General features: G+C 45.2%; 59 protein-coding genes and 1 other annotated feature (2 of these 60 cut by a window edge). Of the genes, 47 read left to right on the plus strand and 12 right to left on the minus strand.

All coding sequences use genetic code 11. From position 1 onward, the window contains the following. Nucleotides 1-372 carry the 5' portion of a TRAP transporter small permease gene (locus ASG89_RS27835; protein ID WP_057314476.1) on the minus strand. The gene continues 132 nt to the left of window position 1, outside the view, so 372 of the gene's 504 nt are visible here — the first part of the coding sequence; its start codon is at nt 370-372; its stop codon lies beyond the left edge, outside the window. Nucleotides 373-602: 230 nt separating this feature from the next. Between ASG89_RS27835 and ASG89_RS27840 the strand changes: the two genes are divergently transcribed. The 5 genes from ASG89_RS27840 (at nt 603) to ASG89_RS27860 (ending at nt 3,953) form a co-directional block, all read left to right on the plus strand. Next, a complete protein-coding gene (locus ASG89_RS27840) occupies nt 603-929 on the plus strand; it encodes an L-rhamnose mutarotase (protein ID WP_057314478.1) in 327 nt (108 codons plus the stop codon). Nucleotides 930-1,220: 291 nt separating this feature from the next. Continuing rightward, nucleotides 1,221-2,147: a prenyltransferase gene (locus ASG89_RS27845; protein WP_057314480.1), complete on the plus strand. Its 927-nt coding sequence runs from the start codon at nt 1,221-1,223 to the stop codon at nt 2,145-2,147. Between the two features lie 31 nt (nt 2,148-2,178). Continuing rightward, nucleotides 2,179-2,907 (plus strand): DUF6081 family protein, encoded by a 729-nt coding sequence (locus ASG89_RS27850; RefSeq protein WP_057314481.1) that lies wholly within the window; start codon nt 2,179-2,181, stop codon nt 2,905-2,907. Between the two features lie 120 nt (nt 2,908-3,027). Then, nucleotides 3,028-3,786 carry a C1 family peptidase gene (locus tag ASG89_RS27855; protein ID WP_057314482.1) on the plus strand — a complete coding sequence of 253 codons (759 nt, stop codon included), beginning with the start codon at nt 3,028-3,030 and terminating at the stop codon, nt 3,784-3,786. Between the two features lie 29 nt (nt 3,787-3,815). After that, complete coding sequence (locus tag ASG89_RS27860) at nt 3,816-3,953, plus strand: hypothetical protein (protein WP_057314483.1); 138 nt, start codon at nt 3,816-3,818, stop codon at nt 3,951-3,953. 168 nt (nt 3,954-4,121) lie between these two features. Here the strand turns inward: ASG89_RS27860 and ASG89_RS27865 are convergent, their stop codons facing one another. After that, on the minus strand, nt 4,122-4,328 hold the full coding sequence (locus ASG89_RS27865; RefSeq protein WP_057314485.1) for a DUF1657 domain-containing protein: 207 nt from the start codon (nt 4,326-4,328) through the stop codon (nt 4,122-4,124). Nucleotides 4,329-4,472: 144 nt separating this feature from the next. On the opposite strand from ASG89_RS27865, the gene ASG89_RS27870 reads away from it, so the two are divergent. The 18 genes from ASG89_RS27870 to leuS all read left to right on the plus strand — a co-directional run bounded on the left by ASG89_RS27870 (nt 4,473) and on the right by leuS (nt 22,076). After that, on the plus strand, nt 4,473-5,381 hold the full coding sequence (locus tag ASG89_RS27870) for a DUF421 domain-containing protein (RefSeq protein ID WP_057314487.1): 909 nt from the start codon (nt 4,473-4,475) through the stop codon (nt 5,379-5,381). Nucleotides 5,382-5,405: 24 nt separating this feature from the next. Then, nucleotides 5,406-5,876 (plus strand): stage V sporulation protein AC, encoded by a 471-nt coding sequence (spoVAC, locus tag ASG89_RS27875; RefSeq protein ID WP_057314488.1) that lies wholly within the window; start codon nt 5,406-5,408, stop codon nt 5,874-5,876. Nucleotides 5,877-5,880: 4 nt separating this feature from the next. Continuing rightward, nucleotides 5,881-6,900 (plus strand): stage V sporulation protein AD, encoded by a 1,020-nt coding sequence (gene spoVAD, locus ASG89_RS27880; RefSeq protein WP_057314490.1) that lies wholly within the window; start codon nt 5,881-5,883, stop codon nt 6,898-6,900. Then, the gene (spoVAE, locus tag ASG89_RS27885; protein WP_057314491.1) at nt 6,897-7,247 is read left to right on the plus strand and encodes a stage V sporulation protein AE; all 351 of its coding nucleotides are present in this window, start codon (nt 6,897-6,899) and stop codon (nt 7,245-7,247) included. Before spoVAD ends, spoVAE begins: the two co-directional genes overlap by 4 nt. A 452-nt stretch (nt 7,248-7,699) precedes the next feature. After that, nucleotides 7,700-8,659: an AAA family ATPase gene (locus tag ASG89_RS27890; protein ID WP_057314493.1), complete on the plus strand. Its 960-nt coding sequence runs from the start codon at nt 7,700-7,702 to the stop codon at nt 8,657-8,659. Nucleotides 8,660-8,663: 4 nt separating this feature from the next. After that, nucleotides 8,664-9,950, plus strand: a complete 1,287-nt coding sequence (locus ASG89_RS27895) for a DUF58 domain-containing protein (protein WP_057314494.1) — start codon at nt 8,664-8,666, stop codon at nt 9,948-9,950. Then, nucleotides 9,943-12,174, plus strand: coding sequence for a DUF4129 domain-containing transglutaminase family protein (locus ASG89_RS27900; RefSeq protein ID WP_057314496.1), 2,232 nt, complete (start codon nt 9,943-9,945; stop codon nt 12,172-12,174). The genes ASG89_RS27895 and ASG89_RS27900 overlap by 8 nt, the downstream gene beginning before the upstream one ends. A gap of 60 nt (nt 12,175-12,234) precedes the next feature. Then, nucleotides 12,235-13,011, plus strand: coding sequence for an alpha/beta hydrolase (locus tag ASG89_RS27905; RefSeq protein ID WP_057314497.1), 777 nt, complete (start codon nt 12,235-12,237; stop codon nt 13,009-13,011). Nucleotides 13,012-13,219: 208 nt separating this feature from the next. Continuing rightward, nucleotides 13,220-13,714, plus strand: a complete 495-nt coding sequence (locus tag ASG89_RS27910) for a YqeG family HAD IIIA-type phosphatase (RefSeq protein ID WP_200963571.1) — start codon at nt 13,220-13,222, stop codon at nt 13,712-13,714. 9 nt (nt 13,715-13,723) lie between these two features. Beyond that, nucleotides 13,724-14,839 (plus strand): ribosome biogenesis GTPase YqeH, encoded by a 1,116-nt coding sequence (gene yqeH / locus ASG89_RS27915; RefSeq protein ID WP_057314498.1) that lies wholly within the window; start codon nt 13,724-13,726, stop codon nt 14,837-14,839. An 18-nt stretch (nt 14,840-14,857) separates the two neighbouring features. Next, on the plus strand, nt 14,858-15,721 hold the full coding sequence (gene aroE / locus ASG89_RS27920) for a shikimate dehydrogenase (protein WP_057314499.1): 864 nt from the start codon (nt 14,858-14,860) through the stop codon (nt 15,719-15,721). 20 nt (nt 15,722-15,741) lie between these two features. Next, the gene (yhbY, locus tag ASG89_RS27925) at nt 15,742-16,035 is read left to right on the plus strand and encodes a ribosome assembly RNA-binding protein YhbY (protein WP_057314500.1); all 294 of its coding nucleotides are present in this window, start codon (nt 15,742-15,744) and stop codon (nt 16,033-16,035) included. 12 nt (nt 16,036-16,047) lie between these two features. Next, complete coding sequence (gene nadD / locus ASG89_RS27930) at nt 16,048-16,635, plus strand: nicotinate-nucleotide adenylyltransferase (RefSeq protein WP_057314502.1); 588 nt, start codon at nt 16,048-16,050, stop codon at nt 16,633-16,635. Beyond that, nucleotides 16,625-17,200: a bis(5'-nucleosyl)-tetraphosphatase (symmetrical) YqeK gene (gene yqeK / locus ASG89_RS27935; RefSeq protein ID WP_057314504.1), complete on the plus strand. Its 576-nt coding sequence runs from the start codon at nt 16,625-16,627 to the stop codon at nt 17,198-17,200. The genes nadD and yqeK overlap by 11 nt, the downstream gene beginning before the upstream one ends. Before the next feature lie 16 nt (nt 17,201-17,216). Continuing rightward, a complete protein-coding gene (rsfS, locus tag ASG89_RS27940) occupies nt 17,217-17,564 on the plus strand; it encodes a ribosome silencing factor (protein WP_057314506.1) in 348 nt (115 codons plus the stop codon). Then, the gene (locus tag ASG89_RS27945) at nt 17,561-18,457 is read left to right on the plus strand and encodes a S1 RNA-binding domain-containing protein (RefSeq protein WP_057314508.1); all 897 of its coding nucleotides are present in this window, start codon (nt 17,561-17,563) and stop codon (nt 18,455-18,457) included. Before rsfS ends, ASG89_RS27945 begins: the two co-directional genes overlap by 4 nt. A 1-nt stretch (nt 18,458) precedes the next feature. Continuing rightward, nucleotides 18,459-19,220, plus strand: coding sequence for a class I SAM-dependent DNA methyltransferase (locus ASG89_RS27950; RefSeq protein WP_057314510.1), 762 nt, complete (start codon nt 18,459-18,461; stop codon nt 19,218-19,220). A 71-nt stretch (nt 19,221-19,291) separates the two neighbouring features. Next, nucleotides 19,292-19,535, plus strand: a binding site (T-box leader). 81 nt (nt 19,536-19,616) lie between these two features. Continuing rightward, nucleotides 19,617-22,076: a leucine--tRNA ligase gene (gene leuS / locus ASG89_RS27955; protein WP_057314511.1), complete on the plus strand. Its 2,460-nt coding sequence runs from the start codon at nt 19,617-19,619 to the stop codon at nt 22,074-22,076. 27 nt (nt 22,077-22,103) lie between these two features. Here leuS and comER read toward each other — a convergent pair whose 3' ends face one another. Beyond that, nucleotides 22,104-22,934 carry a late competence protein ComER gene (gene comER, locus ASG89_RS27960; protein ID WP_057314513.1) on the minus strand — a complete coding sequence of 277 codons (831 nt, stop codon included), beginning with the start codon at nt 22,932-22,934 and terminating at the stop codon, nt 22,104-22,106. A 193-nt stretch (nt 22,935-23,127) separates the two neighbouring features. On the opposite strand from comER, the gene ASG89_RS35880 reads away from it, so the two are divergent. After that, nucleotides 23,128-23,754 carry a ComEA family DNA-binding protein gene (locus tag ASG89_RS35880; protein WP_057314515.1) on the plus strand — a complete coding sequence of 209 codons (627 nt, stop codon included), beginning with the start codon at nt 23,128-23,130 and terminating at the stop codon, nt 23,752-23,754. Nucleotides 23,755-23,856: 102 nt separating this feature from the next. Beyond that, nucleotides 23,857-24,369 carry a deoxycytidylate deaminase gene (locus ASG89_RS27970; protein WP_057314517.1) on the plus strand — a complete coding sequence of 171 codons (513 nt, stop codon included), beginning with the start codon at nt 23,857-23,859 and terminating at the stop codon, nt 24,367-24,369. Nucleotides 24,370-24,535: 166 nt separating this feature from the next. Here the strand turns inward: ASG89_RS27970 and ASG89_RS27975 are convergent, their stop codons facing one another. Continuing rightward, nucleotides 24,536-25,807: an MFS transporter gene (locus ASG89_RS27975; RefSeq protein ID WP_057314519.1), complete on the minus strand. Its 1,272-nt coding sequence runs from the start codon at nt 25,805-25,807 to the stop codon at nt 24,536-24,538. 16 nt (nt 25,808-25,823) lie between these two features. After that, entirely contained in the window at nt 25,824-26,279 is a 456-nt protein-coding gene (locus ASG89_RS27980) for a MarR family winged helix-turn-helix transcriptional regulator (protein ID WP_057314521.1), read from the minus strand. 255 nt (nt 26,280-26,534) lie between these two features. Here ASG89_RS27980 and ASG89_RS27985 point away from each other — a divergent pair, with 255 nt between their 5' ends. The 4 genes from ASG89_RS27985 to holA all read left to right on the plus strand — a co-directional run bounded on the left by ASG89_RS27985 (nt 26,535) and on the right by holA (nt 32,372). Beyond that, the gene (locus ASG89_RS27985) at nt 26,535-29,114 is read left to right on the plus strand and encodes a DNA internalization-related competence protein ComEC/Rec2 (protein WP_057314523.1); all 2,580 of its coding nucleotides are present in this window, start codon (nt 26,535-26,537) and stop codon (nt 29,112-29,114) included. A 232-nt stretch (nt 29,115-29,346) separates the two neighbouring features. After that, entirely contained in the window at nt 29,347-29,916 is a 570-nt protein-coding gene (locus ASG89_RS27990; RefSeq protein WP_414813297.1) for an RNA polymerase sigma factor, read from the plus strand. Continuing rightward, nucleotides 29,913-31,145 carry an anti-sigma factor family protein gene (locus ASG89_RS27995; protein ID WP_057314525.1) on the plus strand — a complete coding sequence of 411 codons (1,233 nt, stop codon included), beginning with the start codon at nt 29,913-29,915 and terminating at the stop codon, nt 31,143-31,145. Before ASG89_RS27990 ends, ASG89_RS27995 begins: the two co-directional genes overlap by 4 nt. A 207-nt stretch (nt 31,146-31,352) precedes the next feature. Further along, nucleotides 31,353-32,372 (plus strand): DNA polymerase III subunit delta, encoded by a 1,020-nt coding sequence (gene holA / locus ASG89_RS28000; protein ID WP_057314832.1) that lies wholly within the window; start codon nt 31,353-31,355, stop codon nt 32,370-32,372. Between the two features lie 83 nt (nt 32,373-32,455). Here holA and rpsT read toward each other — a convergent pair whose 3' ends face one another. After that, nucleotides 32,456-32,707 (minus strand): 30S ribosomal protein S20, encoded by a 252-nt coding sequence (gene rpsT, locus ASG89_RS28005; RefSeq protein ID WP_056609803.1) that lies wholly within the window; start codon nt 32,705-32,707, stop codon nt 32,456-32,458. A 623-nt stretch (nt 32,708-33,330) separates the two neighbouring features. Further along, entirely contained in the window at nt 33,331-33,774 is a 444-nt protein-coding gene (locus ASG89_RS28010) for a hypothetical protein (protein ID WP_157276845.1), read from the minus strand. A gap of 352 nt (nt 33,775-34,126) precedes the next feature. Between ASG89_RS28010 and gpr the strand changes: the two genes are divergently transcribed. From gpr to dnaJ, 11 genes are all read left to right on the plus strand, one after another. Next, entirely contained in the window at nt 34,127-35,125 is a 999-nt protein-coding gene (gene gpr, locus ASG89_RS28015; protein WP_057314528.1) for a GPR endopeptidase, read from the plus strand. Nucleotides 35,126-35,307: 182 nt separating this feature from the next. Further along, the gene (gene spoIIP / locus ASG89_RS28020; RefSeq protein WP_057314529.1) at nt 35,308-36,543 is read left to right on the plus strand and encodes a stage II sporulation protein P; all 1,236 of its coding nucleotides are present in this window, start codon (nt 35,308-35,310) and stop codon (nt 36,541-36,543) included. A gap of 29 nt (nt 36,544-36,572) precedes the next feature. Beyond that, on the plus strand, nt 36,573-36,965 hold the full coding sequence (locus ASG89_RS28025; protein WP_057314530.1) for a DUF3679 domain-containing protein: 393 nt from the start codon (nt 36,573-36,575) through the stop codon (nt 36,963-36,965). A 73-nt stretch (nt 36,966-37,038) separates the two neighbouring features. After that, entirely contained in the window at nt 37,039-38,853 is a 1,815-nt protein-coding gene (gene lepA / locus ASG89_RS28030; protein ID WP_057314531.1) for a translation elongation factor 4, read from the plus strand. A gap of 86 nt (nt 38,854-38,939) precedes the next feature. After that, a complete protein-coding gene (hemW, locus tag ASG89_RS28035; RefSeq protein ID WP_057314533.1) occupies nt 38,940-40,091 on the plus strand; it encodes a radical SAM family heme chaperone HemW in 1,152 nt (383 codons plus the stop codon). A 141-nt stretch (nt 40,092-40,232) separates the two neighbouring features. Continuing rightward, the gene (locus ASG89_RS28040; RefSeq protein ID WP_235549958.1) at nt 40,233-40,706 is read left to right on the plus strand and encodes an N-acetyltransferase; all 474 of its coding nucleotides are present in this window, start codon (nt 40,233-40,235) and stop codon (nt 40,704-40,706) included. Nucleotides 40,707-40,816: 110 nt separating this feature from the next. Then, nucleotides 40,817-41,845 (plus strand): heat-inducible transcriptional repressor HrcA, encoded by a 1,029-nt coding sequence (gene hrcA / locus ASG89_RS28045; RefSeq protein ID WP_057314535.1) that lies wholly within the window; start codon nt 40,817-40,819, stop codon nt 41,843-41,845. After that, on the plus strand, nt 41,842-43,383 hold the full coding sequence (locus tag ASG89_RS28050) for a TCP-1/cpn60 chaperonin family protein (protein WP_057314536.1): 1,542 nt from the start codon (nt 41,842-41,844) through the stop codon (nt 43,381-43,383). Before hrcA ends, ASG89_RS28050 begins: the two co-directional genes overlap by 4 nt. An 84-nt stretch (nt 43,384-43,467) precedes the next feature. Next, nucleotides 43,468-44,031: a nucleotide exchange factor GrpE gene (gene grpE / locus ASG89_RS28055; RefSeq protein WP_057314538.1), complete on the plus strand. Its 564-nt coding sequence runs from the start codon at nt 43,468-43,470 to the stop codon at nt 44,029-44,031. Between the two features lie 65 nt (nt 44,032-44,096). Continuing rightward, nucleotides 44,097-45,935 (plus strand): molecular chaperone DnaK, encoded by a 1,839-nt coding sequence (gene dnaK, locus ASG89_RS28060; RefSeq protein ID WP_057314540.1) that lies wholly within the window; start codon nt 44,097-44,099, stop codon nt 45,933-45,935. Nucleotides 45,936-46,060: 125 nt separating this feature from the next. Beyond that, the gene (dnaJ, locus tag ASG89_RS28065) at nt 46,061-47,194 is read left to right on the plus strand and encodes a molecular chaperone DnaJ (protein WP_057314836.1); all 1,134 of its coding nucleotides are present in this window, start codon (nt 46,061-46,063) and stop codon (nt 47,192-47,194) included. 84 nt (nt 47,195-47,278) lie between these two features. On the opposite strand, the gene ASG89_RS28070 is transcribed toward dnaJ, so the two are convergent. The 4 genes from ASG89_RS28070 to ASG89_RS28085 all read right to left on the minus strand — a co-directional run bounded on the left by ASG89_RS28070 (nt 47,279) and on the right by ASG89_RS28085 (nt 51,700). After that, complete coding sequence (locus ASG89_RS28070) at nt 47,279-48,031, minus strand: hypothetical protein (RefSeq protein WP_063868188.1); 753 nt, start codon at nt 48,029-48,031, stop codon at nt 47,279-47,281. 16 nt (nt 48,032-48,047) lie between these two features. Next, nucleotides 48,048-49,265: an ABC transporter permease gene (locus ASG89_RS28075; RefSeq protein ID WP_057314544.1), complete on the minus strand. Its 1,218-nt coding sequence runs from the start codon at nt 49,263-49,265 to the stop codon at nt 48,048-48,050. Next, nucleotides 49,259-49,930, minus strand: coding sequence for an ABC transporter ATP-binding protein (locus ASG89_RS28080; protein ID WP_057314838.1), 672 nt, complete (start codon nt 49,928-49,930; stop codon nt 49,259-49,261). The genes ASG89_RS28075 and ASG89_RS28080 overlap by 7 nt, the downstream gene beginning before the upstream one ends. A 93-nt stretch (nt 49,931-50,023) precedes the next feature. Further along, complete coding sequence (locus ASG89_RS28085) at nt 50,024-51,700, minus strand: alkaline phosphatase (RefSeq protein ID WP_082593689.1); 1,677 nt, start codon at nt 51,698-51,700, stop codon at nt 50,024-50,026. A gap of 236 nt (nt 51,701-51,936) precedes the next feature. Here ASG89_RS28085 and ASG89_RS35885 point away from each other — a divergent pair, with 236 nt between their 5' ends. Together ASG89_RS35885 and ASG89_RS28090 are read left to right on the plus strand one after the other, a co-directional pair. Beyond that, on the plus strand, nt 51,937-52,083 hold the full coding sequence (locus ASG89_RS35885; protein WP_082593659.1) for a YfhD family protein: 147 nt from the start codon (nt 51,937-51,939) through the stop codon (nt 52,081-52,083). Next, nucleotides 52,083-52,358, plus strand: a complete 276-nt coding sequence (locus ASG89_RS28090) for a hypothetical protein (RefSeq protein WP_057314549.1) — start codon at nt 52,083-52,085, stop codon at nt 52,356-52,358. The genes ASG89_RS35885 and ASG89_RS28090 overlap by 1 nt, the downstream gene beginning before the upstream one ends. Nucleotides 52,359-52,431: 73 nt before the next feature. On the opposite strand, the gene ASG89_RS28095 is transcribed toward ASG89_RS28090, so the two are convergent. Continuing rightward, on the minus strand, nt 52,432-53,238 hold the full coding sequence (locus ASG89_RS28095) for a glycerophosphodiester phosphodiesterase (RefSeq protein WP_057314551.1): 807 nt from the start codon (nt 53,236-53,238) through the stop codon (nt 52,432-52,434). A 212-nt stretch (nt 53,239-53,450) separates the two neighbouring features. Between ASG89_RS28095 and prmA the strand changes: the two genes are divergently transcribed. From prmA to deoC, 5 genes are all read left to right on the plus strand, one after another. Continuing rightward, on the plus strand, nt 53,451-54,425 hold the full coding sequence (gene prmA / locus ASG89_RS28100; RefSeq protein ID WP_057314553.1) for a 50S ribosomal protein L11 methyltransferase: 975 nt from the start codon (nt 53,451-53,453) through the stop codon (nt 54,423-54,425). Nucleotides 54,426-54,435: 10 nt separating this feature from the next. Then, nucleotides 54,436-55,107, plus strand: coding sequence for a site-2 protease family protein (locus ASG89_RS28105; protein WP_057314555.1), 672 nt, complete (start codon nt 54,436-54,438; stop codon nt 55,105-55,107). A gap of 124 nt (nt 55,108-55,231) precedes the next feature. Further along, nucleotides 55,232-55,999 (plus strand): 16S rRNA (uracil(1498)-N(3))-methyltransferase, encoded by a 768-nt coding sequence (locus ASG89_RS28110; protein WP_057314557.1) that lies wholly within the window; start codon nt 55,232-55,234, stop codon nt 55,997-55,999. Between the two features lie 6 nt (nt 56,000-56,005). Further along, nucleotides 56,006-57,340: a tRNA (N(6)-L-threonylcarbamoyladenosine(37)-C(2))-methylthiotransferase MtaB gene (mtaB, locus tag ASG89_RS28115; protein ID WP_057314558.1), complete on the plus strand. Its 1,335-nt coding sequence runs from the start codon at nt 56,006-56,008 to the stop codon at nt 57,338-57,340. A gap of 133 nt (nt 57,341-57,473) precedes the next feature. Next, on the plus strand, nt 57,474-57,671 hold the 5' portion of the coding sequence (deoC, locus tag ASG89_RS28120) for a deoxyribose-phosphate aldolase (RefSeq protein WP_056609763.1). The gene runs 483 nt beyond the window's last position; the window shows 198 of its 681 coding nt (coding positions 1-198); its start codon is at nt 57,474-57,476; its stop codon lies off the right edge, out of view.

The raw sequence follows: 57,671 nt of genomic DNA on the forward strand, positions 1-57,671 counted from the left end.
TGTTGCTGGCAGTTCGGATTCGTGCATCATGACAGTGAAATCCCATCCATATAGCAAGAGATAGATACCAAATGCGAGAATAGTGAACTCAATGAGCTTATCGAGCGCTTTATTGAATGAAGCTGGAAGCTTGTGTGTGAAGGAATCAATGCCTAGATGAAGCTTCTCTCGAAAACCAATCGCGATTCCCATGAATGAGAACCAGACAAGCAGTAACATCGTGACTTCTTCGGACCAGAAAAAAACGAAATTGAATAGCTTACGCGTCATGACCTGAGTTGTGACAATAATGATCATACTTAGTAAACCGATTAGAGAAACCGACTCGATAAAAGTATCGATACCAAGTGCTAGCTTTCGGAACAATCGCATCGTGAAACGGACCTCCTTTCTCTTTTTTGTAAGTGCTTCCATTTGCGATGTCTTTAGTATAGCGGTCGAATTCTCGAGGAGGTACGCCAGAGTTTTTAGTTTTTTTTGTAATTTTTTTAGAATGTAGAATGTGAAGATCAGTATTGACTGACCCTTGTCGGCAAAGTAAAGTTGAATTAAAGTTGAATTTATGAAATCTATCATATGTAAAAAAGGAAGGGTTGAGCCTTATGCAAAATAGCGGTAAATTTGCTTGGACATGGACAATTCGCGAAGAAGTTCTTGAGGAATATGTGAAGATGCACTTGGCTCCTTGGCCGGAGATTATGGAAGAACATAGTAAAGCTGGCATCCGAGATTACTCCATTTTTCAAAATGGTGCGCAATTTTTCTATGTATTCTTATGCGATGATTTAGATGCTGCGTTCTCCTATCTGGCAGAAAGTGACGCATGTAATCGGTGGAATGCCATTACTTCCAAAATGGTTGTAGGCTCCTTCGATTTCCGTGAAGCTGTTCCAATTACGCCGATGCGTGAGGTTTTCTATCTGAAATAGGTGATATAGGAACAAGGATGACTAGAGATGACTCTAGCATCCTTGTTTTACCACATAAGAATTTATAAGATTCCGGTACTCGGAAGAACAATTCTTATTGGCGATAAAAACTACATTTAAAACGCGGTCGCACTTCTTCGAAGTACTTCGATAGGAGTTTTTACTCATTTTCCGACGATTTACCAGAGCTGGAATACAGTGGATTTAGGGGAATTGAAACCTACTTGAAGTACTACTAGGATTGGGATAGTATGAATAACAGAGCATTTTTTGTTGAAAGGGACGTGGAAAATGAATAACCTCAACTTAACATTATTATTAAAGGCATCACGATTTCGGGTTATTCCAGTCATGGTTATTCCTATCGTATTAGGCGGACTAGGAGCAATTGTATGGAACGATACATTTCATCCGATCTTATTTGTGCTAACCTTCATTGGATCGATTGCTGCGCACTTATTCTCGAATATGATTAATGACTTATGGGATTTTCGCAATGGCATTGATACGGCAGCCAAGGAAACAGCCTCAACGATTTCGACCAATTCAGGTTTTCTAGCAAATGGTACCATTGCAGAGCGAACGTTTAGTTTATTGACATGGTCATTGTTTGCTATAGCGCTGATTTGTGGGCTTATCTTAAGCTTAAGCAGCGGTTGGCTCGTACTTGTTTTCGGAGGTTTAGGTGCTTTGATTGCCTACTTTTATGTGGCACCGCCTATTAAATTTGGCTATCGCGGCAAAGGATATAGCGAGATTGCTATTTTGCTTTCATTTGGGGTTCTGCCTACACTAGGCAGTTATTATGTGCAGACCATGCAGATAGATGTTCGATCCATTTTACTATCTTTGCCCATTGGATTATTGACCACATTGATTCTATTTAATCATCATTTCCTTCATTGGCAGGCGGATCGAAGCGCTGGTAAGCGAACGCTAGTTGTTGTTTGGGGCGAGAAGCGTGCACTGGTTTTCTCTAAATTCCTATTCGTTCTCTCATACTTGGCATTGATTTTGTGTGTGATACTTGATGTTTTCCCTTACTATGCCCTGCTTGCATTAGTGACAGCCGTTCCATTTTATCGCGTATATAGGAATTTGAAGTCAGAAAATCCTTCTCCTGCCTATTTGCCGTTAATGGGTGCTTCTCTAAAAGCATCAACCAGAGGCGGCTTGATCATGATGTTGGCTTTAGTTGTCCAAGCTATTTTTCAATAACTAATATCACAACAAAGTGAGGTCATAAGCGATGAGCAAGCAATTTACAATTGGTGATTTCCACACGATCTTATCTGAGGGCGAAGTTTGGAAAATAGGTGGGTTCCCGATGCCAGATGGGTCTTTCTGGGAATTCAGAGAGCCTAATGCCACGATCATTGTTCGAAATGGCATTCTGTATGCACGAGCACTGCTAAGCCGTAAGAATGACTATGTACAATTTCTAGATAACGCCAAGCACATGTATTATTCAGCACATGATGTTGAGGTGCCCGAAGAAGGAGAAATTTCCTTCGAACTTCAAATCCGCGCCCGCACCCAGAACACAGAGCCGAACGATTTATATGACGGCTTCGTCTCCTTAAATTTGCTTGATTTTACAACAGGGGCTGCGCTGGATTTCTTTGCTGGCAACGATAAATATGCGAGTGTATATGCCGTACTTCCATTCCCGGGTGTACAAGTTCCTGAGACAGACAAAACGCGCTTCTTCTGTATCTTCAAAGAGGAAACGAATTTCCAACCGCGTGAATTCAATACGTACAAAATTACGTATCACCGCGGTAATGACGAAGTCATTTTCTATGTGAATGGTGAGGAAGTTCGACGTGAGAAGAAGGTACCAATCAAATTCAATCGCTTTACAGTTGCTCTAGGTATGATGACTGAAAAGGATTTGACACCACAAGGCAGTGTCTCCTTGCATGGGCAGACAATTATCGGCGAGTGGTCGCCAGTGACGGTTACAATAACGGAATAAGAAGGTGTACATGAAAGAGCTCGAACTTCATTTCTGAAGTCGGGTTCTTTTTTGCACGCTCCTGCCTATGGGTGAATACACTGGAGTACTCAGCGATTAGGCTTCTTAGGAGGTACAGGTATGCGGAAATTCACAGTCAAACAGGACCCTCGCGATTTTCGTGATTTCACATACAGAAGTGTCAATTATATTCGGGAATCTCAATTGCCGGGACAAATCGATTTACGGGCCAAACTTTCTCCAGTTGTCAACCAAGGTTCTTTAGGTTCATGCACATCGAGTGCAATTGTAAGTGGACTGCGAGAATATTGGCTGCGTTCCGAAGATGAAAACCCAACTCGTTTATCACGTCTTTTCCACTATTGGCATGAGCGTGAGCTTGAGAATACGATTAATCAGGATGCGGGAGCTACAATCCGTGACGGGCTCAAAGTCCTTCAGAAGACTGGCGTTTGCCCAGAGGAAGTATGGCCTTATGACATCGCTAAATTTCGCAACACGCCGAATTATGAAGCGGAGACGCTTGCTAGATATTATCGTATTGAGGGCTATCATCGTATTCATGATTTAGCAGGGGTAAAGGCTGCGCTCGCGGATGGATCGCCTGTTGTATTTGGTATTTGGCTGTATGCCTCATTTGAGAATAAAACAGCTTCTAAGACTGGGGTAATCCCCTATCCTAATCGGAAAAAGGAAAGACTTCTGGGCGGTCATGCGCTGCTCGCGGTTGGCTATAAGGATGGTAAGGAAAAAGGGAAAGGTGTCATTATTGCTCGAAACTCATGGGGAACGAAATGGGGAGATGCAGGGTATTGCTATATTCCTTATTCTTTTTTCAGAAATAAATCACTGACCTTTGATTACTGGACTGGTAAATAAATTTGATTGAGTAGAGGAGGCCTATTGCGATGAGTGTGGAAGATGCAAACAAGATAATTGCTTTCTTATCAGCAGCCTATTTTGCGACCTCAGATGCAGAAGCACAGAAGGAATTTAATCGATTAGCGAATGAAGTGCGGAAAGCTTCAGGACAGCCGCCACAATGAGTGTATCAGAAGGAATTTCAATGAAACGAGGGACGGCACTCATGCCAAAGGACCAACTGAAATTGCTCATTCTCATTTTATTTGTATTGCTAATCCTATTTCTTTGTTTGTTCGTATGAAAATGAAAAAGACAGCTGCTGCGTATTCCTCGCAGCGGCTGTTTGGCTTTCAGAAGCCTTTGTATTGCGGCTCTTCATTTTCTAATTGCTGGACCCGGCTGGCAACTTGATCAACGATTTGCTGGGTTGATTGGGCAGCTGTCTCATATAATTGCTTGGCCTCTTGATTTTGTGTGCTTAGGGCGAAAGTTTCAAGACTGGCCTGGGCACTTTTTAAGGATGCCAATGTGGTTTTAACTTGTGCTGCTACGGTCATATCGGAAACACTCCTCATTTGTAATTTTGGATAATAACAGATTTATTCCATCTGCTCAGGTTTGCGATTGTTAATATGCCCGTATTGTAAGTGATGTATGTTAACAAATAAATCCAATTTAGAGCAATAATAGTTAGGGTCCAAATGGCACATAATGTAGATATTGAAAGCTGGAGAAGGGGGAGGAATGATGTGCCGGATTGGATACTTATTGCGATTCGAGCATTAAGTACCTTGATGTTTCTGTTTGTATTGACGCGGATTCTAGGTAAGAAACAAATTTCTCAGCTCACTTTCTTTGAATATGTCATTGGCATTACGCTTGGGGATTTGGCGGGGAACATCTCGACCGATGTCGAAGCAAATTATTTACATGGAGTTATTGCGATTCTCATATGGGTGCTTGTGCCATTAGTGCTGGAAATATTGACATTAAAGAGCAAGACTCTTCGAATCTGGTTTGAAGGCAATGGCCGAGTTCTTATTAAGGATGGCAAGATTTTGGAAGGCAACTTAAAAAAGGAACGCTACACAGGTGATGAATTACTCGAACAGTTGCGCACGAAAGGTGTATTTCGGGTGGCGGATGTGGAATTCGCGATGCTGGAATCCAGTGGTGATTTGAGTATTCTACTGAAGACGGAGAACCAACCTTTAACCCCCAAGCTTGTGGGCATGAAGCTGGCTGTAGAGAAACCAACACAAGCCGTTATGATGGACGGTGTTATTCAAAATGAGCCCTTAGCTACAGCTGGTAAAAGTATAGGCTGGCTGCAATCAGAGCTTGAAAAGATGGGTGTGGCGAAAGAAAATGTATTTCTTGGACAGGTCGATACACATGGTGAATTAACCGTTGACCTATTTGATGACCAAATTGCCCTGCCGGCATCTACCGAACGTCCTGCCGTTCTTGCATGCTTGAAGAAATGTGAAGCAGACCTGGAGTTGTACTCGTTAACAACGAACAATTCGGAGGCTAAACAGATGTATGAAACATGTTCCATTCAGTTAACTCAAATTATTCAGCAGGTACATACGATTCTCAGAGCCTAGGTTTTGAGGGAATAGGAGTAAGTCATGCCTAACAACAAGAAGAAAAACTTAACAATGACACAGCAGGAGTACCAAAAATTAGCTAAGGAGCAAGAACCCAAAAGACCTGTACTTAAAAATTGCGGCAGAGCCTTTCTGGTAGGTGGAACAATCTGCTTGATCGGTGAATGCTTTATGCATATGTTCATAAATTGCTTTGGATTTACTGAGAAGACCGCCGGTAATCCGACCGTCGCTGTCATGATTATCATCTCAGTTATTTTAACAAGCTTTGGTATTTACGACAAAATCGCTCAATGGGCAGGTGGCGGGAGCTCTGTTCCAGTTACGGGCTTTGCGAACTCTCTCTGTTCCGCAGCTATCGAACATCGTGCTGAGGGGCTCGTTCTAGGCGTTGGAGGTAACATGTTCAAATTAGCAGGTTCTGTCATTGTATTCGGAACAGTGGCAGCCTTTTTTGTAGGGATTGCACATATGATCTTCACGGGGGGCTGACGAGATGCTGAAGGGGCACCAAAGCTGGCTTTTCGAGAATCGTCCTGTCATTCTTTCGACAGGTACTGTTGTGGGACCTGATGAAGCGAAGGGACCGCTCAATGAAGATTTTGATATCGTACACGGCGATTTGACAATTGGTCAAAAAACGTGGGAAAAGGCTGAGAAGGCGCTTCTAGAAGAAGCTGCTCAGCTTGCACTAAAGAAAGCCGGTCTTACCGACGGCCAAATCCAGTTCTATGTTGGGGGTGATCTGATGAATCAGATCATCTCCAACACATTCGCTGCGAGGACACTGAATATCCCTTATCTAGGGATATTCGGTGCTTGCTCCACGTCGATGGAAGGGCTGGCGCTCGCCGCTCAATTAGTGGACTCTGGTGCAGCCAACTATGTTATGGCTGGCACTTGCAGCCATAACTGCACGGCGGAGAAGCAATTCCGCTATCCAACGGAATATGGGTCGCAGAAGCCGCCGACGGCGCAGTACACTGTCACTGGCGCTGGCGTCGCCGTGCTTGGGAAGACCGGTGACGGCCCGGTCGTCACCGCGGCCACGATCGGACGCGTCGTGGATATGGGGATCACGGATCCGTTTAATATGGGCGCAGCTATGGCGCCTGCCGCTGTCGATACGATCCAAACACATTGCCGCGAGTTGAATCGTGACCCCTCCTATTATGATCTCATTGTAACAGGCGATCTAGCCACAGTAGGAACGAACATCGCACGAGAGCTCTTCCAGAAGCATCAGTTCCCAATCGAGCAGACAACCTATAGTGATTGTGGACTAATGATCTTTGATCGCGAAACGCAAACGGTTCAAGCAGGGGGGAGCGGCTGCGGTTGCTCTGCCACGGTTACCTATGGTCACTTATTAAAGCGAATGGCAAAAGGAGAATTGAAACGAATCCTTGTTGTCGCGACAGGGGCCTTGCTTTCACCGATTTCATTCCAGCAAGGTGAAAGTATTCCCTGTATCGCACATGCGGTTTCCATAGAATCTGGAGGTTTATACGTATGAGTTTTTTCTGGGCATTTGTTGTTGGAGGCGCCATCTGTGTGCTAGGGCAGTTGATAATGGACGTTGGGAAATTAACGCCAGCTCACACTATGAGCACGTTGGTTGTTCTTGGTGCCATCGCGGATGGCTGCAATTTATATGAACCGTTAATTGCCTTTGCTGGCGCCGGTGCGACGGTGCCGATTACGAGCTTCGGAAATGCTCTCGTTCATGGTGCTTTGGAAGAGCTGCATAAGGAGGGCTATATAGGCATAATTACAGGTATTTTTAAGGTGACCAGTGCGGGGATTTCCGCCGCGATCATCTTCTCCTTCTTAGCAGCATTGTTTGTGAAACCCAAAGGTTGATGCAGGCAGATGTGTTAAGACTTAAACTAGAGTGAAAAATGGCGCCGTGAGGCGTCTTTTTCTATTTCAAATCAAAAACCAATCAGAGCCACACGATACAAAACATTCCAATAAAAACAACTTCACTCTCTTGCCAAAATCACCGGACCCCAGCTGTTTCACCTACTATTGGAATCAAACTACGATGTTTCCTCCTCGCAACGGCCATTTTTCTTCATGGGCTCATTTAGGTGGTTAATTTTAACAAATAACTTTAGAGGATTTACAAGTATACGGAAGAAAAACTTTCCTGTAAACTAGATTTACGTACATTTTGTTTGTTTTCTGAGCGAAACAGAAGATAAAGAAGGTTTGTACCAAAAACCGATGTTTACGCATACAAGTTTTCTACGGAAACTCAGCAATGCTTACGAAGAAAGTTTTGCAAGCAAAACTCTAAGGAGGATCAACACATGGAAACCGCCACCCAGCATCATGTAGAAGTACTAGCTAGGCTGAAATCAAATTTGGAATCATGTATTCTTGGCAAAAGTGCCGAAATTGAATTGTTGCTTACTGCGATGTTGGCAGGTGGTCATGTTCTGCTTGAGGATGTCCCAGGGACAGGTAAAACGGTACTCATTAAAGCGCTGGCGAAATCGATTAACGGGCAATTTCGCCGTATTCAATGTAACCCGGACTTATTGCCAACGGATATAACTGGCGTATCTATATATCACCCCAAAGAGGAGAAGTTTCTGTTCCGCTCTGGGCCAATTATGACCAATATTTTACTAGTGGATGAGATTAATCGTGCGACGACCAAAACACAGTCAGCTCTTCTAGAAGCGATGGAAGAACAACATATTACGGTAGATGGCGACTTACATGAACTTCCATCCCCGTTCCTTATGCTAGCAACTCAGAATCCAATCGATTTTGAGGGTACGTATACATTGCCAGAGGCACAATTAGATCGATTTATGATCAAGTTGAGCTTAGGCTACCCAAGTGAAGCTGCCGAGAAAATGATGATTGCTTCCCAAAGCAAGGTACATCCGATGGAAGCGCTGCATGCTATTGTGGATACGAAGCAAGTTCTTGAAATTCAAGAGCAGGTTCGCCAGGTGCATTTGGATGAAGCAGTGGCTGATTATTTAGTGACCATTTCGAGAAAAACACGGGAACATCCAGCTGTTTTCCTCGGTGCGAGTCCACGGGCCACACTATCGTTGGTGTTAGCCTCCAAAGCTTATGCCTTCATACATGGCCGCGATTATGTCATCCCAGATGATATTAAATATTTAGCTCCTTTTGTGCTGGGTCATCGTATGATCCTTCAAATGGAAGCGCGTATGGATGGTGTCAGTATTGCCTCTGTGCTCGCGACGATTTTTGAGGGAGTACGGGTTCCGGTTAGATTGGAGAAGTGAGCCTATGAAACGACCGGTATTCAAACGATTCGGGGAACTCACCCGGCTTCCGGCACCTTTTTGGCTACTTATAACTTGCTTGACTGCTAGCTTGTTATTCATGCTATTTCAAGGTGGCAAGCTAGCTTCCATGCTGTTCATTACGATGACTTTTTTAGCGATCTATTTGCTTTCTGGCAATTGGAGCGGCATCAGACGTGTACAAGGGACTCGGAAGTTTACCAATACAAGCCTAGAAGCCAAACTGGAGGCAGGACAATCATTACAAATTGGTCTCGGTGTCCAATTACCAGGCTATTGGCCAGTTCCCTATGTGATGATTAAAGACCAGCTTATACGTCAGAATGGGGACGAAGCTATATTCGAAGGATCTATTGTGCCAGACTGGAAACGTCGGGGTGAATTCACGTATAGCACGCCTCCACTTCGGAGAGGGTATTATCGTTTCGGAGAAACCGAATGCTTGACCGAAGATATTTTTGGCTTCTTCCAGCATAAGGGTCGATTAGATCTGCAACAACCGATAACTGTGTATCCCCAAACGGTCGCGATTCGCGAATGGGCGCAATTTCATCAAATGCTCAAAGGCATGCAGCACCACTCAACGGCGACGAGCGCACATCGGGAAACGACTCAAATCAATGGTGTTCGTGAATACATTTATGGAGATCGACTTTCACGTATTCACTGGAATGCAACCGCGAAGACAGGAACTTGGAAGTCGAAGGAGTTCGAGCGAGAATCGTTGCCGAAAACAATCGTTTTACTGGACCGAACTGCTCGAGCATACCGAGATGCAGCCGAATTTGAACTCGCGGTGTCTGTTGCAGCTTCCTTATTCCGCTACGGAACTGGACGTGAAATGTCTCTTGGTTTACTGTCGATCGGCAAGGAATTTACTTATTTTGAACCGAAGCATAGTCAGCATCATTACAAGGAAATTGTTAAACATCTCGTTGGTGTTGATGCGGATGGACATCAAACCCTCAGTCAGATTTTGAAGGAACGCTCAAAGGATTGGCCTGCAGGTAGTTTAATTGTACTTATTTCCCCGCAAAAAGGGAGCGCAATGCTGCAGATGTTCCAGCAAATGGCACTGCTTCAGATGAAGCCTTGTCATATTTGGATTCATGCTCAAGCAGATCAAGCTTTCCGCCCACAAGGTGTGGAACATATTTCCGCTCATGAGGATTACATTAAGGCCATTCGCTCGCAAGGCTATATGGGGTATGAAGTAAGTCAATTAACGGACTTGCCTAACCTCTTGGGAGGGGCGAAACGGTATGCCTAACACATGGTGGAGTAGAATTCTACTCAAGGATTGGGCGATGCGTGTATCTGCGATATTCGTTGGGATATACCTTTACCAATTTCTGATTTGGATTATGAAAGAAGATGGCTTGTGGCTTCCAGAGACGGTTTCGTTCGTTACCTGGACCTTAGTCCTTACTACAGCGACCTACTGTATTCCCAAAATAAAGGATGGCTGGCGAGCGTTTCTCCAATTCGTTCTTATTATCTGGTTTCATGGATTGGGTATGGGCTACAATTGGATATCAGTAAATATTACATCGTGGAAACAAGCGCTTCGCTTCATTGGACTTAACGCAGGGCAGCTTGAACCGTATATTTGGTTTAGCTTAGGAGCGTGGATCATCTATTTATTCGCCATGTGGTCCGTCCAATCAAGGTTCCGAATTGTGGTTCTCATCTTTGTTAGCATTTTATTTTTTGCCGTTCGTGATTCCTTCAGTATGATATTTCTATGGCCACAAGTGGCGATGATTCTGCTTTGTGGATTTCTGCTATTAATTGTGAGACATTTCTCCCAATTGAAGAAGAAAGCACCAGATGTTTGGGAAACAATTTCCGATTATCCGTCATCATTCACCGTTCCTATTCTTATTCTAATTGGTGTGATTACTTTAGCGGGCGTATTCGCTCCGACGGTAAATCCCATACTGACAGACCCTTACACAGCTTGGAAAGTGAGTCGTGGAGAAACGGTTCCGTTGCTTGGCAAAGGCGTTAGTATTGCTGCTTCGACCGCAGATGCCTCCTCCGGATATAGCCGAGATGACAGCCGACTAGGTGGCGGATTTCGATTTGATTACACGCCAGTGATGACCATTGAATCCACCAAACGAACCTACTTCCGTGGGGAAACCCGATCGATGTATAACGGTAAAGGCTGGGAGCTTGGGCCAACCGAGAAGAGATTGCCTGCGTATCGGGTGAATTTGAATCCATTACCGTTAGATCCACGTTTTGATGTATCACAATTGAAAACACAGGAAGTTACTCAAAGTGTTGTGATGGACCGAGATGAGACATTCCCGGTATTATTCGGGGGATATGCCATTCAGAAAATCGTGGAAATCAATCAAGGTGAGAATCCATTCCAACGTATCATATGGACACCGCGACAATCGGAACTTCGATTCTCGGGACGATCTAATTATCCCAAAGATTATTCGATCGTTGTCCAAGAGCCGATTCTAGAGGAAGATCTACTGCGACAAACGAAGCAAGATTTTACCAATAAACCGGAATGGGCAGAATACCTGCAAGTACCTGTAGATTTACCTGAGCGAGTGAAGCAGTTAGCGCTTGATATTACGAAATCTGCGACGAATCCCTATGATAAAGCAAAGCTGATTGAGAAGTATTTATCCGAACATTATCCGTATACGAATACGCCGGATGAAACGAAAGGGAAGAGCAAGGATTTCGTGGATCGTTTCTTATTCGAAGTGAAGCAAGGATATTGTGACTACTACTCGACATCGATGGCTGTCCTCACTCGATCGCTTGGAATGCCTACTCGTTGGGTAAAAGGATACTCATCCGGAACATCATCGATTGCGGATGATATTCGCGAGCAGGGTATTTTGGGCCAGTTAGGAGCAACGCTTGATTTAGACGGGGCTGGCACCTACACGGTTCGCAACTCAGATGCGCACTCATGGGTAGAAGTTTACTTTGAAGGTTTCGGGTGGATATCCTTTGAGCCAACCTCAGGCTTCGTGCTTCCTAATGTGTTCCCAGAAGCAACACCGGTAGTAGAAGATTTAACGACAGACACCGAAACTAGCACACTGCCAGAAGAAACGACAGAAGCAGCAAGTTTCACGTGGCTCTGGCTGACATTAAGTGGTGTAGTTGTCGCAGCACTTCTTGCTGTTGCGGTATTCTTCTTAGTAAGAAGCGAGGCGTGGCATAATTGGCGTGCTCGCAGGAAGCAGCTGCATGTCGTGAATTTCAATCAGAAAATTATCGTTGAATTTGAAAGAATGCTCCGTGCTTGCCGTCGTAAAGGTTATACGCGATACGAGTATGAAACGGTACGTGAAGCTACGACCAGATGGTCAACTCAGAGCAAATGGATGAAGAAAGAATTGGACGCATTAATTGAACTGTTCGAACGAGCCAAATACAGTAAATTAGCTGTATCTGAAGTCGAATATCAACAAGCGAACCAATTAATTATCCGTGTAAAAGAACAAATAAAATGATGAACCGAAGCCACTCTCCCACCTAGGAGGGTGGCTTCCTATGAGAGGAGATTTATTCAGATGGCGTTTATCGATTGTCATTTTCATTCAGAATCCCTTGGTGTTGCAGCTTCCATGCATGTCATATTACCTCAAGTTGCCAAAAGTCAGATTGGACTAGCTTCGCATGCTTATGGCGGGAAGCACCCTACCTTACTTTTGTTGCATGGGTTGTCCGATGACCATACGATATGGATGCGTAGAACGTCTATTGAGCGGTATGCTTCTCAGCTTGGTATTGCGGTGGTTATGCCAGCTGTGAACCGCAGCTTTTATGCAGATATGGCCTCAGGTCCGAAGTATTGGGAGTTCATAAGTGAAGAATTACCTGTGATAGCAAGATCCTTCTTTCCTTTAGCCGAAGAACGAGAACTGAATTATGTTGCTGGACTGTCTATGGGGGGATATGGCGCGATGAAGTTGGCACTTTCGCATCCGAATCGGTATGCAGCAGGAGCGAGCTTATCTGGTGCTGTAGATATTGTTGAGCGTGCCGCTGCTTTTCCTAAAGATTTTGAATTGATTTTTGGCGATGTGACGACGATTAAAAATACCCCGAACGATTTGTTCTATGCAGCCAATCAGCTTGTTGCTAGCAAAGTTGAACAACCTAAGCTTTATCAATGCTGTGGCACTGAGGATTTTCTGTATGAAGATAACACTCGATTCCGGGATTATTGTCTTGCTCAAGGCCTGGAAATTACCTATGAAGAAGAATCTGCCACGCATGATTGGGGTTACTGGGATCGCAAAATTCAAAGCGTGTTAGCCTGGCTGCCATTGCCAGCAAGAGTCTAGTGGGAAAAAATTCTATCGAAGTCTATCGAGGATGATTGATCGCGGTTTAAATGTTGTTTTTATCGCCAATAAGAATTTGTTCTTCCGTGTATTGGAAACTTATAAATTCTTATGTGGAGGGAAAATATGTTCTTTTCTTTTTGCAACAAACGAGGCACTATGGTATAGTTTCACGTATATGTCAAGGAAGCAGTTGGAGGGAATTTGTTTGCTGAAAAAGCTTGTACCCAGACAGTCTGTTCATACAATTTATGATATTGATGCCAATCACCTGTGGGGATTCGGTATTCGCGGAATTATAACGGATCTTGATAATACACTTGTTGGTGCACGTGATCCACATGCGACACCTGAGTTAATAGAATGGCTGAACCATTTGCAGCAGATCGGTTTCAAAGTTGTTATTGTGTCGAACAACCATCATAACAGGGTTTCGACCTTTGCTAAGCCACTGGGCATTCCGTTTATTCACCGTGCCAAAAAACCGACGAATGCTTCCTTCCATAAAGCGATGAAGTTGCTTGGAACGAATGCGCGACAGACTACTGTTATCGGGGATCAAATGTTGACAGATGTGCTTGGCGGCAATCGAATGGGGTTATACACGATCCTCGTTCAACCCATCTCAAGAAAAGATGAAGGCTTCTTCACGAAAGTGAACCGCCAAATTGAGAAATGGGCTCTAGCAAGGATGAAGAAATAGGGAGGTTTCATGAGTACAGAAACAATTGAGCATTGTGCGGGTTGCGGCATTGGGCTGCAAACAGTAGACAAAAGTAAGCTGGGCTTTATTCCAGAGGCTGCCTTGCAAAAGGAGCCTTTGATTTGCCAACGCTGTTATCGGATTAAGCATTATAACGAATCTTCAAGTATTACCTTGGAGCAGGACGACTTCCTGAAATTATTAGGACATGTTGGTCACACGAAGGCGTTAGTCGTGAAAATCGTGGATATTTTTGATTTTGAAGGCAGCATGATTAGTTCACTTGCCCGATTTATTGGCAATAATCCCGTTTTACTCGTAGTTAACAAAATCGATTTACTTCCAAAAGTGACGAATGCCAACAAAATTATTAACTGGGTGCAGCGCAGAGTCAAGGAAGAGAATCTCAAAGTTGTTGATATCGTGCTGTGCAGCGCGAAGAAAAACATCGGTTTCGATCGTGTGATTTCGGCTGTACAAGAATATCGTGGCAACATGGACGTGTATGTGGTTGGTGCAACGAACGTAGGGAAATCGACGTTAATTAATCGTCTGATCAGTGATTACAGTGATTTAGAAGCCGAATTGACGACGTCACAATATCCGGGTACCACGCTTGATCTTGTGAAAATCCCGCTCGATGACGGGAAATTCATTATTGACACGCCTGGGATTGTGTATAAGCATCGTCTTACGGAAGTGGTGAAGAAGCGAGATTTAACGCCACTCATGCCGGACAAACCGCTGAAACCGATGGTATTTCAACTTAATGAGGCACAAACCTTATTTTTTGGTGCATTAGTTCGTTTTGATTTTATCCAAGGTGAACATCAATCCTTCACGATATATACGTCGAATGCGATTCAGATTCATCGTACGAAGCTAGAACGAGCGGATCAGTTATACGAAGAGCACAAAGGTGTCATGCTGACGCCACCAGCGCAATCGGATCTTGAAGAGCTTCCGAAGTTAATTAAGCATCCATTGCACATTCCGAAGGGGAAACAGATGGATGTGCTGATCTCCGGTTTAGGCTGGATTAAAGTGAATAGTCTAGCTGGTGCGGGACTTGCTGTTCATGCACCGAAAGGAATTAAAGTCATTACACGGGAGTCGTTGATTTAGGGGGCATACGGGGAGATCATGGAGAAACTAGTAACGCCGATCGATAGTCATACAGTTTTATACGGAGTTTTTGGGGATCCAATAAGGCATTCACGTTCGCCGATTATGTTGAATCGTGCTTTTCAGGAAGCGGGCATCAATGGGGTATATGCAGCTTTTCACGTGAAGCCAGAAGCGCTTGGCGAGGCAGTTCGGGGAATTAGGGCATTAGGATATCGCGGAGTGAATGTGACGATTCCGCATAAAGTTGATGTCATGAACTACCTCGATGAGATCGATGAAGGTGCTTTGATCGTTGGTGCAGTCAATACCATTGTGAATGAGAATGGTAAGCTCAAAGGCTTTAATACCGATGGGATCGGGTATGTCCGTTCCCTGAAGGAAGAGACAGGAATTGAGCTTAAAGGTAAACGAGTTCTTGTACTTGGGGCAGGCGGCGCGGCGAGAGGTGTAGCCTATGCACTAGCAAAAGAAGGTGCGAGCTGTATTTATATCGCGAATCGTACCAAAGAGCGTGCTGTCGAACTGGCTGCCACAATTGGCGCCTTCACTGAAACCGTTGGTTTAGGGATGGACGAGTTGGAGAACGTTGTGGATAATGTTGAATTCGTGCTGAATACGACTTCCGCTGGCATGCATCCTAACGTTGATGAGCTCCCTTTACCGCTTCACCTGCTTCGACCGCACCACCTGGTTAGTGATCTAATTTATAATCCGCGTATCACGAGATTTCTTCGTGAAGCGGAAGCTGTAGGAGCTCGCATTCATGGCGGACTCGGCATGTTTATTTATCAAGGCGCGTATGCCTTCGAGTATTGGACGGGTACACCTGCGCCGGTTGCGGCGATGAGACAGGTGGTAGAACAGTCGTTAACTGAATAAGAATGAATAGAGGGACATCTATGTTATCAGGCAAACAAAAAAGACATTTGCGCTCTTTGGCGCACCATGTAGATCCAATTTTCCAAGTAGGTAAAGGTGGCGTGAATGAGCATTTGATTCGTCACATCCAAGAAGCGATTGAAGTTCGTGAACTGATCAAAATTACGGTACTAAACAACAGCGGTGAAGATCGTCAAGAAGTCGGAGCAGAATTATCCGAGAAATCTGGCGCAGAGCTTGTTCAGGTTATTGGGAAAATCGTAGTGCTTTACAAAGAATCGCGTGACAATAAGAAGATTGAACTGCCGCGCTAATGAGGTGGACGTATGCTTGTCGGAATTATGGGAGGCACGTTCGATCCCATTCATACCGGTCATTTAATCGCAGCTGAACGTGCGAGGGTGGAAGGGGGCTTGGACGAGGTTTGGCTAATGCCAGCGAACGTCCCGCCGCATAAACCTAATGCCCCGAAGGGAACGAGCCAGCAACGTTGGGAGATGGTTTGCCTTGCTGCAGAAGGCAATCCTTTTTTTCGTCCTGTCGATATCGAAATTAACAAAGGCGGCGTATCTTATAGTATCGATACGATCGAGCTGATGAAATCGCAATATCCGGACATCGCGTTCTCTTACATTATTGGCGCGGATATGGTTCAGTATTTGCCGCAGTGGCATCGCATCGATGACATCGTGCGGCATATTCATTTTATTGGATTAGCCAGACCAGGGTATGAGTTGGACTTGACACAGCTTCCCGAACATATTCGAAACCGAGTGAAGCTTGTTCCGATGCCCCTCGTTGAAATTTCATCGACAGCTATTCGGGCGTTGAGACAGAAGAGGGATCCTGTCAGGTATCTTGTACCAGATAAGGTTGGGCATTTCATGGAGGTGAATAGCTTATATGAAACGTGAGGACTTAATGGCAGCTGTGAAGGAGCAAATGCCTGAGCGGCGTTGGCAGCACACACTTGGCGTGATGGAAACGAGCGTTATGCTGGCTGAACGATTTGGCGGGGATGCGGTCAAAGCGGATGTTGCAGCGATTTTGCACGACTATTGCAAGTATTGGCCTATTGGGGAGCAAGCTAAGATTATACGTGAGAACGATTTACCACAAGATTTGTTAGTTTTCGATAAGGAGCTATGGCATTCACATGCAGGGGCTTTCATTGCGAAGACACAATTCGGAATCGACGACGAGGAGATTTTAGATGCGATTCGGTATCATACGTCTGGTCGAGAAGGGATGACACTCCTCGACAAAATTGTTTGTCTGGCGGATTATATGGAGCCAGGACGTGATTTCCCAGGGGTCGAATATATTCGCGAATTGGCAAAGACGAGTCTTGAACGTGCATTAATTGCAGGTTTTGATTCCACGATCAACTTTTTGATTTCCAAAGGAAAGCGCATTTATCCATTAACAATTGGGACTCGGAATGATTTATTGGAACAGATACAACTAAACACCAAATGACATGGAGGATGATTGCATGAGTAAAAACCCAGAAGAAATACTAGCATTCGTTGTTGAGGCAGCGGAAGACAAGAAAGCGGCAGATATCGTTAGCCTGAATTTGAAAGGTGTATCCTTAATCGCTGATTATTTCGTGATTTGTCATGGAAATTCGGAAACACAAGTTCAAGCGATTGCAGGCGAGGCTCGTAAAAAAGCACATGAACATGGTGTTCATATTCGAGGCTATGAGGGGATCGACACAGCAAGATGGGTACTGCTTGATTTAGGGGACGTGGTTCTCCACGTTTTCCATCGTGATGACCGTGAATACTATAACATCGAAAGACTTTGGTCCGATGCTAAAGTTGTGGAGCGCGTATGAGAATGGAAGCAGGATCCCTTGTTACCTTAGAGGTAGCAAGGGAAGTTCCACCTAACGGCTTTTTCTTGAGCGATGGTACGCAAGATTTTCTGCTGCCGTATGCGGAGATCGTAGGGAATCGCATAAGCCCGGGAGATCAAGTGGAAGTATTTTTATTCCACGATACATTAGATCGGATGATGGCAACCATGAGAAAACCTCTGCTGACCATGGGGCAAGTGGGTCTACTTGAGGTTGTTGATATTCATCCGCGTTTTGGCTATTTCTTAGAAATGGGTCTGGGTAGACACTTACTTCTACCTTACCGCCACGTACCTGAGCTTGAAGAGCTTCGTCCACAAGTTGGAGACAAGGTGTTCGCGACGCTTGCTCATGACCGACAAGGGAGATTAATCGCCAAGTTGGCGCTGGAGGATGACTTGGCTCCACTATGTGTTCGCGCTCCTTCAAGTTGGACGAATCGATGGGTGAAAGCACGTGTATATCGCCCACTTCAAATGGGTACATTTGTCATTTGTGATGCAGGAGTCCTAGGGTATGGGGTCATCGGGCTCATCATCCCGCAAGAGCGGACACGCTTACTTCGTGTAGGTGAGGAAGTTGATGTAAGGATTGCATTCGTACGCGAAGAAGATGGACGAGTTAACCTATCGATGAGGCTTCCGAAAGAAAAAGGTCGCGACGAAGATGCGGATCGCATTCTAGAAGTGCTGCGTGGACGTCCAGGAAATGCAATGCCATTCTCGGATAAAACACAAGCTGATGTAATTAAAGATAAATTCGGACTAAGTAAGTCAGCCTTCAAACGTGCCTTAGGCAAGCTTATGAAAGATGGCCTCATCTATCAGGAAGCGGATTGGACGTATCTGAAACAAGAGGAGACGCAAGGCTGAGATGAGTTACGAAAAATTTGCCTACACGTATGATCGCTTGATGAACAGCATGCCGTACGATGACTGGCTTCGCTTCGCGAAGGAAAGCTTCGAACGGTTTGGAGTAAAGCCTGCAACGCTCGTTGATTTAGGTTGCGGGACAGGCAATTTGTCGGTTCCATTGGCTGCAGAAGGCATTCAGGTGACTGGTATTGATCTGTCAGAGGATATGTTGGCTGTCGCTGAGCAGAAGCAATCTGAGCAATTGAGCCAGCTTCGCGGGGGAACTGTACGGTGGATCCAACAGGATTTACGTGAATGGGAGCTTGGCGAGGAAGTGGATGTAGCGATCTCTTTTTGCGATAGTCTCAATTATTTACTAGAGGAAGAAGACATCGTTGATGCATTCCGTCAAACATGGGCGGGACTCAAGCCAGGTGGGTTATTCCTTTTTGATGTACATACCACTCAGCAATTGTTCGCTTATGCAGAGTCGCAGCCTTTTTTTCTCAATGAAGACGATGTTGCTTACATTTGGACTAGCGAATTGGATGAAGAACGTGTGCAGATTGAGCATGACTTAACGATCTTTGTCAAAGACAGCGGATCGGGAGAAACCTTCCGACGTATCGACGAAACACATGAACAACGGGCGTACGCATTGCCATGGCTTGCGCAAATGTTGAAAGAGGTTGGCTTTCGTGAGATTCATCAAGCTTCTGATTTTACATGGGAGCAACCAACTGCGAAGACCGAGCGAGCTTTCTTTATTGCAAAAAAATAATACCGGCAGGATTCGCCATCGGCTTGACAGTGCGGCATTATTTTACATATAATCAAAGCTAATCAGTTGTATGGAAAGCTTAGATGAGGAATAGTACCTTGTACAGCATCTTTCAGAGAGTCGGAGTTAGGGTGTGAGCCGGCAGATGTTAGTCTTGAGAACTCGCCTCGGAGCTAGAAGGTGAACCGCCTGATCCTGGATCAGATGCGCTAGCTGGATCGTCTCACCCGCGTTAAGGGGCAGAGTGAACACGGGTGAAGAACGCCTTGTGTTAACTAGGGTGGTACCACGGGAATTATACCTCTCGTCCCTAGCGATATCCGCTAGCGATGTGAGGTTTTTTTGTGTGTATAGACATACATGAGCAGAGAGTTACTTAAGGAGGCATGGAAGGTAATGACACAGGAATTGAAAGAAACGAAGGAACAACAAGGCTACAATCCACAAGCCATTGAACCGAAATGGCAAGCGTACTGGGATGCGAAGAAAACTTTTAAGGTGTTGGAAAATTCGGATAACCCGAAATTTTATGCTTTGGATATGTTCCCATATCCATCTGGAGCAGGCTTGCACGTAGGGCATCCGGAAGGCTACACAGCGACAGATATCGTTTCCCGTTTCAAACGGATGAGAGGTTTTAACGTCCTTCATCCAATGGGTTGGGATGCGTTCGGTCTTCCTGCTGAGCAGTACGCCCTTGATACAGGGAATGACCCGCGCGAATTTACGAAGAAAAATATTGATACCTTCCGTCGTCAAATCAAATCACTTGGTTTCTCTTACGACTGGGATCGTGAAATCAGTACAACAGATCCGGAGTATTACAAATGGACACAATGGATTTTCATCCAACTGTATAATAAAGGACTTGCTTACGTGGATGAAGTTCCTGTTAACTGGTGTCCGGCTCTTGGAACGGTTCTTGCGAATGAGGAAGTCATTGACGGACTAAGTGAACGTGGTAACCATCCGGTTATTCGGAAACCGATGCGTCAGTGGATTTTGAAAATTACGGAGTATGCAGAGCGTTTGCTTGAAGATCTTGAGGAGCTTGATTGGTCCGAAAGTATTAAGGATATGCAGCGTAACTGGATTGGGAAATCCACAGGAGCTGAAGTTCAATTCGCGATTGAAGGTCATGCGGACAAAAGTCTAACTGTCTTCACGACGCGTCCAGATACGCTTTTCGGTGCGACATATTGCGTATTAGCACCTGAGCATGAACTAGTAGGGCAGATCACAACGGAATCACAAGCTGCTGCGATCAAAGAATATCAAGAGAAAGCATCACGTAAGAGCGACCTTGAGCGTACAGATTTGGCGAAAGACAAATCAGGTGTGTTCACAGGGGCATACGCGATCAATCCAGTTAATGACACGAAAGTGCCTATTTGGATCGCTGATTATGTACTTGGCGGTTACGGCACAGGGGCGATCATGGCGGTTCCAGGTCACGATCAACGCGACTGGGAGTTTGCGAAGCAATTTGATTTGCCAATTATCGAAGTTGTTCAAGGCGGAGATGTGGAGAAGGAGGCTTATGCTGGCGATGGCAAGCATGTGAACTCTGGTCCAATCGATGGATTGAACATCGAGCAAGGCATCAGTCATATGATCGGTTGGCTGGAGCAAAATGGTAAAGGCCGCGGCAAAGTAACGTATCGCTTGAGAGACTGGCTGTTCAGCCGTCAACGTTACTGGGGTGAGCCGATTCCAATTCTGCACCTTGAAGATGGCACAATGAAGCCTGTTCCAGTGGATCAGCTGCCATTATTGCTTCCGCAAGTGGATGAAATCAAACCATCCGGTACAGGTGAGTCACCGCTTGCTAACGTATCCGAGTGGGTAAACACCATTGATCCGGAGACGGGTATGAAAGCTCGCCGCGAAACGAACACGATGCCACAATGGGCGGGAAGCTGCTGGTATTATCTGCGTTTCATCGATCCGAAGAATGATCAAGCCTTCTGCTCGGATGAGCTGCAAAAGCAATGGTTGCCAGTTGATCTGTACATTGGTGGAGCGGAGCACGCAGTTCTTCACTTGTTGTACGCACGTTTCTGGCATAAAGTGCTTTATGATCTTGGTTTTGTGCATACGAAAGAACCGTTCCAAAAGCTTGTTAACCAAGGGATGATTCTTGGCGAAAACATGGAGAAAATGAGTAAGTCACGCGGCAATGTTGTGAATCCAGATGACATCGTGAACGATCAAGGTGCAGATACACTTCGCATTTATGAAATGTTCATGGGACCATTGGAAGCAACTAAACCGTGGAATACAACAGGCGTGGATGGAATTAACCGTTTCTTGAATCGTGTGTGGCGTTTGTTCGTTGATGACAATGGTCAGCTTCATACGAAGATTAGCGGGGATGAGACGCTGGGCAGCGATGCATTTAAGCGTACATGGCACCGCTCCATCAAGAAGATTACGGAAGATTTCGAGGCGCTTCGCTTCAATACAGCGATTAGCCAAATGATGATTTTCGTTAATGAAGCTTACAAAACAGAGCGTCTACCACTAGAAGCGATGAAAAGTTTCGTACAAATGCTTTCCCCGCTTGCTCCGCATTTAGCCGAAGAGCTTTGGGAGAAATTGGGCGGCGTGGAATCCATCACGTACGAAGCATGGCCAGCTTATGATGAAGCATGGACTGTAGATAATGAAATTGAAATCGTTGTGCAAATCAATGGAAAGATCGTTGATCGCGTGATGATTTCCAAAGATACCGATGAAGCAGAGATGGAGAAAATGGCTTTTGAACTCGACAAAGTCAAAGAAGCGACCGCCGGAAAGGCCGTTCGCAAATTGATTGTTGTAAAGGGTAAATTAGTCAATATCGTTGTAGGATAAGAATAAAAAGTTGACGCATTGAGTTGGCTATTGCTGCTTTAAAGTAAAAAGCTGCTCAGCCTTCTCAATGTCTTCTTCATACTTAGCATGTGTAGCACGAATGACTTGAGAGAACACTCCGCAAAACTCCTTTTCCAGAATACGCAAGCCTTCCGCAGTAATGCCTCCAGGGACAGATACCCGTTTCTGTAAGCTAACAGGGTTGAAGCCTCCTGTTGTAAGTAACTTTCCTGTTCCTAACGTCATTTCACTTGCCAGCAATGTGGCCTCTTCAGCAGAAATACCCGTTTCCTCCACAGCTGCATCAATGAACGCTTGAATAAAGCTAGCTAGAAAAGCAGGACCACAACTGGATAAATCAGATGAAATTCTCGTATAACTCTCAGATACACGTATAGGTGTAGAGATATGTGTGAAAATATTTTCAAGCCATTCTTTATCTTCAGGTTGCATGCGATTTCCATGAATACATAACGTAGCACCACTTAAAACGTAGTTCGTGATACTCGGTATGATTTTACTTATTTTAGCTGGAAGAAGACCTTCCAAATGCTTAATCAGAATAGGACTCGTGATGGATATTATAAATTGAGAGGAAAGCACGTCCTCTTTGATTTCATCAATAACCTTCTTAAATTCAGATGGTTTCACACAAAGAAAAATCAAATCACTACCAAGTACGACTTCACGATTCGTTTCTGCCACCTGCAGGCCAGGATAGTTCTCCGCAAGTAGTTCCACTTTACGTAATGTTCGATTGCTAGCGATAATTTGCTCGGGATTGAATGCCCCGGAATGAATGAATGCTTCAATCAGTATACTTCCCATACTCCCAGTACCGATGAATCCAGCTTTCATCAAGTAATCCCTCCCGATAAAATCATTCTTTATACGAAAACTAACCTATAATCGCGGTCGCTCAGCCATGAATGGCAAGGATAGAGGTCCAGCAAGCGTCATATTTGAATTGTGACTAGTCGTGTAGTCATTGGGACGCTTTTTCATGTATATGGCTGCCCAGACGCAAATATGCTAAGAAAGAAGGCCGATTGTGGATTTTTTTGGAAATAAAATAAAGCGAATTGGGCTGATTCTTGGAGCTGTCTCGCTATTTGTTTGGGTTGTGTGGCCATTTCTACGTGGTGGACAGCCAACCATTCAAACAGCGTTCACGCCGATCAATGCGCAGATGGAAGAATTGCTAGTGCAAGGGGAGAATGAGAAAAAAGCGGCAGCAGGGCAAGCTGTATCCACTATTACTGCAAAAGCAAAGGCAACGCCAAAGCCAATGCCGAATTCAACGGACATATCCAAATCGGATGAATTATCCAATTCCACAGGTCTACAATCAGAAGCATCAGACTCTGTGGGAACAAACACACAATCTTTGCCGTCGTCATCAGAGCCTCTTTCAACCTCTGCTGCTAGTCCTGTACCTCCTCAAACAACTACACCTCCATCTGTGGCAGTTCAGAAAGGTCTTCTAGATTTAAACACCGCAACATTGGAGCAGTTAGATAAATTGCCTGGGGTCGGTGAAAGCAAGGCTAAAGCGATTCTCGAGTACCGAACGAAGAAGGGACGTTTCAAACGAGTCGAAGAACTCATGGAGGTGAAAGGGATCGGGGAGAAAATGTTTGAGAAGCTTAAGGGGCTATTGTTTGTAGCGTCAAGCTAGCTCAGCTTTTCATTTCTATTAAAATATGAGAAAATACTAGAAATAGTTTTAACTTCGACAATAATAAAGGGAAATTTAGTCCTCAGGAGGGAGTCAATCATCATGAGCATCCGGAAAGATTGGGATACGTATTTCCTTGATATAGCTTATATGGCCTCCACGCGTTCACGTTGCAATCGTAGACATGTTGGTGCCGTGCTTGTACAGGGAAAAAAGCTGCTTGGTACAGCCTATAATGGCGCACCGATGGGCGTAGCGGATTGCACAGAAGCGGGCTGCATGCTTGTGGAAGAAATTGAACTGAAGGTCGTAGCCGATATAGAAGAAGTCGTGAGGAAGCACCGTTGCATACGTACCATTCATGCTGAGCAGAACTTGTTGCTGTTTACGGACCGGGAAGATCGCGAGGGCTCTACCGTTTATGTAACGGATCAACCATGTTGGACCTGTGCGAACATGTTAGCTAACAGCGGGGTAACCGAGATAGTGTTTCATCGAGGGTATCCGAAGGATCATGAGAAGGTTAGCCAGTTGATGGGAGCCAGAGGCATTTCTTTTCGCCAAATGACCACATATGAGCCGCCGGCAGGTACGGTATCTGAGGTCGTGAATTAAATCGGCTGGCGCCAGATTTGACAAAGTCCAGAGAGACGAGACTGCGTTCACGCAAATGTGAATATTTGGCTCGTATTCGACAGATAGGGAATTGGTCATAGTGTTGACAACTCCCATTGCTGCCTATACTTCAGTGCCATTACTCGAGCGATTACATTTAGAGGTTTTATAACAGTACAGCTTGTTCTTTGTGCTTTTTAAATTGTCGCTGTATACGAATGGCGAATAAAGCAGCAATGAAGCAGGTAAGACCAGCAATGAAAAAAGCTTGCGAGTAGCTGCCAAGCCAGTCACGCATTAGACCTGCTCCGTATGCGGCAAAAGAGGCACCTATCTGATGAGCCACCACAATCCAACCAAATATCATGCCTGATTTTTCTTTACCGAAAGTTTCGCCTGCAAGTTTAGCCGTTGGCGGTACGGTTGCGATCCAATCGAGTCCGTAAAATACCGAGAACACGACTAGCATGTACGGAGTAGTAGCCAAGGCATAGGGTAAAAATATGAGGGATAATCCGCGCAGACCGTAGTACCAGAAAAGTAGCCAGCGGCTGTCAAATCGGTCAGTTAACCAACCAGATATCGTTGTTCCGAATAAATCAAACGCCCCCATCATGGCTAGAAGTCCGGCAGCGGCAACTTCCATTATTCCGAAATCTCCGCAAGCGGCAATGAGGTGAGTGCCGATCAAACCATTTGTCGAGAATCCACAAATGAAGAAGGTGCCTGCGAGCAGCCAAAATGTATTATTTTTACTCGCAATAATGAGGTTCTGGATAGGGGTAAGAAATACATTGCCCTTGAATGGCTCTGGTTTTACAACCTCTGTTGTACCGTATGGCGCTGCACCAACATCGGAAGGATTGTTCTTCATCCATAGAGCTACAAGAATAAACACAACTATGATAGCGGCTACCGCTGCATACATCGCATACCGCCAGCCGTATTCGGAAGTCACCTTTGCAATCAAAGGGAGGAATAGTAACTGACCCGTTGCTGCACTAGCTGTCAGAATGCCAACTACGAGTCCCTTACGCTTGACGAACCATAGATTGCTGACAGTAATGCCAAGCACATTTGCCAACATTCCGCTTGCAAGTCCGGAAACGACTCCCCACAGCAAATCGAACTGCCATAAGGAATTAATCAGCGGCGTTACGGCAAGGCTAGCACCTAGAACGGACAGTGCGAGCAGTACAACCTTGCGGATACCGAAACGTAATAACAGTGCTGCAGAAAACGGACCTACAAGTCCATATAGCAAAATTCCAATAGAGGCAACACTTGATATAGCCCCGCGGCTCCATCCGAATTCTTCTTGGAAAGGGATCATTAAGACGCTGGGCATGGAACGAATGCCTGCTGACACAAGTAATGTGACAAACGTTAGCATAACAATGATCCAACCGTAATAAAACTTGCTTTTTGTTTGATTCATAAATCTACACCTCTACTTATATTTCTAATTTCTCACTGGCTGATTCCAAAGATTGTGTCAAAATAGTCGCGATTTCATCTCCAAGAATAGCTTTATAAGAACGAAGAAGCTCCTTCGATGCTGCACGAATGGATGGCTCGAGTTCTAAGGCTTTCTCCGTAGGAAAGACGAGTACAGTTTTACCCTTCACTTGGCGCTCCACGAGTCGTTTGTTTTCCAGCTTATCGATAAATCTGGTGAGTGTAGATGGTGTGATATAGAGCTTTTCTGAAAGCTCTTTCTGAGGAATTCCAGGTTTTGCAACAACCAGTCTGAGTAAATAACCGTAGGCAGGTGCAAGACCTGTTGTTGCAAATGCATCGTCGGCCATTCGGCTAATTGCCCGACTTAGACGATTCGTAGTGAAGTATAAGCATTGATGCAAAAAAGCTTCATTGTCATTTGTTTCTGGGGTTTGAGAGTTGTTCGTCATGGTAGTCCCTCCATTTGTATTTTGTATGTACAACGAATATAATGCATGTGCTTTTGCCTGTCAATCGTATTTATGAAATTAGAATCAGAATCCTGTTCAGGTATGAGGATGAGGAAGTAGTCTGAAGGATTCATAACTAAACTGAATGTAGTTAAGGGGAAGAACCTCTTTCTAGTGCAGCTATTGTGGGCGCGCTAGGGAGAGGTTCTTTGTATAGGATCGTAAGAAAGTGAAAATGAAGGAGGGATCCTACACATGAAAAGACCAGTTGTTCAAGGATGTTGTCTGTGGATAAGTGGCTATGTGCTCGCGATTTATACTGAGCTCCCTTGGCTGTCCTGGATGACAAGCGCGCTGCTGTTAGCCGCGCTTCTGGTTATTTATGCGCTGCGGCTGCCTGGCCGGCAGCCGCTAGGTGCCTTGCTGCTGGTCGTAATAGCCTACGGCTATTATCAAGGGACCGACCAGCGCAACATCACTGCGCTGCCGCTGGCGCAGCAGCAGCAGATCAGCCCTGACGGCAGCGAGGTCACGCTGCTCGGCCGGTTTGCCAGCCCTGTCACCATTGACGGTGACAGGTCTAGCTTCACCCTGGAAGCGGAGTCCGTCCGCTTCCCAGACAACACCGCTTTCCCGCTTCGTGGGGAAAGCGTACAGGTCTCGCTGCGCCTGATGGAGCAGGCGCAGCAGACGATCGCGTCGGGCTGGCGCCGCGGCGACGCCCTCACACTAACGGGGACGCTGCGCAGCCCGTCCCCGGCCCGCAACTTCGGCGGCTTCGACTACCGCCGATATTTGCGCCTTCACCACATCCATTGGCTGCTATCAGCCAAAGGGGTGGATCAGGCGCAGGTGCAGCCTGCGGCAGCGCAGCTCAACGTCGCCGCGCTGCTGCGCTGGAACGACGAGCTGCGCGCGGCGCTCAGCAGGCGCATGGACCTGATCTTTCCAGCGTCACAGGCTGGATTCATGAAAAGTATGTTAATCGGCCTAACAGACGATCTAGATCCAGATCGCTTCCAGCAATTTTCGCAGCTGGGGCTTACACATATTTTAGCAATCTCAGGCTTGAATATTGCTGTATTTTTAGGCGTATGCATCTGGATATTGCGTCGGTTTAAAGTCACAAAAGAAACCTATCTGCTGATTTGTATGAGCCTGCTCCCGTTCTACGTTCTCGTGACTGGGGCATCGCCGTCCATCGTCAGGGCAGGGCTTATGTCGATGATCGCTCTGTATGCCGCACGGCGCGGAGGAATGAAAGAGGTGTTGCACATACTTGCAGTGGCCGCGTGGGCCATGCTTGTGTGGGATCCTTACTTTTTGCTTGATGTAAGCTTCCAGCTATCCTTTCTAGTCACACTTGGACTCATCATTGGTGTACAACGAGTAACCGAATTATTATCTGCGTACTTCACCTCTCCCACGCTTAAAAACACCCTCGCCATCACACTAGTTTCTCAATCCGTATCTTTTCCGGTTTCGATTTACTATTTCAACCAGTTTTCCTTGTTATCTTGGTTAGCGAATGCTGTGTTAGTCCCTGTAATTAGCATGATTGTATTTCCGGCAGGGCTGGCTGCGCTAGCGCTCGGACTAATTTACGTTCCTTTAGGTCAAAGAATAGGCCATCTAATTGCCTTGCTGAATCAAGCTATATTCTGGGTTACCGATCAGCTTCAGAAGATTCCTCATCTCACCATGATTTGGCCATCTCCAAGTATACCTTGGATCTGTTTTTACTACGGATTCCTAGTTATTATCTATATACTCTGGCATCGTAGTTACCTAAATTCGCAGGGTGAGCTTCCGGTTATGTTGGAGGTGGATTCTAGGAAAAGCACCCAAAGAATGAGCGTAAAACTTAGTTTGCTCCTTGCGATTGGCGGCTTTGTTGTTCTGTTATGGATGGGGTATTCACCGAACCGATTTCAACGAACTGGCCTAGTTCAATTTATCGATGTTGGGCAAGGTGATGCCATTCTGATACGAACGCCTTATGGTCGCCATTTATTAATCGATGGAGGAGGGACTCTCACTTTCCGTAAGGCAGGTGATGAGTGGAAGATCCGTAAAGATCCGTTTGAAGTAGGGCAAAAACTGCTAGTGCCTCTCCTAAAAAAACGAGGCATTCAAAGTCTAGATCTTGTCGTACTTACTCATGAGGATGCTGATCATAGTGGCGGTTTACAGGCTGTTATTGAACAAATTCCAGTGAAACAATTACTATTTAACGGCACATTTAAGGAAAGCAGCAGTATGACGACCTTTTTTGGCACACTGGTTCAAAAGAAAGTCCCCTTATTACCTGCGCAAGTTGATGATTGGATCGACATCGATCCCGTTACGAAATTGCAGGTGATTTATCCATTAGAAACGAATCCGACAATGATAGAAATTGTCAAAGAGCAGAATGCGAGATCCGTTGTTTTTTTACTTGAAATGCAAGGGACACGTTGGCTGTTTACTGGAGATATGGAGAAAGAATCCGAAGCGGCAGTGCTGGATTATTTACGAACTCACCCTGCATTACTGGTCAGTGAGAGGAATCCTTCCGCCACATCAAAAAACCACAACATAATCGATGTTCTTAAAGTTGCCCACCATGGCAGTAAAACCTCCACCACCACAGAGTGGTTGACATACTGGAAACCAGCTGTGGCTGTAATCTCGGTAGGCGCTATGAATACTTACGGCCATCCTTCTCCAGAAATTACGGATCGCCTAATTGATGCAAACGTGGCCGTTTATCGCACAGATCGAATGGGTGAAGTGCAGATGGAGGTGCGGAATTCGGGGATTTTCACACGAATGAAGTTATGGAACTTGAAATGACAATTCTCTCATTCGCTTCAAAAGTTTAGGCCATAGCAGCATCATTCCTGGCGGGAATGGTCATCTAGGGCTTTTTCTTTTGGAAAAATCAACTATTGTGAAACTAATTTTCATTTTTTACGTCTAAAAGATGTTATGTGGCTCAATATTTGTTATTCTGATAGATGCAAGTTATTAATATATTTATTCTAAAAAAATTGCAACCTTATGAGATGTGATTGCGTCTGTAAGAATGCAAGGGGGAGGGATCCCAGTGATAGCACCCGAACTGGTAAGATCAGCACAAGCCGGTGACCGTGATGCGCTCATTACCCTATTGCGAGAGATTGAGTCTCACGTGTATCGGACGGCTTTTTATATTCTGAATAATGAACAAGATGCGCTTGATGCTTCACAGGAAGCTCTTCTTCGGATTTATACCAAGATTAATTCCTATGAAGAAAAAGCTCTGTTCAAAACGTGGGTACAGCGGATTGTTACGAACATCTGCATCGATAAATTTCGCAGAGCGAAACCAACGGTTTCTATGGATGAGCATGAGATGACTTTCACAGCGGATACTGATGTAGAACAGGAAATATTGACAGGCTATTTAGCTCAGGATATAAGAGAGGCCATTGAAAAGCTACCCGAGCACCATCGAACTGTGGTTGTTCTCCGTTATTTGCAGGACTTTTCGTATCATGAAATTGCAGAATCGCTCAATTTACCACTCAATACGGTGAAGTCTTACTTATTCCGAGCTAGACACACCTTACAGTCGTTACTCCAAGATTATCAGAAAGGAGGTGTTCGGGGATGAAATGTCAAGAGGTGATGATATACATGCAAAGACAGCTAGATGGAGATTTAGCTCCAAAAGAAGAAAACGAGCTGCATGCTCACCTAATGCATTGTTTGGACTGTGCACAGATGTTTGAGCGTCTGCAGGCATTGTCGAACGAATTGTCCCAACTTCCTAAAGTTATGCCGCCTTTCAGCTTAGTTGATGCTATTATGCCACAGCTGCTAGAATTGGATAAACAAAATGAGATGTCAAATGCGGACAATGTCGTTGTCTTTCCAACGAAGGTTGCTAAGATCGAATCAGAAGAAGACATGCCTAAGCACACTCGGGTGAGTAGATTTAAAGAACAGTTCTCGTGGAAATTCGCAAGCGGTGTCGTTGCCGCGGGATTGATTATTGGATTTTTCGCATTTAACATGCAGAATCCTGTTATTGACAATGCGGATGGCATTATGTCTCGTTCAAGCTCTGATTCCAAAAGCGGTGTAGCTGAGAATCGTGTAACTGCAACATCAGACTTGAATCAAAAGGTTGCGAAAGAGGACATCGCATTAAACAAGGAAAACGCTATGTCTAATGAAGGATCGCCTATTGCGCCAACGACGGATTTGTTTGCAAAAGGGACAGAACCTGCTGACACTTCTACTGGTACCGGTGGGAATTCGCCGCAGGCAACGCCTAAAGCGCAGTTAGAAAAGCCAGGTGCCTATAGCTCGCCAGCTAATGGCAGTGACATGGAGACCAGACAGGTAGCACCATCTACATCGCCACCAGAGAGGTTGAGGGATCCGGATACGGTTGTTCCAAAGCCGAATAAGGTTGATTCTAGTGCAGAGGCGACCACTCCTGTTGCTAGCTTAAACGTACCGCAATCAACGTTTGAACCGAAGCCGACGGAGTCACCAGTCAAGAAGATGGCTCCTGTACCTTCGATTGATCCTTCGACTTCAGACCGAATCAGTGCGAGTCAAGGGATTTTCTCATTAACAATTCCTCAAAATGAAGCTAAGCTAAAGTCTACAACGGGCATTTATGAAGCAGCGATTGAAGATGCGCACGTAGTTATTCGAAATACGCTCACGCTTGAGATTGTATTTGCATCCAAACTTACATGGCAAGCAGAGGATCAAATCAAGTTGTTGGAATGGTCGAAGGATGACAAGCTGTTCTATGAGGTTATTAGTAAGGGATCGCTTCAAACGATACTTATCGATGTCAAAGAGAAAACAGAAACGAATAAATAAAAATAAGATTGGTTGCACCAATTTGGCTGAAATTGCGTAAACTATCTTAGGAAATATGGAACAGTTCATTCATCCACACGAGTTAAGGTTTCTAGGGCCTTAAGTCGGTGTTTAAATAGACTGGCGAAGGGATTGCTTCAAAGTCTTAGGGCTTTGACGTAATCCCTTTGTTGTTGTTAAAATAAACAGGAGGGGTGAATGCTAGTCATGGATGCCAAAAGAGCATTAAAAGATATACAAGCAGGCCGCCCAGCATCCGTTTATTTGTGCTACGGACCTGAGAAATATAAAATGCGCGAATTTATTCAGATATTGACGGATTCATTAATGGGGCAAGAAGATCGGGAATTTGCAGTGAGTAAATTCGATTTGAGTGAAATGCCGCTTTCATCTGCACTAGATGATGCGGAAACGTTACCTTTTATGGTGCCTAAGAAGCTGGTCATTGCTAAAAATGCGTTGTTTTTCACTGGTGCAAAGGAAAATACGAAGCTAGAGCACAATATGGATCGCTTAACAGCCTATTTGAAATCACCTGCGGAGCATACGGTCGTGGTGTTCACAGTAGATGCCGATAAATTGGACGAGCGTAAGAAGATCGTCAAAACTTTAAAGGACATGGAGGCCGCAGTGCCTTTCCTTTCTTTGAGCCCGGAGGAATTGACGCAATGGGTAGCTAGGCAAGCGAGTGCGTTAGGCTTTACATTCTCGGGTGGCGCGGCAGATCAATTGATCCTGTACACCGGAGGTAACCTGCAATCGTTATCGGCCGAACTTGAGAAGATTTCCTTGTACGTAGGTGCGGAAGGAGTAGCTTCTCCTGACGTAATTGATCAATTGGTTGCTCGAAGCACGGAGCAGAATGTATTCATCCTTATTGAAGATATCGTGAATGTGCGGTTGGAGCGAGCATTTGTGATCTTAGAGGAGCTTCTGAAGCAGCGTGAGGAGCCGATCAAAATCGCTTCGCTCATCGCCAGACAATTTCGGATCATGTTGCAGGTGAAGGAACTTGGAAAGCAGGGCTATTCACAGCAACAGATGGCTTCTCAGATTGGCTTACATCCTTTTGCGGTCAAAGTTGCTGAAGGACAGGCCCGAAAGTATGATGGGGAGAAGTTGAGCCGAATTATGGGTGAGCTGGCTGATCTGGATTTGCAGATGAAAACGGGGAAAATCGATAAAGTGTTAGGTTTGGAATTATTTCTTCTTAGGCTTGCTGCCTAGGAAGAGACTTTTCCTTATTCACTTAAATGGAAAAAAGACTAATTCTCCTAGGAGAATTAGTCTTTTGCTTTTATGTCCGTGAATTACGCTTGAGCCGAAAGAGCGTTTAGCTTTTTAGCTAGACGGGACTTCTTGCGGTTAGCGGCATTTTTATGAATTAAACCTTTAGAAGCAGCTTTGTCTAATTTCTTAGAAGCAGAAACTAAAGCTTCAGGGGTTAAAGCTGTTTCGAAAGCTTTCACAGCAGTACGCAAAGCGGACTTGTGGGAAGCGTTGCGAAGACGACGCTTTTCGCTAACTTTTACTCGTTTAATAGCGGATTTAATGTTTGGCATGAAATTCACCTCCTACTTACAAAACACGTTCAACGTTACATTTGTATGTTTGCTGACAACTTTAAGTATTCTACCACGCAATATTTCAAATTGCAAGACCTGTCAATAGGTTTTCAGTGGTCATCAGTAGCTGCTCAGGGTGTTCATGAACGATGATACTCGCTACTGTTGACTTCATTTCACCTCAGAATCTGAGATAGTCCGATTTTCCCGAACTAAATCAGGGATTCTTTCCTAAGAATGATAAATAGTCAGGTTTTACCGAACTAAATTGCCATTTTCCTCGTGTGAAGGTAGTTTTGGTTGATTTAGTTGGGTGTTTTAGGACTAATTGTGATTTGATGAGGCGGAAAGTGTGATTAAGTCGGCAAATTCGGACTAAATGGAGTGAGTGCAGAGCGAGTAGTGAGGGCATTGAGCGGGAACTAGAACAAAACGTATAGGGAGATGGAGCACGCAAAGTGCATAATTCATGAGCAGTAGCAAAGCAGTAGCAGTAGCAGTAGCAGTAGCAGTAGCAGTAGCAGTAGCAGTAGCAGTAGCAGCAGTAACTCCACCCGCGCCCGCAACCCGCACCGTCACCCCGTCAACCCCCGGGAGCGCGAAAATATTCCAGCGCAATGTCACAACAATGGCGGTCTGCGAGTCGTATCTACTATCCAAGTATGTATCCTAGCCGCGCCTTTAACTTCGGGAAGAAGCCATTTCTTTTCTTCTAAGCGTCTAATGTATTTTCTCACAGTATCATACCCGCAACGCAGCACTTCTTTCACATCCGCGAGCTTGATCGGACGTTCTAAACGTAAGGCTAACCGCAGAATATCTCTTTCTTGGCCACTTAACTGACTTGCATTAGATTCGTGTTCCCCAAACAATCTTCCAATAAGCTGCTGGAGCAACGCTTGCCAAAGACGTGGACGTTCCCTAATGTCATCTAGGCTGATTCGTACAATGATCCAACCATCGTTCACAAGGTGCATATGACGTACCCATTGATTCGAGTATTGTCTTCGATCCAATTTATCATAGTGGTAGTAAACGAAGAAACTCTTTTTCAGCAAAGGCATGTCCAGTCAGTAATTTCCTTAGGGCTTCGCCTTTCCTTTTGGCTAAATGTGAATTCAGCCATTGTTGGTGTACGCAGTCAAATTGTTTCAATGTCATTCCATAACTCTCCATTCGAAATAAAAATAGCGCCGTTTCACAACTCTAGTGAGAAGTGGAAACGGCGCATGCTTTGCGCGAGAAGATCTAGCATATTTGGTTACTTTGAGCATATCATCTTCATGGCGTTCTGACAGACATTTACAATTGTCTACTTTCAAAACTATTGATTTTCAGTGATTCCTATCTCTGTATAACGCCGCGGCAACTGTCACACAATAAGCAACACAGTGCAAGTATGAAAGGGGACCTCCAATGGACTTAGGCATATTTAACACACAGACCGATCTTGCACTAGATGCAAGGGATATGGCTCATGCAGCCAATCAGGGGCAACCGATTCCTGGTATTGAACAAGAGTTCACACGGGAAAACGGGATACGTGTCACCAAAATTAACGTCCTGAACGAAGAAGGCTCCAAAGCGCTCGGTAAGCTTCTGGGTCATTATATAACGATTGAGGTACCTGCGTTGCGAGAGAAAGACAGTCAGCTGCAAGATCGCGTGGCAACAAAGTTAGCTCAGGAATTTGAGCAGTTTCTGCGGCAAGTCGGCATTCCCAAAAATGCGAAAGCCCTGATTATTGGGCTAGGTAATGGGAACGTGACTCCCGATGCTCTGGGACCTCTAGTCGTTGAAAATATTATGGTGACGCGTCATTACTTTGAACTGGTTCCCGAGGATGTGAGCCCAGGTTATCGAGCCGTAAGTGCTGTGGCGCCTGGTGTTCTGGGTACGACGGGGATAGAGAGCAGCGACATCGTGCAAGGGATTGTGGATAAATCTAAACCTGATTTCATCATCGCCATAGATGCGCTTGCCTCTAGATCCTTGGATCGTGTCAACACGACCATTCAGATCGCGGATACCGGAATTCATCCAGGTTCTGGAATCGGCAATAAGCGAAAAGGCTTGACGAAGGAGCAGCTAGGCATTCCAGTTATTGCAATTGGAGTTCCTACCGTCGTATATGCCTCAACAATTGTGAATAATGCCTTTGATCTCATGCAGAAGCATTTTAGCGGCCAAACGAACAATACGGGGCAGATATTTGGACTTTTGGACAATATTAACGAAGAAGAGCGACTACAGTTGGTTAAAGAGGTGTTAAACCCCGTAGGACACGATCTACTCGTTACCCCGAAGGAGATTGACCAGTTTATTGAGGATATAGCCAATATCATTGCCAGCGGCTTGAATGCGGCCCTACATGACGCTGTAGATGTCGATAATGTAGCTGCGTATACGCATTAATGTAAGGAGAGAACTGAACCTACTTTACGTGGGGGCAGTTCTTTTTGGCGTTGGAGCTGCCTATCACAATCGAATCAAGAATCTTCTATCCTTTCTATCAAAAAAATCTAGCGAAAACTAGTTCTATCGTTCGGGCTCGTTTCATAGATTGAATTAAGATAGTTTAGGAGGCATGGTTTACTATGAAATGGACATCAGCCACATGGAATTTCAGCCAAGTTCGCAAAACCTTTCAGAGCGCCAGTTCCGTCGGGAAAACGTTTATTGTCCTCAGCACCTCGACCTTAGCTCTATTCGTCCTAATTGGTCTGGGTGGCGTCCTGCAAAGCCGATTAATGTCCACATCGCCTGTTTCATCCATGAAAGGTCTCGCCGCATCGGTCACGAATCAGTTTTTTATCGATATGTTGGGTATGGAAGTCCCTCATTTAAATAAGGATCAGAAAAAGTTCACTTTTTCCCAGCACAACGTGTTTCACTTCGCTTTTCAAATGCTGACCGATATTAATCCAAGTGATCCTAAGAGCTTAGTCGCAAGCGAAGTGCCTGGCATGGGTCTGAATAAATCGACAGTATTGGTGAGTGGAAGTGAAACGAATCCGAGCGCTCCTTATGATCTGAATCCGATCTCAACTAATTTGGAAGCTGAAGCTAGATTTCCACAACCATCGCCGTCCGTGGAGCCGACACCCGTCAATAGTTCACCCCCTTCTCCCAATGCAGTTGCTCAACCACCGAAAACAGCCGGCGATAATGTTGCTTTTATCTATCAAACGCACAGTAATGAATCATTTTTACCGGAGCTGAAAGGTGTGACAGATCCAGATAAAGCCTACAGTGATAAAGTGAATATCATCTCCGTCGGGCAACGCTTAGCTCAGAATTTAGAGAGAGATGGCATCGGTGCTGTGCATTCCTCTACCGTTTATCCAAGTACGGTCAAAGGTTTTGAATATCCGTATTCCTACAAGTATTCGGCCAAAACCCTTCAGGAAGCGATCTCTTCGCATAAGGATTTACAGTACTTTTTCGATATTCATCGCGATTCAGCAGCGCGTAGCAAAACAACAGCCACGATAGAAGGCAAGGATGTCGCGCAAGTGTATTTTATTATCGGAGGAAAAAACCCAAACTGGAAAAAGAATGAGGAATTTGCTAGGAAAATTCATCAAGTGCTGGAAGCGAAGCACCCGGGCGTTTCAAAGGGGATTCATGCCAAAGAGGCCAGTGAGGGCAACGGATTGTATAACCAGAACATTTCGCCAAATAGTATTTTGATCGAGGTCGGAGGGCCATACAATACTCTCGAGGAATGCTACCGGACAACGGATTGGCTGGCAGAAGCGATATCGGAAGTTATTTTGAACGCGAAAAAAGTGGATGCACCCGTGACTACAACTACACCTAAAAACTCATAAGTGCGCTAACAATGGAGGAGGGAAAAATAATGAGGCTGAGGCACTTTTATATCAAGGTTGGCTTGTTTGGACTCTTACTGCTGTTTTGTATCTTGTTCGGCGTCAGTCTAGCATCCAGCGGCATGGAACGCATAGAAGGTCCTCAGCCTTCCTCCAAAGCAGCTCAACAAGTTGCTCCAACAAAGGTCCCGGGAAAAGTAGTGACGACGGTTGCCCAAGCAACTCCTACGCCTACACCTCCTGTTAAAAACACGGCGGTGAAAGACAAACAACCCGTTGAGCCCAAAGCTGAACCTGTTGCTATTCATGATAATTCTTTGAACCGAGTAGGCAATAAATTAGGCGAGCTTTTACAGATAACGGCGCACCACGGCATTAAATTGTTTATTTCATTGTTTGATGCTGTTTTGGGCAAAGGGTAGGTGTGCATTGCTCCGACTTCCCACAACTGCTATAATGAAAATTATTTGCATGTAGTGGGGGTTAGTCTTTAGCATGACGGACATTCGAGAAAGACAACAAAGAATTCGCAACTTTTCAATTATCGCTCATATCGATCACGGTAAATCAACTCTAGCTGATCGTATTCTGGAGTATACAGGTGCATTGTCTTCACGTGAGATGCAAGAGCAAGTTCTCGACCAGATGGATCTGGAGCGCGAACGGGGGATTACAATTAAACTTCAAGCGGTGAGATTGGCTTACCGCGCTGATGATGGTGTCGATTACATCCTTAACCTGATTGATACACCAGGACACGTAGACTTTACCTATGAGGTATCACGAAGTCTTGCTGCTTGTGAAGGTGCATTGCTGGTTGTTGATGCGGCACAAGGTATTGAGGCTCAAACACTAGCGAACGTATATCTAGCACTGGAAAATAATTTAGAAATATTACCTGTCATTAATAAAATCGATTTACCAAGCGCAGACCCGGATAAAGTAAAGCAAGAAGTCGAAGATGTGATCGGACTTGACGCTAGTGATGCTGTTCTTGCATCAGCCAAGGCTGGTATCGGTATTAAAGAAATTATAGAGCAGATTTGTTTGAAGGTACCGGCTCCACAAGGTAATCCTGATGCTCCACTGAAAGCTTTGATTTTCGACTCTCATTACGATAGCTACAAAGGTGTAATCGTATATGTGCGTGTCGTTGATGGCTCGATCAAAGCAGGCTCCAAAATCAAAATGATGGCTACGAACAAAGTATTTGAAGTTATTGAAGTAGGTGCGTTCAAACCAAGAATGTCATCGGTTCCTTCCCTAGAGGTTGGAGATGTTGGATTTATCGTTGCCGGTATCAAAAATGTTGGAGACACCCGTGTCGGTGACACGGTAACGGAAGCAGATCGCCCTTCACTAGAGGCATTGCCAGGTTACCGTCGCATTAATCCAATGGTTTTCTGTGGCTTGTATCCAATCGAAACGACCGATTACAACGATTTGCGCGAAGCGCTGCAAAAGCTGGAACTGAATGATGCTTCCTTGCGGTTCGAGCCTGAAACCTCGACAGCGCTAGGGTTTGGCTTCCGTTGCGGATTCTTAGGACTTCTGCACATGGAAATCATTCAAGAACGTATCGAGCGTGAATTTAACATTCCGTTGATTACGACGGCACCGAGCGTTATTTACCGGATTACATTAACGAATGGTGATGTCATGGAAATTGACAATCCATCGAACTATCCGGACCCACAACGAATTGATTTCGTTGAGGAGCCTTACGTCAAAGCTTCTGTTATCGTTCCTAATGATTATGTAGGGACAATCATGGAACTTTGTCAAGGTAAACGCGGCGAATATTTGAATATGGAATACTTAGATACGAACCGAGTGACATTGACTTATGAGATCCCGTTATCAGAGATTGTTTACGACTTCTTCGATATGCTGAAATCACGGACGAAGGGTTATGCTTCCTTTGACTATGAAGTAAGTGGCTACAAGAAATCCAATCTAGTGAAAATGGACATCTTGCTTAATTCCGAACAAGTGGATGCACTTTCCTTCATTGTTCACCGTGACACCGCATATCATCGCGGTAAAATCATTTGTGACAAGCTCAAGGAGCTTATCCCGCGGCAAATGTTTGAGGTGCCGATTCAAGCGGCAATTGGACAGAAAATCGTGGCGCGTGAGACGGTTAAAGCGATGCGTAAGAACGTACTTGCGAAGTGTTACGGTGGTGATATTTCTCGTAAGCGTAAATTGTTAGACAAGCAAAAAGAAGGTAAAAAACGCATGAAACAGGTCGGTAGCGTAGAAGTGCCGCAAGAGGCGTTCATGGCTGTTTTGAAAATCGACGAATAGATGCATGGAACCAAAAGCTGGGGTGGCAGCGTACGCTGTCCCTTGGCTTTTTCTCAATTTGCAAGCTAGTGGAAAGGAATACCCTTATGTTAGTTACTTATACAGCTCCTACGGCGGTGTACATTCATATCCCTTTTTGTACGAATAAATGTCATTATTGCGACTTCAACTCTTACGTGCTCAAGGGTCAACCCGTTATGGAATATTTAGATGCGCTTGAGCGTGAAATGGAGCTCACGGTACGGGACCATTCACCTCAGAAGGTGGAGACGATCTTCGTAGGCGGAGGAACGCCAACTGTGTTGCTGCCAGATCAAATGGAACGCTTCTTACGCATTGTGCGGACCTATTTTCCAGCGGACAGTACAGAAGTCGAATTTTCGATGGAAGCTAATCCGGGAACAACGGATGAAGATAAATTGGCTGTTATGAAAGCTGGCGGTGTAAATCGCATCAGCTTCGGTGTGCAGTCTTTTAACAATGACATCCTTGCGGCGATCGGCCGTATTCATAATACAGATGATGTGCATAGAAGCATTGCTAATGCGAAGAAGCTTGGCTTTGACAATTTATCGATCGACCTTATGTTTGGGTTGCCGAAGCAAACCGTAGAAATTATGCAGGCTACTTTAGATGAGGCGCTGTCACTCGATTTGCAGCATTATTCAATATACAGCTTGAAAGTAGAAGAAAACACCCTATTCCACACCTTATTCAACAAAAACCAACTGCCGCTCCCGAGTGAAGATGAGGAAGTCGATATGTACGAGTTGATTATGAAAAGGCTGGAGGGAGCGGGTTACAAGCAGTACGAAATTAGTAACTTTGCTAAGCCAGGTCGTGAAAGTCGACACAATACGATGTATTGGCGCAATCGCTCCTACTATGGATTAGGTGCTGGAGCACATGGGTATATGAATGGTAAGCGTCATGTGAATGTGAAGGGCATCCAACCCTACATTGATGCAACGAAGCTTGGGTTACCAATCATGGAGCAATTCGATGTAACACCGCAGGAGGCCATGGAAGACTTTATGATGGTTGGCTTGCGACTGCTAGAGGGTGTGCGAAGCAAGGACTTCATGGATCAATTCGGTGAGACGATCGAATCCCACTTTGGAGCAACCTTGCAAAGCTGGATAAACAAAGGACTGATTGAGCAAACAACAGATGGTTATCGTCTATCCAAACACGGTATTTTGTTAGGAAATGAAGTCTTTGCCTCGTTCTTAAGTTAAACCGGCATAGCGCAAAAAACGCTTGTGCAATTATACGGATTGTTGTATATTTATACATGAATCCACAAGCGAAACAGCGGAAAGCCGCAGGGCGCTAGCGTGGCTTTTATGCATTTTTGTGCGAATGGTGGGTGGGGAAGCGTGAATACATCAACTACGGTATCTGTAAGAAAAGCTTCAGTGGATGATATCGATAAGCTTTTCGAAATTATACAGGGGTATGCCAAACAGGGCATCATGTTGCCGCGGAGCAGGGAGATGCTCCAAGATCAAATTGATACGTTTGTTGTCGCTGAATTCGATGGCTTATTAATCGGCTGTGGTTCATTGACAAGGTTGGGACCAGATCTTGTTGAGATTCGCTCACTTGGGATGACGTCTGGCTACAAGGGTCAAGGAATCGGTGGCAAGCTTGTTGATTTCCTAGTTGAGGAGGCAAGAAGCCAAGGAATTATTAAAGTTATGGCCCTTACTTATGAAGTGGCATTCTTTCTGAAAAACGGCTTTACACTCGTTCCGAAGGAGATTTTTCCTGAGAAGGTTTGGAGAGATTGCATGCATTGCAAAAAACAGTATTGTTGCGACGAAATCGCCGTACTTAAACGTTTGGATTGACTTGACAACAGACCTTAGGGTCTGTTATTTTTGTATTAGGATTTAGCACTCACTAAATACGAGTGCTAACGAAGGTGGCAAATAGTGAGAAGTGAGGAGGAGGGGTACTCATGTTGACAGAGCGCCAACGCATGATTTTAAGTGCAATCATTGATGATTACGTTCGTTCAGCGGAGCCAATAGGTTCGCGAAGTATTTCGAAGCGTGGGAATGTTGGTTTTAGTCCAGCGACCATACGTAACGAAATGTCTGATCTCGAAGAAATGGGTTATCTTGAGCAGCCTCATACGTCCGCAGGTCGTATTCCTTCACACAAAGGTTATCGCTATTATGTCGATCATTTGCTCCAGCACGGCTCCTTGCATAGTCATGATTTGGACTCCATGAAGGGGGCTTTCGCAGAACGAATTCAAGAGATGGAAGGTGTTATTCAGCACGTTGCTGGCATGCTCTCCAGTCTTACGAATTACACGTCTATTGTGCTCGGTCCTGAAGTTTTTAGCACGACATTGAAGCATCTCCAAATCATTCCGATCTCAGATACGACAGCTGTTGCGATCCTAGTGATGAATACGGGTCATGTTGAAAATAAGACAGTAACGATTCCCGAAGGAATTCCGATGTCGGAAATCGAGAAGGTCGTTAATATTCTGAACACTAGGCTTAAGAATGTGCCATTAGTTCAGTTTAAATCGAAGCTCTACAATGAGATTTCTAATGAGTTAAGCAAATATGTCACTGGCTATCAAGAGCTTCTTGGTTTGGTGGAAAGCGTGCTTCAAAGCGATGAGAAGGACCGTGTTTTCCTCAGTGGAATGACGAATATGCTCACACAGCCTGAGTTCAAGGATGTGGAGAAAGTGAAGAGTATTTTTGATCTGCTGGAAGAAGCACCAACCCTTATCAAGTTATTTACACCGTCTAATGAAGGCATTGAGATTAAAATCGGTGCTGAGAATAGTATCGAAGCCATAACGAATTGCAGTTTAATAACAGCTTCCTATTCCATTGGCGGTACGCCGCTTGGAACGATTGGTATTTTGGGACCAACTCGTATGGAATACGGTAGAGTCATTGGCTTAATGGAGCATCTATCGAAGCATATGGAATTGGTCCTAGGACGTTGGTATGGCAAATGACAGGAGTCAAACCCATGCACGGTGAAAGCGAAGAAAGGTACTCTACATTAGTGAATAATGCCGCAGCTGTCAGAGCGATTTGTTCGGCTGTTGAAGGAACCTTGGGTCCTAAAGGACTAGATACTATGCTAGTCGGCGGCCAAGGTGATGTCATTATAACCAACGATGGTGTAACCATTTTGGAAAAGATGGATGTTACCCATCCCGCTGCCAGGCTAATGATTCAAGTTGCTCGCAGTCAGCAACGCCAAATTGGCGATGGCACAACGACAGCGACCGTGCTTGCCGGAGCCATGGTGCAAGAAGGCGTCGCACAAGTTACACGAGGCGTTCCTGTCGCCAAGGTTGTCACTGGCATGCTGCAGGGTATTGAATTGGCCGTAGCGAGCCTGCAGGGCCGCAGTCGTAAGATTGCTGGCCTGACAGATCCCGCGTTGCAGCGAATTGCTTACACTGCTGGGCGTGAGCAAACGGACATCGCGAAGCTTATCATACAAGCTGCTGAAGCAGTCGGAGAGGCGAAATTACGCGAAGAGGGCTATCGCTTCGCGGACAGCGTGCTCGCACATGAAGAAGCGAGCAGCGAGGTATGGACCGGCATTCTGCTAAACCAGAAGCCGATGAACCTGCATCCGGGGCATGAGCGCCGAGATGCCCGCATCCTCGTGCTGCATGATGCCCTGGAGCCTGAGGCGGTCAGCGAGGAATCGCTGGTCACCGAGGCAGGCTTCCAGCGGTACATGCAGCTTCGAGAGCTCTTCCGCAGCTCCCTCGGCTCGCTGCTGGAGCTTGGCGTCGGTCTGATTGCATCAGACCGCGGGGTTGACCCAGAGGCGGAGCAGTTCTGCTCCGACCATGGCATTCTCGTGCTGCAGCGGCTGTCCCACAGGGACCTGCTGCTGCTGAGCGAGCACACCGGCGCTAGGCCGGTGCGGCGCACGGCGCTGCGCAAAAGCGCGCCGGAGCTGAGCGCTGCGCTCGGTCACGCGGGCTATGCCGCGTATGACGAGCGGCTAGAGCGCGTGCGCGTAGCGCGCGGTCACGGCGAGCAGCACGTGACCGTGATCGTTGGCGCTGCGACGCGCGAAGCGGCGCATGAGCGCTCGCGCATCGCGAAGGACGCTGCGTCAGCTGTCCAAGCCGCCGTGCGCGGCGGGTACTTGCCCGGCGGCGGCGCAGCGGAGATGGCCGTCGCGCATGATCTGGAGCGTGTGCGCGAGACGATGAAGGGCATGGAGGGCTTTGGTGTGGCCGCTGTTGCGGGAGCACTGCGTAAGCCATTGTCTCAAATCGTCGTGAATGCAGGCTACAATCCGCTCGAGAAGGTTGAAGAGCTGAAAGCGGCCCAGCTTGCGCAGGATACGGACAGCCTAGGGATCGATTGTGATACAGGGTTGATCACGAATTTTGTGGAAGCAGGGATCATGGATCCGACAGATGTGAAAATTCACGCCCTGCAAGCGGCTGGTGAAGTAGCTGCCGCGGTGCTGCGTATCCATACAGTGATTAAGATGAAGCAGCCTTTTGAAGAGAACTAAAGATGGGCAAACTAAGCGCAAATGAGTCGATTGGTCGTATGATGGTTTAATAGATGTGTATTATGTTTAGGAGGTGAAGGACAATTGAGTACTGGAGATAACAAAACAGTCGAACAAGACATGGACACTACATACGCAGCCGACAACGAAGCAACGACTGGAGAAGCTGGAGCAGACGTTTCCGAGGAAGCTACGGTATCGAGCGAATTGGAGCAGGCGCGTGTGCAAGCCGAAGAAAACTATCAGCGTTTACTACGCGTTCAAGCGGACTTCGACAACTTCCGTCGCCGTGCAAGAGCGGAGAAGGAAGATTTCGCGAAATACGCTTCGCTAAAATTGATTGAGCAGCTATTACCGATTGTGGATAACTTTGATCGCGCGCTGTCTTCAAGCAAAGAGACGAAGGATTTCGACGCTTTGGTGAAGGGCTTGGATATGACATACCGCGGTTTGGATCAAGTATTATCTGCCGAAGGACTTAAGCCTATCGAGGCAGTTGGCCAACCATTTAATCCTGAATTCCATCAGGCTGTTATGCAAGTGGAATCTGAGGAGCATGAAGAAGGTATCGTCGTAGAAGAATTGCAAAAAGGCTATATCCTAAAGGATAAGGTCATCCGACCTGCCATGGTTAAAGTTAGCGTATAAGAGTTATTATTCCATGTCTAAATAAAACTAATGACGTTCCTATGGGACATAAGGAGGATCTTTACATGAGTAAAGTAATTGGTATTGACTTAGGTACTACAAATTCTTGCGTTGCCGTTATGGAAGGCGGAGAAGCTGTTGTAATTCCAAATCCAGAAGGTAACCGCACAACGCCATCCGTTGTAGGTTTCAAGAAAGATGGCGAGCGTGTTGTTGGTGAAACAGCAAAGCGTCAAGCAATCACAAATCCAGATAAAACAATCTCTTCCATCAAACGTCACATTGGTACGAACCACAAAGAGAACATTGATGGCAAAGACTACACGCCGCAAGAGATCTCTGCAATCATCCTGCAAAAGCTAAAAGCTGATGCGGAAGCTTACCTTGGCCAAACGGTTACACAAGCAGTTATCACAGTTCCTGCTTACTTTAATGACAGCCAACGTCAAGCAACAAAAGATGCTGGTAAAATTGCTGGACTTGAAGTTCTTCGTATCGTCAATGAGCCAACTGCAGCAGCACTTGCTTACGGTTTGGAAAAAACAGAAGATCAAACAATCCTTGTTTATGACCTTGGTGGCGGTACATTCGACGTATCCATCCTTGAGCTAGGCGATGGTTTCTTCGAAGTTAAAGCAACTAGCGGCGACAACAAATTGGGCGGAGATGACTTTGACCAAGTTGTTATGGATTACCTCGTTGCTGAATTCAAAAAAGAGCAAGGTATCGACCTTTCCAAAGACAAAGCGGCAGTTCAACGTTTGAAAGATGCTGCTGAAAAAGCGAAAAAAGAACTTTCCGGTGTTTTGACTACGACCGTTTCCCTTCCGTTCATCACGGTAGCAGACGGCGTGCCTCAGCATTTGGAGTTGAACATGACGCGTGCGAAGTTCGATGAGCTTACTTCTGGACTTGTTGAAAGAACACTAGGACCAACTCGTCAAGCGCTTCAAGATTCCGGTTTGTCCACAAGCCAAATCGACAAAGTCGTTCTTGTTGGTGGATCCACACGTATTCCAGCAGTTGTAGAAGCGATCAAGAAATTGATCGGTAAAGAGCCTCACAAAGGTGTTAACCCGGATGAAGTTGTTGCACTTGGTGCTGCTGTTCAAGCTGGTGTTTTGACTGGTGAAGTGAAAGACGTTGTTCTTCTTGACGTAACACCACTTTCCCTTGGTATCGAAACAGCAGGCGGCGTGTTCACGAAAATGATCGACCGCAACACAACAATCCCAACTACAAAATCCCAAGTGTACTCCACTTATGCAGATAACCAAACTAGCGTTGAGATTCACGTGCTTCAAGGTGAGCGCTCCATGGCTAGCGGCAACAAAACACTTGGCCGTTTCATGCTAGGTGATATTCCTCCAGCTCCACGTGGCGTTCCGCAAATCGAAGTTAGTTTCGATATCGATGCGAATGGTATCGTTAATGTGTCTGCTTTGGATAAAGGTACAGGCAAAAGCCAAAAAATCACGATCACTTCCTCCAGCGGTTTGAGCGATGCAGAAGTTGAACAAATGGTGAAGGATGCGGAAGCACATGCTGAGGAAGATCGCGCACGTAAAGAGCTTGTAGAAGCTCGTAACGAAGCCGATCAATTGGTATACTCCGTTGACAAAACGATCAAAGATCTTGGTGACAAAGTAGACCAAGGCGAGATCGACAAAGCGAATGCAGCGAAAGAGAAAGTAACAGCTGCTCTTGCTGGCAACGATCTTGAAACGATTAAAACTGCAACTGCAGAATTGACTGAAGTCATTCAACAACTTTCTGTTAAATTATATGAGCAAGCTTCCCAAGATCAAGGCCAAGGTCCTGATGCTGGCGCAGGCGAAGCACCTAAAGGCAGAGAAAATGTTGTAGACGCTGACTACGAAGTGGTTGACGAACCTAAAAAATAATCATATTCTAACTTAATAGAAGTTTAAAGAAAGTTTTTAAACACTGTTTGTTACGCACGGAACGTTAGAGTCAAAGCCTACTGGAGTTTTTCCATGGCTTTGACTTTCCGTTTGTAGTCTTGAACATGGGAGTGGAACAAGTGAGTAAACGTGATTATTACGAGGTGTTAGGTCTCGGTAAAGATGCTTCACAGGATGAGATCAAGAAAGCTTACCGTAAGATGGCACGTCAATATCACCCTGACGTGAATAAAGCGGCAGATGCAGAAGATAAGTTCAAAGAAGCGAAGGATGCCTATGATGTACTGAGCGATGATCAGAAGAAAGCGCAATATGATCAGTTCGGTCACGTAGATCCGAATCAAGGGTTTGGCGGAGGTCAAGACTTCGGCGGCGGCTTCGGGGATATCTTTGATATGTTCTTCGGTGGCGGCGGCGGTGGTAATCGTCGTAACCCGAATGCACCGCAGCGCGGTAACGACTTGCAATACACGATGACAGTGGAATTTAAAGAAGCCATTTTTGGTAAAGAAATGGATATCAACATTCCGCGAACTGAGAATTGCGATACGTGTAATGGTTCGGGTGCCAAAGCAGGAACAAAGCCAGAAACTTGTGGCGGCTGTCATGGTAGCGGACAACAAGAAGTGGTTCAGAATACAGCATTTGGTCGTATTGTGAATCGCCGCGTGTGTACGTCATGTAATGGTTCCGGTAAAATCATTAAAGAAAAATGCGGAACATGTCATGGCGCTGGTAAAGTGAAAAAGACCCGCACAATTCACATTAAGATTCCTGCTGGTGTTGATGATGGTGCTCAACTTCGCGTTTCTGGTGAAGGTGAAGGCGGTACACGTGGAGGCCCATCAGGTGACCTTTATGTTGTGATTCGCGTGAAAAACCATGAATTCTTCCAACGTGAAGGCAACGATGTGTATTGTGAAGTGCCATTGACGTTCATGCAGGCTGCGCTTGGTGATGAAATTGAAATCCCAACGCTTACTGAGAAAGTCAAGCTCAAAATTCCTGCTGGTACGCAAACCGATACGTACTTCCGTCTAAAGGGCAAAGGCGTTCCGCATCTTCGTGGCTTCGGTCAAGGGGATCAACACGTGAAAGTTATCGTGATGACACCGACGAACTTGTCAGAAGATCAGAAAGATTTGCTGCGTCAGTTCGGCAAGCAAAGCGGCGAACATACACATGAGCAAAGCCAGTCTATTTTTGAACGTATGAAAAGAGCTTTCTTAGGCGACTAAGCATATGAGAATACAAAGAAAACACCCCCCAGGTGAGCTTTACAGATGTTGATCTGTTGAAGTTCCCATGTGGGGTGTTTTTTCTCATTCTTTTATTTTCTCAAATTTAGCGTCATATAACCTGAACATCGTTTTGTAACCTGAGTCGTCAATTTTTATGCCCACATCTAATCGACCTGTTATTTGGAGTGGCCCTGATGTGAAACGAAGTTTGTCCCCTTTAGGCAAATACACAATCATAATCTTGTTCCAATACGTTTCGTCTCCGTTATCGAAAGGGCATTCGGCTCCAGGTTCAGGAATGAGTAGAAACCAGTTCTTCTCCATGGATAAAACTTCACCCATATACCCTTTAATCACTACCTGTTTGCCGCTTAGATCCCAGAACTTATTGGATGGAGTTGTTTGCTTATCATTATCAAAAAACTCTGACCACTTGAGCTCATCTTGCTTGGTTTTTATGACCTTGTCTATCGGTTTTTCCTCTACAAGTACTGTTTGTTTTGGTAATTCGATCTTCGGAGATGGTGTAGACATTACGGCATTAACTGTTGATTTTTTCGGATCGGAACTAGGTGTAGGAGCAACAGATGGAACTGCAGAAGGAGCTGTCGAAGGTACGGCAGAAGGTGTACCGGTAACAGCAGGGATTTCTTTCTCTATGGTCGGTTTGACTTCTGGAGAGGGAGACTGAATAGCAGGTTCAGCTGTTGTAGAACTATTTGGAGAGGATTTGATAGTGGCTTCGGAAAAAGAATGGACTTCCTGCTTTGCATCTTTCGTTCCACAAGCTGTCAATAATATGCTGCATATGAGAATCAGACTCATCCATCTCATGATGTTCGCCTCCTGATTAATTTCTGAATAGCTGAAGAGTTTCGACTCTATAAATACGATAGGCAGGAATAATGGTTGCTAAAACACTGATTAGTAAGGTTCCCATGATTAGGTATACTTCTGTGATTACGATGGAGAATGCATGTATGTGGATGCCAGAATATTCAAACATGATTGTACTTCCCAGATAGCTGCCCATGTGACCTAGAAAAATGCCTATGATTAAGCCAGAGCTGGTTAGTAAAATACCTTCCCCTAGCAGCACAATCCATATAAATGAAGCTGGTTTACCAATTAAGCGTAACAGTCCGACATCCTTTTGTTTCTCGTGAATCGCAGCAACAAGGGCTAGGGCAATAGAGATCGTAGCCAGCAATATACATAATACAGTTACAACAGTAATCAATTGGGAGCCCTTATCAACGACATTAACAACATCTGCTACGACTTTACTCGTATAAACGGCCTGTGTGCCCTCAAGCTTGTCATACGTCAATTTGATAGCCTGTGTACCACCCAGTGATCGAGGTTTTACTAAAACAGCTGTAACTTCGCGTTCTTCCGTTTTCGCATTGTGATGAACATGCCAGGCGTAGTCCATAGTCGTGAATATGGCGCGATCATCCGCACTGTTGAGTGGAGGAAGTATACCCACTACGGTATATTGAAATGCTTCATGGAGTTCCACTTCTTCTGAATGTGCCCCGGTTTGTTCAAGCTCATGATCAATTTCCTCATGCTCTACAAGTCCGTGACCACCCTTGAAATGACTTCCAATCTGGAGTTTTAAAGTGGCTGCAATATGAGAGCCAATGACTACTTCACCCAGTTGCGAGTATAACCGACCTTGCTTAAGACGTTGATCGCCATATCTAACGGGGAAATAAGCAGGTTCAATTCCGACAATGGGGTACCCATTATAATTATCACCGGTAGTCAGAGCAAAAGCTTGCTCGACCTCAGGGTGGCTCTTCAATTGTTCCATAACATGATGAGGTATGTTACCTGTTGGTGTGCCAACGTGGTAAAGTGAATTTAATACAAGCTGCGTTTCACTTCCATCTGCACCGACAATAAGTTCGAATGGCCCGTATCCTTTCACCGCACCTTCTTCAATACCAGCCTTAGCTAAAATGAGAAAAACAATAAGGGCTACTGTTAAAGAGACGGAAATGATCGTTAGAAACGAGAGTGTTTTTCTGAAAATCATATTTCTCCAAATGAGATTTAGCATGGCTGTCCACCTTGAGCAAGCGAATTGATTTCGTTGATATGGATCGTTTTTTGAAACATGTCTGATAAGTGAAGGTCGTGGGTTACCGATATCAAAGTACGATTCTCGGCTTCACATAATTCCATGAGCAAGGACATAATCTGCTTTGCTGTCTCCCAATCCAGACTTCCTGTAGGCTCGTCCGCTAATAGAAGTGAAGGACCATTAATTAAGGCTCTTACGATGGCAACTCGCTGCTGTTGACCTCGTGATAATTGAGCAGGTAAGTGATCCATTCGATCTGCCATGCCGACTTTTTGTAACCAATCATGAATCTTGCTCTTTTTATCTGATTTTGAAAGCCCGCGAGGTAAGACGAGCGCAATATTCTGTTCAGCATTCAGGGAAGGAATCAGATGAAAGTCTTGAAAAATATAACCAATATGGGCTGCTCGAAAGGCATCACGAGCTGATTCAGATAATTCATTAAGCGTGTTTTGATTTACTTGTACGTTTCCGCTATCTGGTTGAAGGATACCACTAAGGAGATGGAGAAGTGTGCTTTTGCCGCTGCCGCTTGGTCCGACGATAGCCACACGTTCACCTTCATTGACGATCCAGCGGGGTACTTCTAGAATCGGCAGTGTCCGACCATGCAATGAAAAGGATTTAATTACTCGTTCCATAACAATCACACTAATCACCTCAATAGTAAAATAGAAGAACACAGGGTTCTTCTATTTTACGTTGGATTAAGTTTTACAACGATTTCTTGGCGATTACTTTAGAATAAGGCGCTCAGAAAGGGAATCCCACTTCATTGTCATTTCAGTTAGCTGATTGAATGAATCAAGTGAGAGATAAAGCGTTCCGTTGTCAACGTTAGCTGTAAGTGAGCTTTCTTTTCCGTCTAGGTTTACATTGTTATTTGTTACATCCACGGTAAGTATATGGCTAGCTTTTACAAGTTTAACAGTGTTGGAACTTTCATCCCAAGTTACTTCAGCACCTAATTTTGTAGCCAATGCTTTTGCTGGATAAAGGACTGTGCCTTCACGTGTTACTTTAAATTTCGGATAAATATATTTTGCTTGCATCTCAGCGGATGCTGCTGCTAAATCGACACCAATGACTTTTGCACCGGAAAGCGCGATTTGTGTATTATCAATATTTCCTTTAACCATCTCAGCAATTGGACCATAAGCCCACACCCCTACATCAACGCCAGAATGTCCATGACCTGCCCAGCCAACTAGAAGGCGTTTGGAGACAACGGCGTTATAGCCGCCTTCTTGCTTATAAGAGGAGCCGTCACCTTTGAGAATTGATGCTGCTTCCTCATCTGTTAGATCGGTAATCCATGTGTTATCAGCAACAATTTGCTTAATTTCTGCAATAGTAGTCGCTTTACCAAGTGCAGGACTGAGGAATTCGGAGGAGTTCTTTTGTTTACCCCACAGATCAATGTTAAGCTCATAGATATTATCGCGGGATAAAGATAATCCGCCTGTTTCGTGGTCAGCAGTTACAACGACAGAAGTATTACCATCTTTTTTGGCGAAATCCATTGCAACCTTTACAGCTGCATCGAATTCAAGAGCTTCTTGAACCATTGTCGGGAAATCATTAGCATGTGCTGCATGGTCAATACGCCCGCCTTCAATCATGATAACAAATCCCTTTTCATTCGCAGAGAGGATTTCAAGCGCTTTACTTGTCATTGTTCCTAGATTAGGGATCGTATTGTCGCGATCAGGGCCATAAGTCACATGTGATTTTCCAAACAAACCAAGCGCTTTCGTATTCTTATTCGTTAATGAATTCAAGCTATTCGCATTTTCAACAAACTTGTACCCGTTTGCTTCAAAGTCGGTGATGATGCTCTTATCCGTACGTTTACCTTTATCCTCTTTGCTAGTAAAGAAATCCTTGCCTCCGCCAAATAGGACATCCACGCCACTTGTCAGATATTGAGAAGCAATTGCATTCTCATTATCGCGGGAACGAACATGTGCAGCATATACGGCTGGAGTAGCATGCGTAATTCTAGCTGTCGTGACAAGACCAGTAGCTTTACCGCTCAATTCTGCAGCTTCAATAATGGAAGCGAAAGGTTTGGAAACATCTTCATTCGATACGCTAATTCCTGCATTGTAAGTTTTATTTCCTGTCGCGAAAGCGGTACCCGCTGAAGCGGAATCCGTTACAGCGCCTGAAACGATGATGCCGCCATCCTCGCCACGGTCAGCGTACGTTGTGGCTTGCCCAACGTAATAACTATCCAAATTTAGCTTTTCTTTACCTAGAGCGGATTTCGAGAATAAGCGAGCTGCCGTTACTTGGGAAGGTCCCATCCCATCACCGATAAGAACGATTAGATTTTTGGATGCAGCTGCCGGTTTCGTAGCCTCAGTAGTTTTTATTTCTTCTGCGCCTGCGATTTGGAATGGTACCATAGCTAGAAGTAAGCTTGAAGCAACAAATCCTTTGGTTATTTTTTTCAAAGTTTTCCCTCCAAAGTATAAATTAAGTATGTACCTACAATTATCCTAATACATGTTGGAGTTGGATTTGTCTTTGAAATGTAAACTGAAGATTAAGATTATGTGGATTTGAGCTGTGCATATTAAATCCACGTAAAGAGCACACTATCAACTGGATTTTAATTTAACGGTATTTAGGAGGAGTAGGGATGAGTCAGGAGCAAAATCAAGAAGCGCAGCAATTTCCTGTTGCTAAAAACGAGGATGTTGAATTTGCAGCTGAAGTAGCAGATAAGGATGACTTCGAGGCTGCAGCACGTGCACAGGCGGCTGACGAGCGCCAGGAAAATCAGTAATGGCAGAGAGAGCGATTCTTGCTTATTTTCATTCCCCAGAACAAGCGGAAGGCGTCGCTTCAAAGCTGAAGGCATTGCGAGCTGTAGATGTGCAGGTGGACCGGTTCAATAATGAGATCGGCAGAGGTTTAGAGTCAGCAATGGCCGACAGTTTAATTAGTCAAGACCATGAGATTGATTCTGTTGGACTTGATATTGTGTTGGCTGCTGTCATTGATGAGCAAAGCTATGAACAAGCGCTACGTGTGATAGAAGCCGCGGGCGGCGCGATGTAAACAAAAAGCACCTGTTCCAAAGGACCTCAGGATGAGGCAATTGGAGCAGGTGCTTTTTCAAATACATAAGCAACTATTTATTGCTCATGAGCTTGACGAGGTTATCAGGTTGGTTCGTTATGATACTAGAAACGCCTAAGGCAAGCATTCGCCGCATCGTTCTCGTGTCATTCACAGTCCAAACATATACTTCTTTATGATGATTTTCGGCTTGCCGCATGAACTCTTCATTCACAAGTGGATAAGCCGCTGAAATGACTTCATAATCTGAGCTTTTCATAAGCTCATTCAGTCCATCTGCTTTTTGACCAACAATGAGGCCAGTTTTGATCGAAGAGTTAAGCGCTTTCACCTCGTGTAGGAGCTTGGCGTCGAAAGAGGTGACCGTGCATTCTTTAATAAAATTATGTGATTGGATGAGTTCCACTGTTTTCTTAGCCAGCTGCACATTATGACCGTTATTTTTCATCTCAATGTTCAGCTTCAAATGGCCTTTGGCAAGAGAAATCACTTCGTCTAAAGTGGGGACATGCTCATCTCTGAAATCCTTGTGAAACCAACTCCCTGCATTTGCTTGTTTGAGTTCATTTGAGGTGACTTCCCACATGTTTTTGTTAATACCTGTCGTCCGCTGTGCGTTATCATCATGCATGAGCATTACGACTCCATCGGCTGTTTCCTGAACATCCAGCTCGGCATACCCTGCACGATCTTGGATAGCTCGATGAAAAGCAGCCAAGGTATTCTCAGGCGCGTGTTCGGAGCTCCCGCGATGGGCAGTAATCTGATTGTAGTCAAGAGCAAGCATGGAGGTCGTTGTAAGAGGTGAGATCAGTGCCATTGCAAGGAAAATAGGAAGAACCATGAGTGTTTTGCGCATAAGATGTCTCCGTTCGTACATTACATAATGATGATGACTTATTCAGTGTAGCACCCGAGTGTTAGAACTGTGTTAAGAAAATAAAAAAAGCGCTTACATTGTTGTCTCCATTTTACCCCAGAAGCGAAGTGTAGTACAATACTCTTTGTGAAAATAGACCCAAGTTGAGGGTCATTTTAAATAGGGAATAACCGACAGGAGGAGCAATACCGATGCTTTGGCAAGAATTAACTGTACATACGACAGAAGAAGCGATTGAAATGATCACCAACTTTGTTCATGAATTGGGAGCCGGAGGTGTCTCCATTGAAGAATCCGGTACCTTAAATAAAGAGAGAGATACTTCATTTGGCCAATTATACGAAACGCCATTTAATGATATCCCGGAAGGTCGAGCTGTGATCAAAGGTTACTTTTACCATGGCACCGACATGGAGCCTGTTCTGGCAAATTTGAAGGCTTCTGTGGAACAATTGGCGGATTTTGATATTGATACGGGGAACCCGACGTTTGAGGTTGTTGAAGTTGATGATGAGGATTGGGCTCATGCGTGGAAAACGTATTTCAAACCGATTCGTGTATCCGATCGTTTGACGATTAAACCAACTTGGGAAGACTATACAGCTTCGCCAGAGGAATTGATCTTGGAGCTTGATCCAGGGATGGCTTTCGGTACAGGTACACATGCGACTACATCACTTTGCTTGAAAACATTAGAGAAAGTATTGCAGCCTGGTGACGATGTAATTGACGTGGGAACAGGCTCAGGTATCCTTTCCATTGCAGCAGCGAAGCTTGGGGCGAAGCATGTATTAGCGGTAGATCTAGATCCGGTCGCAGTTACAAGTGCATTGGATAATACGAAGCAGAATCAACTCGAAGATAAAATTACGGTGAAACTTAGCGATCTTCTTGGCGTACTTAAAGAGAGCGAGTCCGAAGGAGATGCGGGGCTAGGTGTTTCGATCCCGGTTCAGCTTGTTGTAGCGAACATTTTGGCTGAGGTTATTGTCATGTTCGTTGATGACGTGTACGAAGTGTTGCAACAGGGTGGATATTACATAACTTCAGGGATCATTACGAACAAAGAAGCGGATGTAGAAAAAGCACTGGTTGCAGCTAAATTCACGATCGTAGAGAAGAACTATGATTCGAATTGGGTTGTTATCGTAGCTAGAAAGCTGTAGGTGTTGATTCATGGGAGGCTTATTATTTTACGATTGGAACACGCTGCCGTTTGTCATCTTGGTGCTCGTACTCTCGTTTACGATTCATGAGTGGGCGCATGCGTATAGCGCCTATAAATTAGGAGATGATACGGCTTATAAATTTGGTCGCGTCTCCTTGAACCCGATGGTCCATCTAGACCTTTTCGGTACGATTATGCTGTTGATCGCAGGTTTCGGTTGGGCAAAACCGGTGCCTGTAAACCGTGGGAATTTCAAGCGACCTCGCTTGTTTGGAATTATTGTGACCGCGGCTGGACCGATTAGTAATTTAGTTTTGGCATTTATCACTTTATTTGTTTTCGCACTATTCCAGAAATATGGCTGGTTAGATGGGATGTCCAAGGGCAGCGGAGATGCGATTGTACTTTTTTTGAAGTTAATGTTGAATATTAATATTACGCTGTTCCTTTTTAATCTGATTCCAATACCGCCGCTTGACGGTTATCGAATTATTCAAGATTTGGTGGACCTGAGATACTCGGAGACTCTTCAAAAGTTTGAACAATGGGCGTCTGTGATCTTTCTATTAGTCGTCTTCATCAGACCGTTGCGTCAAGTTACTTTGGATCCGTATTTACGAATTGGCGATGATATTATAAATCAATTTGCTATTGTAATTACAACCATCTTGGGAATGTAACTCTGACCAGATAGTTCCATATGGATTTTCGGGCTCAAACAAGATATGATGGTGTGTGGAAGTTTCACAGACAACAAGCTGTTCAAATGAAGTTCAAATGAACGAAGATAGAGAGGCTTTGACTATGCAGCGTTATTTTCTCCCGCGAGAACAGTTCCATGCGGCTACACAAACAGTCACCATTGAGGGAGACGATGCTCATCATCTAGGTCGCGTCATGCGCGCAGAAGTAGGCGATAAAGTCATCTGCTCCAATGGCGTGGACCGTGAGGTGCTCGTTCGCATCACTCAGTTAGACAAGTGGGCTGTCACCGCGGAAATCGTGGAAGAGCTCGATATGGACGCAGAAGCGGCTGTTGACGTGTGGATTGCGCAGAGCTTGCCTAAAGGCGATAAGATGGAGCTTATTATTCAAAAAGGGACCGAGATCGGGGCAGCCCGGTTTCTTCCTTTTTTATCGGAACGAACGATTGTGCAGTACGACGCGAAGAAAGAAGCCAAACGCACGGAGCGTTGGCAGAAAATCGCGAAGGAAGCCGCAGAACAAGCCCATCGCAACCGTGTGCCGCAGATTGAATCCGTATATTCATGGAAACAGCTGTTGCAACGTGCAAAGGAAGCGGATGTGGCTTGGATTTGTTATGAGAAAGAAGATGGTCAGCAATTGAAGCCTGCCATTCAGGCGGCGCTTGCGGATGGCCGAATTGGAATAGGCAAGCAAGTATTGATCGCGGTTGGCCCCGAAGGTGGATTCACAGAGCAAGAAATTAAGCAAGCTGAAGAGGCTGGCTTTCGCTCGGTTTCGCTGGGGAATCGCATTTTACGGACAGAGACGGCAGCGATGGTTGGTCTTACATGTCTGTTTTATGAAACCGGAGAAATGGGAGGATAAGCGAAAATGGCAACAGTAGCGTTTCATACACTGGGATGTAAAGTTAACTTTTATGATACAGAAGCAATTTGGCAGCTTTTCAAAAATGAGGGCTATGAGCAGGTAGATTTCGAAAATACGGCAGACGTGTATGTGATTAATACATGTACAGTAACGAACACTGGGGATAAGAAGAGTCGCCAGATGATTCGCCGTGCGATTCGTCGTAATCCAGAGGCGATTGTTGCTGTAACGGGTTGTTATGCACAAACATCTCCAGCAGAAATTATGGCAATTCCAGGCGTGGATATGGTCATCGGGACACAGGATCGAGAAAAAATCATCCCGCTTGTCAAGCAATTTGAGTCAGATCGTCAACCGATTAATGCGGTGCGAAACATTATGAAAACCCGTTCGTTCGAGGAACTGGATGTACCTGATTTTGCTGATCGTACGCGGGCATTCTTGAAAATTCAAGAAGGCTGCAACAACTTCTGTACGTTCTGCATCATTCCGTGGTCACGTGGACTCATGCGTAGTCGGGAACCGCAAAGCGTTATTGCGCAAGCGGAGCAACTCGTTGCTGCAGGCTACCAAGAAATCGTACTCACAGGTATTCATACTGGAGGCTATGGCGAAGATATTGAAGACTACAGCTTGGCGAAGCTTCTGAAGGATCTGGATAAAGTGGAAGGTTTGAAGCGCATTCGAATTTCCTCCATTGAAGCTAGTCAAATTACAGATGAAGTGATTGAGGTTCTGAAATCTTCGGACAAAATGTGCCGTCATTTGCATATCCCGTTACAAGCGGGCGATGATCAGGTGCTTGCGCGGATGCGACGGAAATATACGACTGCTGAGTTCGCTCGCAAAATTGAGCGCCTGCACGAAATTATGCCAGATGTAGCCATCACCACGGATGTTATTGTTGGTTTCCCAGGTGAGACGGAAGAGATGTTTCGAGACGGTTATAAGTTCATGGAGCAAATGAAGTTCTCTGAAATGCACGTTTTCCCTTACTCCAAACGGACAGGTACACCTGCTGCGCGGATGGAAGATCAAGTGGATGAAGAAATCAAGAATGCGCGTGTTCACGAACTTATTGATCTATCTGAGAAAATGCAATTGGCGTATGCGCAGAAATTTGTTGGGCATGTCTTGGAAGTCATTCCGGAACGTACCTACAAAGGTGCTCCAGATAGCGGATTGTACAGTGGTTATTCCGATAACTATGTACAGTTAGTTTTTGAAGGCTCGGAAGAGATGATCGGTCAAGTGTGCCGTGTGAAGGTTACGGAAGCCGGTGTAAATGAAAGTAAAGGTCAACTCGTACGCATTCTTGATGGCGTTGTGAATTTGTAAGTGAAGTTGTAAGGCAATTACCCACCTCTACGCGTGGTCGTTCATCATTGAATGGCCTCGATAGAGGTTTTCTCGATTACACGGTAGCTCCGAGCTATGGATGAAATGACTAAATCAGATGAGGTGCTTCATAATGACATTGAATGCGAAAGAAATTGCTAGTTATATTGACCATACGTTATTGAAAGCAGATGCGAGCACAGCGGCGATTCATAAATTGTGTGAGGAAGCTGCACAGCACCAATTTTTCAGTGTGTGTGTGAATTCACAGTTTGTAGCAACAGCTGCCAAAGCGTTGGAAGGAACAGGTGTTAAGGTTGCAGCTGTAGTT

Origin of the sequence: Paenibacillus sp. Soil766, assembly GCF_001428105.1 — a bacterium.
Taxonomy (GTDB): Bacteria; Bacillota; Bacilli; order Paenibacillales; family NBRC-103111; genus Paenibacillus_E.

Bases quoted from the DNA above. Each gene is read 5' to 3' on its own strand.
- ASG89_RS27840 (WP_057314478.1), top strand. From the start codon at position 603: ATGCAAAATAGCGGTAAATTTGCTTGGACATGGACAATTCGCGAAGAA.
- ASG89_RS27845 (WP_057314480.1), top strand. From the start codon at position 1,221: ATGAATAACCTCAACTTAACATTATTATTAAAGGCATCACGATTTCGG.
- ASG89_RS27850 (WP_057314481.1), top strand. From the start codon at position 2,179: ATGAGCAAGCAATTTACAATTGGTGATTTCCACACGATCTTATCTGAG.
- ASG89_RS27855 (WP_057314482.1), top strand. From the start codon at position 3,028: ATGCGGAAATTCACAGTCAAACAGGACCCTCGCGATTTTCGTGATTTC.
- ASG89_RS27860 (WP_057314483.1), top strand. From the start codon at position 3,816: ATGAGTGTGGAAGATGCAAACAAGATAATTGCTTTCTTATCAGCAGCC.
- ASG89_RS27865 (WP_057314485.1), bottom strand. From the start codon at position 4,328: ATGACCGTAGCAGCACAAGTTAAAACCACATTGGCATCCTTAAAAAGT.
- ASG89_RS27870 (WP_057314487.1), top strand. From the start codon at position 4,473: ATGGCACATAATGTAGATATTGAAAGCTGGAGAAGGGGGAGGAATGAT.
- spoVAC (WP_057314488.1), top strand. From the start codon at position 5,406: ATGCCTAACAACAAGAAGAAAAACTTAACAATGACACAGCAGGAGTAC.
- spoVAD (WP_057314490.1), top strand. From the start codon at position 5,881: ATGCTGAAGGGGCACCAAAGCTGGCTTTTCGAGAATCGTCCTGTCATT.
- spoVAE (WP_057314491.1), top strand. From the start codon at position 6,897: ATGAGTTTTTTCTGGGCATTTGTTGTTGGAGGCGCCATCTGTGTGCTA.
- ASG89_RS27890 (WP_057314493.1), top strand. From the start codon at position 7,700: ATGGAAACCGCCACCCAGCATCATGTAGAAGTACTAGCTAGGCTGAAA.
- ASG89_RS27895 (WP_057314494.1), top strand. From the start codon at position 8,664: ATGAAACGACCGGTATTCAAACGATTCGGGGAACTCACCCGGCTTCCG.
- ASG89_RS27900 (WP_057314496.1), top strand. From the start codon at position 9,943: ATGCCTAACACATGGTGGAGTAGAATTCTACTCAAGGATTGGGCGATG.
- ASG89_RS27905 (WP_057314497.1), top strand. From the start codon at position 12,235: ATGGCGTTTATCGATTGTCATTTTCATTCAGAATCCCTTGGTGTTGCA.
- yqeH (WP_057314498.1), top strand. From the start codon at position 13,724: ATGAGTACAGAAACAATTGAGCATTGTGCGGGTTGCGGCATTGGGCTG.
- aroE (WP_057314499.1), top strand. From the start codon at position 14,858: ATGGAGAAACTAGTAACGCCGATCGATAGTCATACAGTTTTATACGGA.
- yhbY (WP_057314500.1), top strand. From the start codon at position 15,742: ATGTTATCAGGCAAACAAAAAAGACATTTGCGCTCTTTGGCGCACCAT.
- nadD (WP_057314502.1), top strand. From the start codon at position 16,048: ATGCTTGTCGGAATTATGGGAGGCACGTTCGATCCCATTCATACCGGT.
- yqeK (WP_057314504.1), top strand. From the start codon at position 16,625: ATGAAACGTGAGGACTTAATGGCAGCTGTGAAGGAGCAAATGCCTGAG.
- rsfS (WP_057314506.1), top strand. From the start codon at position 17,217: ATGAGTAAAAACCCAGAAGAAATACTAGCATTCGTTGTTGAGGCAGCG.
- ASG89_RS27945 (WP_057314508.1), top strand. From the start codon at position 17,561: ATGAGAATGGAAGCAGGATCCCTTGTTACCTTAGAGGTAGCAAGGGAA.
- ASG89_RS27950 (WP_057314510.1), top strand. From the start codon at position 18,459: ATGAGTTACGAAAAATTTGCCTACACGTATGATCGCTTGATGAACAGC.
- leuS (WP_057314511.1), top strand. From the start codon at position 19,617: ATGACACAGGAATTGAAAGAAACGAAGGAACAACAAGGCTACAATCCA.
- comER (WP_057314513.1), bottom strand. From the start codon at position 22,934: ATGAAAGCTGGATTCATCGGTACTGGGAGTATGGGAAGTATACTGATT.
- ASG89_RS27970 (WP_057314517.1), top strand. From the start codon at position 23,857: ATGAGCATCCGGAAAGATTGGGATACGTATTTCCTTGATATAGCTTAT.
- ASG89_RS27975 (WP_057314519.1), bottom strand. From the start codon at position 25,807: ATGAATCAAACAAAAAGCAAGTTTTATTACGGTTGGATCATTGTTATG.
- ASG89_RS27980 (WP_057314521.1), bottom strand. From the start codon at position 26,279: ATGACGAACAACTCTCAAACCCCAGAAACAAATGACAATGAAGCTTTT.
- ASG89_RS27985 (WP_057314523.1), top strand. From the start codon at position 26,535: ATGAAAAGACCAGTTGTTCAAGGATGTTGTCTGTGGATAAGTGGCTAT.
- ASG89_RS27990 (WP_414813297.1), top strand. From the start codon at position 29,347: ATGCAAGGGGGAGGGATCCCAGTGATAGCACCCGAACTGGTAAGATCA.
- ASG89_RS27995 (WP_057314525.1), top strand. From the start codon at position 29,913: ATGAAATGTCAAGAGGTGATGATATACATGCAAAGACAGCTAGATGGA.
- holA (WP_057314832.1), top strand. From the start codon at position 31,353: ATGGATGCCAAAAGAGCATTAAAAGATATACAAGCAGGCCGCCCAGCA.
- rpsT (WP_056609803.1), bottom strand. From the start codon at position 32,707: ATGCCAAACATTAAATCCGCTATTAAACGAGTAAAAGTTAGCGAAAAG.
- ASG89_RS28010 (WP_157276845.1), bottom strand. From the start codon at position 33,774: ATGCCTTTGCTGAAAAAGAGTTTCTTCGTTTACTACCACTATGATAAA.
- gpr (WP_057314528.1), top strand. From the start codon at position 34,127: ATGGACTTAGGCATATTTAACACACAGACCGATCTTGCACTAGATGCA.
- spoIIP (WP_057314529.1), top strand. From the start codon at position 35,308: ATGAAATGGACATCAGCCACATGGAATTTCAGCCAAGTTCGCAAAACC.
- ASG89_RS28025 (WP_057314530.1), top strand. From the start codon at position 36,573: ATGAGGCTGAGGCACTTTTATATCAAGGTTGGCTTGTTTGGACTCTTA.
- lepA (WP_057314531.1), top strand. From the start codon at position 37,039: ATGACGGACATTCGAGAAAGACAACAAAGAATTCGCAACTTTTCAATT.
- hemW (WP_057314533.1), top strand. From the start codon at position 38,940: ATGTTAGTTACTTATACAGCTCCTACGGCGGTGTACATTCATATCCCT.
- hrcA (WP_057314535.1), top strand. From the start codon at position 40,817: ATGTTGACAGAGCGCCAACGCATGATTTTAAGTGCAATCATTGATGAT.
- ASG89_RS28050 (WP_057314536.1), top strand. From the start codon at position 41,842: ATGACAGGAGTCAAACCCATGCACGGTGAAAGCGAAGAAAGGTACTCT.
- dnaK (WP_057314540.1), top strand. From the start codon at position 44,097: ATGAGTAAAGTAATTGGTATTGACTTAGGTACTACAAATTCTTGCGTT.
- dnaJ (WP_057314836.1), top strand. From the start codon at position 46,061: ATGGGAGTGGAACAAGTGAGTAAACGTGATTATTACGAGGTGTTAGGT.
- ASG89_RS28070 (WP_063868188.1), bottom strand. From the start codon at position 48,031: ATGAGATGGATGAGTCTGATTCTCATATGCAGCATATTATTGACAGCT.
- ASG89_RS28075 (WP_057314544.1), bottom strand. From the start codon at position 49,265: ATGCTAAATCTCATTTGGAGAAATATGATTTTCAGAAAAACACTCTCG.
- ASG89_RS28080 (WP_057314838.1), bottom strand. From the start codon at position 49,930: ATGGAACGAGTAATTAAATCCTTTTCATTGCATGGTCGGACACTGCCG.
- ASG89_RS28085 (WP_082593689.1), bottom strand. From the start codon at position 51,700: ATGGTACCATTCCAAATCGCAGGCGCAGAAGAAATAAAAACTACTGAG.
- ASG89_RS35885 (WP_082593659.1), top strand. From the start codon at position 51,937: ATGAGTCAGGAGCAAAATCAAGAAGCGCAGCAATTTCCTGTTGCTAAA.
- ASG89_RS28090 (WP_057314549.1), top strand. From the start codon at position 52,083: ATGGCAGAGAGAGCGATTCTTGCTTATTTTCATTCCCCAGAACAAGCG.
- ASG89_RS28095 (WP_057314551.1), bottom strand. From the start codon at position 53,238: ATGCGCAAAACACTCATGGTTCTTCCTATTTTCCTTGCAATGGCACTG.
- prmA (WP_057314553.1), top strand. From the start codon at position 53,451: ATGCTTTGGCAAGAATTAACTGTACATACGACAGAAGAAGCGATTGAA.
- ASG89_RS28105 (WP_057314555.1), top strand. From the start codon at position 54,436: ATGGGAGGCTTATTATTTTACGATTGGAACACGCTGCCGTTTGTCATC.
- ASG89_RS28110 (WP_057314557.1), top strand. From the start codon at position 55,232: ATGCAGCGTTATTTTCTCCCGCGAGAACAGTTCCATGCGGCTACACAA.
- mtaB (WP_057314558.1), top strand. From the start codon at position 56,006: ATGGCAACAGTAGCGTTTCATACACTGGGATGTAAAGTTAACTTTTAT.